Origin of the sequence: Phaeobacter sp. PT47_59 (assembly GCF_028890025.1) — a bacterium.
Lineage (GTDB): Bacteria > Pseudomonadota > Alphaproteobacteria > Rhodobacterales > Rhodobacteraceae > Phycobacter.
The window spans coordinates 1-56,722 of sequence record NZ_JARCJL010000012.1; the positions used below are offsets into that span (position 1 = coordinate 1).

The 56,722-nt window shown below is 61.5% G+C and carries 51 protein-coding genes and 2 tRNA genes; 26 read left to right on the forward strand and 27 right to left on the reverse strand.

Annotated features, from left to right (window positions below):
• A partial coding sequence (locus PXK01_RS12450) for a DUF6456 domain-containing protein (protein WP_274860296.1) occupies nt 1–542 on the forward strand: 542 nt, incomplete at its 5' end.
• Nucleotides 543–656: 114 nt separating this feature from the next.
• The gene (locus PXK01_RS12455) at nt 657–1,598 is read left to right on the forward strand and encodes a LysR substrate-binding domain-containing protein (protein ID WP_274860298.1); all 942 of its coding nucleotides are present in this window, start codon (nt 657–659) and stop codon (nt 1,596–1,598) included.
• 60 nt (nt 1,599–1,658) lie between these two features.
• On the opposite strand, the gene PXK01_RS12460 is transcribed toward PXK01_RS12455, so the two are convergent.
• A complete protein-coding gene (locus PXK01_RS12460; RefSeq protein ID WP_274860300.1) occupies nt 1,659–2,207 on the reverse strand; it encodes a peroxiredoxin in 549 nt (182 codons plus the stop codon).
• 230 nt (nt 2,208–2,437) lie between these two features.
• Between PXK01_RS12460 and lipA the strand changes: the two genes are divergently transcribed.
• Both lipA and PXK01_RS12470 read left to right on the forward strand, forming a co-directional pair.
• The gene (lipA, locus tag PXK01_RS12465; protein WP_274846205.1) at nt 2,438–3,391 is read left to right on the forward strand and encodes a lipoyl synthase; all 954 of its coding nucleotides are present in this window, start codon (nt 2,438–2,440) and stop codon (nt 3,389–3,391) included.
• Nucleotides 3,388–4,551: an amidohydrolase gene (locus tag PXK01_RS12470; protein ID WP_274860302.1), complete on the forward strand. Its 1,164-nt coding sequence runs from the start codon at nt 3,388–3,390 to the stop codon at nt 4,549–4,551. The genes lipA and PXK01_RS12470 overlap by 4 nt, the downstream gene beginning before the upstream one ends.
• Here the strand turns inward: PXK01_RS12470 and hpt are convergent.
• The gene (hpt, locus tag PXK01_RS12475) at nt 4,548–5,090 is read right to left on the reverse strand and encodes a hypoxanthine phosphoribosyltransferase (protein ID WP_274846203.1); all 543 of its coding nucleotides are present in this window, start codon (nt 5,088–5,090) and stop codon (nt 4,548–4,550) included. The two genes, PXK01_RS12470 and hpt, sit on opposite strands and share 4 nt — an antisense overlap.
• 75 nt (nt 5,091–5,165) lie before the next feature.
• On the opposite strand from hpt, the gene PXK01_RS12480 reads away from it, so the two are divergent.
• Entirely contained in the window at nt 5,166–5,612 is a 447-nt protein-coding gene (locus PXK01_RS12480) for a type II toxin-antitoxin system RatA family toxin (protein ID WP_274860304.1), read from the forward strand.
• Nucleotides 5,613–5,737: 125 nt separating this feature from the next.
• Here PXK01_RS12480 and PXK01_RS12485 read toward each other — a convergent pair whose 3' ends face one another.
• The 4 genes from PXK01_RS12485 to PXK01_RS12500 all read right to left on the reverse strand — a co-directional run bounded on the left by PXK01_RS12485 (nt 5,738) and on the right by PXK01_RS12500 (nt 9,211).
• On the reverse strand, nt 5,738–6,919 hold the full coding sequence (locus PXK01_RS12485; RefSeq protein WP_274846201.1) for an ammonium transporter: 1,182 nt from the start codon (nt 6,917–6,919) through the stop codon (nt 5,738–5,740).
• A gap of 155 nt (nt 6,920–7,074) precedes the next feature.
• Complete coding sequence (locus PXK01_RS12490) at nt 7,075–7,551, reverse strand: CinA family protein (protein ID WP_274846440.1); 477 nt, start codon at nt 7,549–7,551, stop codon at nt 7,075–7,077.
• A gap of 2 nt (nt 7,552–7,553) precedes the next feature.
• The gene (locus PXK01_RS12495; protein ID WP_274860306.1) at nt 7,554–8,051 is read right to left on the reverse strand and encodes a phosphatidylglycerophosphatase A family protein; all 498 of its coding nucleotides are present in this window, start codon (nt 8,049–8,051) and stop codon (nt 7,554–7,556) included.
• Nucleotides 8,048–9,211, reverse strand: coding sequence for a bifunctional 2-C-methyl-D-erythritol 4-phosphate cytidylyltransferase/2-C-methyl-D-erythritol 2,4-cyclodiphosphate synthase (locus PXK01_RS12500; RefSeq protein WP_274860309.1), 1,164 nt, complete (start codon nt 9,209–9,211; stop codon nt 8,048–8,050). Before PXK01_RS12500 ends, PXK01_RS12495 begins: the two co-directional genes overlap by 4 nt.
• 183 nt (nt 9,212–9,394) lie before the next feature.
• On the opposite strand from PXK01_RS12500, the gene dusB reads away from it, so the two are divergent.
• From dusB to ntrX, 5 genes are all read left to right on the forward strand, one after another.
• Nucleotides 9,395–10,381: a tRNA dihydrouridine synthase DusB gene (gene dusB / locus PXK01_RS12505; protein WP_274860311.1), complete on the forward strand. Its 987-nt coding sequence runs from the start codon at nt 9,395–9,397 to the stop codon at nt 10,379–10,381.
• Complete coding sequence (locus PXK01_RS12510; protein ID WP_274846197.1) at nt 10,378–11,472, forward strand: two-component system sensor histidine kinase NtrB; 1,095 nt, start codon at nt 10,378–10,380, stop codon at nt 11,470–11,472. Before dusB ends, PXK01_RS12510 begins: the two co-directional genes overlap by 4 nt.
• Nucleotides 11,473–11,475: 3 nt before the next feature.
• Nucleotides 11,476–12,843 (forward strand): response regulator, encoded by a 1,368-nt coding sequence (locus tag PXK01_RS12515; protein ID WP_274846196.1) that lies wholly within the window; start codon nt 11,476–11,478, stop codon nt 12,841–12,843.
• A gap of 98 nt (nt 12,844–12,941) precedes the next feature.
• On the forward strand, nt 12,942–15,224 hold the full coding sequence (locus PXK01_RS12520; protein ID WP_274860312.1) for a sensor histidine kinase NtrY-like: 2,283 nt from the start codon (nt 12,942–12,944) through the stop codon (nt 15,222–15,224).
• Nucleotides 15,221–16,630 (forward strand): nitrogen assimilation response regulator NtrX, encoded by a 1,410-nt coding sequence (gene ntrX / locus PXK01_RS12525; RefSeq protein WP_274846194.1) that lies wholly within the window; start codon nt 15,221–15,223, stop codon nt 16,628–16,630. Before PXK01_RS12520 ends, ntrX begins: the two co-directional genes overlap by 4 nt.
• A gap of 145 nt (nt 16,631–16,775) precedes the next feature.
• Here ntrX and PXK01_RS12530 read toward each other — a convergent pair whose 3' ends face one another.
• Nucleotides 16,776–17,123: a hypothetical protein gene (locus tag PXK01_RS12530; RefSeq protein ID WP_274860313.1), complete on the reverse strand. Its 348-nt coding sequence runs from the start codon at nt 17,121–17,123 to the stop codon at nt 16,776–16,778.
• 240 nt (nt 17,124–17,363) lie between these two features.
• Between PXK01_RS12530 and trkA the strand changes: the two genes are divergently transcribed.
• The 4 genes from trkA to hflX all read left to right on the forward strand — a co-directional run bounded on the left by trkA (nt 17,364) and on the right by hflX (nt 21,919).
• The gene (gene trkA, locus PXK01_RS12535) at nt 17,364–18,740 is read left to right on the forward strand and encodes a Trk system potassium transporter TrkA (protein ID WP_274860314.1); all 1,377 of its coding nucleotides are present in this window, start codon (nt 17,364–17,366) and stop codon (nt 18,738–18,740) included.
• A gap of 1 nt (nt 18,741) precedes the next feature.
• Nucleotides 18,742–20,277, forward strand: a complete 1,536-nt coding sequence (locus PXK01_RS12540) for a TrkH family potassium uptake protein (protein ID WP_274860315.1) — start codon at nt 18,742–18,744, stop codon at nt 20,275–20,277.
• 131 nt (nt 20,278–20,408) lie between these two features.
• Nucleotides 20,409–20,648: an RNA chaperone Hfq gene (hfq, locus tag PXK01_RS12545; protein WP_008204623.1), complete on the forward strand. Its 240-nt coding sequence runs from the start codon at nt 20,409–20,411 to the stop codon at nt 20,646–20,648.
• Nucleotides 20,648–21,919: a GTPase HflX gene (hflX, locus tag PXK01_RS12550; protein WP_274860316.1), complete on the forward strand. Its 1,272-nt coding sequence runs from the start codon at nt 20,648–20,650 to the stop codon at nt 21,917–21,919. The genes hfq and hflX overlap by 1 nt, the downstream gene beginning before the upstream one ends.
• A 66-nt stretch (nt 21,920–21,985) precedes the next feature.
• Here the strand turns inward: hflX and PXK01_RS12555 are convergent, their stop codons facing one another.
• Together PXK01_RS12555 and PXK01_RS12560 are read right to left on the reverse strand one after the other, a co-directional pair.
• The gene (locus PXK01_RS12555; RefSeq protein WP_274860317.1) at nt 21,986–23,164 is read right to left on the reverse strand and encodes a cation:proton antiporter; all 1,179 of its coding nucleotides are present in this window, start codon (nt 23,162–23,164) and stop codon (nt 21,986–21,988) included.
• A complete protein-coding gene (locus tag PXK01_RS12560) occupies nt 23,165–25,657 on the reverse strand; it encodes a penicillin acylase family protein (protein WP_274860318.1) in 2,493 nt (830 codons plus the stop codon).
• An 83-nt stretch (nt 25,658–25,740) separates the two neighbouring features.
• Here PXK01_RS12560 and PXK01_RS12565 point away from each other — a divergent pair, with 83 nt between their 5' ends.
• Nucleotides 25,741–26,643, forward strand: coding sequence for an NAD(P)-dependent oxidoreductase (locus tag PXK01_RS12565; RefSeq protein WP_274846439.1), 903 nt, complete (start codon nt 25,741–25,743; stop codon nt 26,641–26,643).
• A gap of 76 nt (nt 26,644–26,719) precedes the next feature.
• Here PXK01_RS12565 and PXK01_RS12570 read toward each other — a convergent pair whose 3' ends face one another.
• Together PXK01_RS12570 and hemB are read right to left on the reverse strand one after the other, a co-directional pair.
• Nucleotides 26,720–27,295, reverse strand: coding sequence for a lipid-binding SYLF domain-containing protein (locus PXK01_RS12570; RefSeq protein WP_274846187.1), 576 nt, complete (start codon nt 27,293–27,295; stop codon nt 26,720–26,722).
• Nucleotides 27,296–27,460: 165 nt separating this feature from the next.
• Nucleotides 27,461–28,459: a porphobilinogen synthase gene (hemB, locus tag PXK01_RS12575; protein ID WP_274860319.1), complete on the reverse strand. Its 999-nt coding sequence runs from the start codon at nt 28,457–28,459 to the stop codon at nt 27,461–27,463.
• Between the two features lie 167 nt (nt 28,460–28,626).
• On the opposite strand from hemB, the gene PXK01_RS12580 reads away from it, so the two are divergent.
• Nucleotides 28,627–29,151: a component of SufBCD complex gene (locus tag PXK01_RS12580; protein WP_274860321.1), complete on the forward strand. Its 525-nt coding sequence runs from the start codon at nt 28,627–28,629 to the stop codon at nt 29,149–29,151.
• 41 nt (nt 29,152–29,192) lie between these two features.
• Nucleotides 29,193–32,654 carry a transcription-repair coupling factor gene (gene mfd, locus PXK01_RS12585; RefSeq protein ID WP_274860322.1) on the forward strand — a complete coding sequence of 1,154 codons (3,462 nt, stop codon included), beginning with the start codon at nt 29,193–29,195 and terminating at the stop codon, nt 32,652–32,654.
• Nucleotides 32,655–32,726: 72 nt separating this feature from the next.
• Here mfd and PXK01_RS12590 read toward each other — a convergent pair whose 3' ends face one another.
• The 4 genes from PXK01_RS12590 to PXK01_RS12605 all read right to left on the reverse strand — a co-directional run bounded on the left by PXK01_RS12590 (nt 32,727) and on the right by PXK01_RS12605 (nt 36,679).
• Entirely contained in the window at nt 32,727–33,950 is a 1,224-nt protein-coding gene (locus PXK01_RS12590; RefSeq protein WP_274860324.1) for an MFS transporter, read from the reverse strand.
• A gap of 150 nt (nt 33,951–34,100) precedes the next feature.
• On the reverse strand, nt 34,101–34,481 hold the full coding sequence (locus PXK01_RS12595) for a potassium channel family protein (RefSeq protein ID WP_274860325.1): 381 nt from the start codon (nt 34,479–34,481) through the stop codon (nt 34,101–34,103).
• A gap of 13 nt (nt 34,482–34,494) precedes the next feature.
• Entirely contained in the window at nt 34,495–35,163 is a 669-nt protein-coding gene (locus PXK01_RS12600; protein ID WP_274846181.1) for a DsbA family oxidoreductase, read from the reverse strand.
• A 7-nt stretch (nt 35,164–35,170) separates the two neighbouring features.
• Entirely contained in the window at nt 35,171–36,679 is a 1,509-nt protein-coding gene (locus PXK01_RS12605; protein WP_274860326.1) for a class I adenylate-forming enzyme family protein, read from the reverse strand.
• A gap of 64 nt (nt 36,680–36,743) precedes the next feature.
• Here PXK01_RS12605 and PXK01_RS12610 point away from each other — a divergent pair, with 64 nt between their 5' ends.
• A complete protein-coding gene (locus PXK01_RS12610; RefSeq protein ID WP_274860327.1) occupies nt 36,744–37,370 on the forward strand; it encodes a helix-turn-helix domain-containing protein in 627 nt (208 codons plus the stop codon).
• A 51-nt stretch (nt 37,371–37,421) separates the two neighbouring features.
• Here the strand turns inward: PXK01_RS12610 and PXK01_RS12615 are convergent, their stop codons facing one another.
• Complete coding sequence (locus PXK01_RS12615) at nt 37,422–37,658, reverse strand: hypothetical protein (RefSeq protein ID WP_274846178.1); 237 nt, start codon at nt 37,656–37,658, stop codon at nt 37,422–37,424.
• A gap of 156 nt (nt 37,659–37,814) precedes the next feature.
• A complete protein-coding gene (locus PXK01_RS12620; protein ID WP_274860329.1) occupies nt 37,815–39,635 on the reverse strand; it encodes an extracellular solute-binding protein in 1,821 nt (606 codons plus the stop codon).
• A gap of 340 nt (nt 39,636–39,975) precedes the next feature.
• On the opposite strand from PXK01_RS12620, the gene PXK01_RS12625 reads away from it, so the two are divergent.
• Entirely contained in the window at nt 39,976–40,749 is a 774-nt protein-coding gene (locus PXK01_RS12625; RefSeq protein WP_274860330.1) for a 3-hydroxybutyrate dehydrogenase, read from the forward strand.
• An 80-nt stretch (nt 40,750–40,829) separates the two neighbouring features.
• On the opposite strand, the gene PXK01_RS12630 is transcribed toward PXK01_RS12625, so the two are convergent.
• The 4 genes from PXK01_RS12630 to PXK01_RS12645 all read right to left on the reverse strand — a co-directional run bounded on the left by PXK01_RS12630 (nt 40,830) and on the right by PXK01_RS12645 (nt 44,169).
• Nucleotides 40,830–41,522, reverse strand: coding sequence for a DUF502 domain-containing protein (locus tag PXK01_RS12630; RefSeq protein WP_274846175.1), 693 nt, complete (start codon nt 41,520–41,522; stop codon nt 40,830–40,832).
• Nucleotides 41,523–41,614: 92 nt separating this feature from the next.
• Nucleotides 41,615–42,529 carry a pseudouridine-5'-phosphate glycosidase gene (locus PXK01_RS12635; protein WP_274860331.1) on the reverse strand — a complete coding sequence of 305 codons (915 nt, stop codon included), beginning with the start codon at nt 42,527–42,529 and terminating at the stop codon, nt 41,615–41,617.
• Nucleotides 42,526–43,449: a PfkB family carbohydrate kinase gene (locus PXK01_RS12640; protein ID WP_274860332.1), complete on the reverse strand. Its 924-nt coding sequence runs from the start codon at nt 43,447–43,449 to the stop codon at nt 42,526–42,528. The genes PXK01_RS12635 and PXK01_RS12640 overlap by 4 nt, the downstream gene beginning before the upstream one ends.
• Before the next feature lie 87 nt (nt 43,450–43,536).
• A complete protein-coding gene (locus PXK01_RS12645) occupies nt 43,537–44,169 on the reverse strand; it encodes a thiamine phosphate synthase (RefSeq protein ID WP_274846172.1) in 633 nt (210 codons plus the stop codon).
• A gap of 178 nt (nt 44,170–44,347) precedes the next feature.
• On the opposite strand from PXK01_RS12645, the gene PXK01_RS12650 reads away from it, so the two are divergent.
• From PXK01_RS12650 to PXK01_RS12660, 3 genes are all read left to right on the forward strand, one after another.
• Nucleotides 44,348–45,094: an RNA methyltransferase gene (locus PXK01_RS12650; RefSeq protein WP_274860334.1), complete on the forward strand. Its 747-nt coding sequence runs from the start codon at nt 44,348–44,350 to the stop codon at nt 45,092–45,094.
• A gap of 70 nt (nt 45,095–45,164) precedes the next feature.
• On the forward strand, nt 45,165–46,313 hold the full coding sequence (ctaA, locus tag PXK01_RS12655; protein WP_274860335.1) for a heme A synthase: 1,149 nt from the start codon (nt 45,165–45,167) through the stop codon (nt 46,311–46,313).
• A 4-nt stretch (nt 46,314–46,317) separates the two neighbouring features.
• Nucleotides 46,318–47,787 (forward strand): carboxypeptidase M32, encoded by a 1,470-nt coding sequence (locus PXK01_RS12660; protein ID WP_274860338.1) that lies wholly within the window; start codon nt 46,318–46,320, stop codon nt 47,785–47,787.
• A 54-nt stretch (nt 47,788–47,841) separates the two neighbouring features.
• Here PXK01_RS12660 and PXK01_RS12665 read toward each other — a convergent pair whose 3' ends face one another.
• Nucleotides 47,842–48,192 carry a DUF6614 family protein gene (locus tag PXK01_RS12665; protein ID WP_274846168.1) on the reverse strand — a complete coding sequence of 117 codons (351 nt, stop codon included), beginning with the start codon at nt 48,190–48,192 and terminating at the stop codon, nt 47,842–47,844.
• 132 nt (nt 48,193–48,324) lie between these two features.
• Complete coding sequence (gyrA, locus tag PXK01_RS12670; protein WP_274860339.1) at nt 48,325–51,042, reverse strand: DNA gyrase subunit A; 2,718 nt, start codon at nt 51,040–51,042, stop codon at nt 48,325–48,327.
• A gap of 205 nt (nt 51,043–51,247) precedes the next feature.
• Between gyrA and PXK01_RS12675 the strand changes: the two genes are divergently transcribed.
• On the forward strand, nt 51,248–51,517 hold the full coding sequence (locus PXK01_RS12675) for an usg protein (protein ID WP_274846166.1): 270 nt from the start codon (nt 51,248–51,250) through the stop codon (nt 51,515–51,517).
• 6 nt (nt 51,518–51,523) lie between these two features.
• On the opposite strand, the gene PXK01_RS12680 is transcribed toward PXK01_RS12675, so the two are convergent.
• The gene (locus PXK01_RS12680) at nt 51,524–52,477 is read right to left on the reverse strand and encodes a radical SAM protein (protein ID WP_274860341.1); all 954 of its coding nucleotides are present in this window, start codon (nt 52,475–52,477) and stop codon (nt 51,524–51,526) included.
• Between the two features lie 146 nt (nt 52,478–52,623).
• On the opposite strand from PXK01_RS12680, the gene zwf reads away from it, so the two are divergent.
• The gene (gene zwf / locus PXK01_RS12685) at nt 52,624–54,099 is read left to right on the forward strand and encodes a glucose-6-phosphate dehydrogenase (protein ID WP_274846164.1); all 1,476 of its coding nucleotides are present in this window, start codon (nt 52,624–52,626) and stop codon (nt 54,097–54,099) included.
• Nucleotides 54,096–54,767: a 6-phosphogluconolactonase gene (pgl, locus tag PXK01_RS12690; protein ID WP_274860343.1), complete on the forward strand. Its 672-nt coding sequence runs from the start codon at nt 54,096–54,098 to the stop codon at nt 54,765–54,767. Before zwf ends, pgl begins: the two co-directional genes overlap by 4 nt.
• 9 nt (nt 54,768–54,776) lie before the next feature.
• Here the strand turns inward: pgl and PXK01_RS12695 are convergent, their stop codons facing one another.
• Both PXK01_RS12695 and PXK01_RS12700 read right to left on the reverse strand, forming a co-directional pair.
• A complete protein-coding gene (locus PXK01_RS12695; protein WP_274860346.1) occupies nt 54,777–55,259 on the reverse strand; it encodes an acyl-CoA thioesterase in 483 nt (160 codons plus the stop codon).
• 122 nt (nt 55,260–55,381) lie between these two features.
• Nucleotides 55,382–55,455, reverse strand: a tRNA-Gly gene (locus tag PXK01_RS12700).
• A 184-nt stretch (nt 55,456–55,639) separates the two neighbouring features.
• On the opposite strand from PXK01_RS12700, the gene PXK01_RS12705 reads away from it, so the two are divergent.
• A tRNA-Arg gene (locus PXK01_RS12705) sits at nt 55,640–55,716 on the forward strand.
• Nucleotides 55,717–55,915: 199 nt separating this feature from the next.
• On the opposite strand, the gene PXK01_RS12710 is transcribed toward PXK01_RS12705, so the two are convergent.
• Entirely contained in the window at nt 55,916–56,485 is a 570-nt protein-coding gene (locus tag PXK01_RS12710) for a YcbK family protein (protein WP_274860347.1), read from the reverse strand.
• Nucleotides 56,486–56,722 lie beyond the last annotated feature (237 nt).

Genomic DNA, 56,722 nt, shown 5'->3' on the forward strand with positions numbered 1-56,722 from the left:
GCTCCAAGGCGCTCGCCCCAAACTGGCCGACTTTTGCTCCGCCACAATGGCCGAATTTTACTCCGCCGTTGACACCGGGCCTGCGGCGGCAACGCTACGGTGGCGCAGAGACGCCGTTGGATATGCTGGCCCGGCTGATGGACAAGAATGGCGACCCCTTCTTGCCACCGGATCTGGTGCTGACGGGAAAGCGGCTTCGCGAAGATTACGAAGTGGCTCAGGTCGGGCAGCACCTGGCGCAAGGGGCGGCCTATTTCGGCGCCGAAGCCTGCAGCGCTGGTGGCAATCGCGGCTGGTCCAGCCAATCGGCGCGGGAGGCACAGAACCGGGCGATGGGGGCCTTGACGGCCCTGGGTCCGGGACTCAGCGATATTGCGCTCAGGTGTTGCTGCTATCTGGAGGGGCTGGAAGCGGCGGAACGGCAACTGGGCTGGTCGGCGCGCTCGGGGAAGATCGTGTTGCGGATCGCGTTGCAACAGTTGCAGAGCTACTATCAAGCTCAGGACGGGGAAACCGGCGGAGGTCACCGAAGAATTGGCTAAGTGCCTCTTGTTCTTTGATTTTCCGGGTCATGGGTGCTGTCCCCCTGTCCGTGGAACCGCACGGGTGGCATAATTTACCCTTGCAGGTGTGCGCGTTTCGTATAAGCGTCGATTATGAATTTTACCCTGCGACAGCTCACCTATTTCCGCGCTCTGTGCGAGCAGCGCAATTTCGGTCGCGCGGCCGAAGCCTGCCATGTGTCGCAACCGGCCCTGTCGGTGCAAATCCGTGCCCTGGAAGATGCCATGGGTGGCCCCTTGGTGGAACGGCGCGCCCGCGATGTGGTGATGACGCCTCTGGGACGCCAGGTTCTGGGGCAGGCCGAGACCGTTTTGCGGGCGGCCGAGCAGCTTGCCCGGATGGCAAAGGAGCAAAGCACCGGAAGGCGCAGCCTTGCTTTGGGGGTGATACCCACATTGGCGCCCTATCTGTTGCCCGGCATCCTTGCGCAACTGCGGGCAACCGATTTGCAGCTGTCGGTTCAGGTGCGCGAGGCAACGACCGAAGGCTTGCTGACGGGTTTGCAGATCGGTGAATTGGATGTCGCGATTCTGGCCTTGCCCAGCGGCGGCCACGGGCTGATCGAGAAAGAGCTGTTCGTGGATCGGTTCCTGCTGGCCGGCTCCGCCAACCGGCTGGCTCAGATCAATGCGGATGGCGCCGCGATTCGCCCTCAGGATTTGAGATCGGAACAGTTGATGCTGTTGCAGGATGGGCATTGCCTGACCGATCAGGCGCTGGAGGTCTGCGGGATGCAGCGCAACGCTCCGGAAATCAACATGGGGGCCGGGTCCTTGGGAACCTTGTCCCGTTTGGTCGCAGCGGGTTTTGGCCTGACACTGATGCCCGAAGTTGCGCTGCAGGTCGAATGCAGCGCCACCAAGGGGCTGCGGGTTCAGCGCTTTCCGGGACCGGAACCTTTCCGCCGGATCGGCCTGGTGCGCCGCGATACGACAGAGGCCGGGGATTGGTTCGACCAACTGGCCGAAGTGGTGCGCGCGGTCGGGCAGGAGATCGTCGCGCAAACCCGAGAGGGAGAGGTCCAAGAGGGCTGAACCCGGTATGAAAACGGGCACCCGATCGAGTGCCCGTCAAAGTGATCTGATAGCCGTTGCTTAGGCGGCAACTTCCGATTTGGCCGTCTTCAGATAGGAAAGAACGGTTTCGGGTGAGGAGACGCCATAGGGGTCTTCGGCGTGGTTGTCGCACAGGCCGGGCTCTTCGAACCAGGCTTCGATGACGCCGTTGTTCACCACGGCTGCATAACGCCAGCTGCGGGCGCCAAAGCCCAGATTGTCCTTGGCCACCAGCATGCCCATCTTGCGGGTGAATTCACCGGATCCATCGGGAATGACCTGCACGTTTTCCAGCTTTTGCGCTTCGGCCCATTTGTTCATCACGAAGCTGTCGTTGACCGACATGCAGTAGATCGCATCAATGCCTTCCGCCTGAAAATCGCCAAAGCCGTTTTCATAGCCGGGCAGCTGGTAGGTCGAGCAGGTCGGGGTAAAGGCGCCGGGCAGGGAGAACAGCACAACGCGCTTGCTTGCAAAGTAATCGGCAGTGGTCTTGTCTTCCCAGCGGAATGGGTTGGGACCTTCGATCGATTCGTCGCGCACGCGGGTGTGGAAGGTGACGTCGGGGAGTTTGACACCAGCTTTCATCGGGGATCTCCGTTCATAATAATAGGTTATGGCTGCTGACTTATTAAACTATCAAAAGTGCTACAACCGGAAATGCCGCAACGCAGAATTGAGTAACTTGAATTTGAGGAGATGCGGCTAGCATAGCAGCTATGTACCATGTGAGAATGCGACAGGCTGAATTGGCCGTGTCATCCTCATGTGGCTATGCTAAACGAGGACGCAAACAGTTGCCGCAAGGGAAAAGCCCCGTGAGAGACCTGAAAATCCCCGCGCAGCGCCATCCGGAAAAGGCGCACCGCCCCGACAATGCTCAGCCGAAGAAGCCAAGCTGGATTCGCGTCAAGGCGCCCGGTGGCAAGGGCTATGCGGATACCCACAAGATCATGCGGGAAAATGGCCTTGTGACCGTCTGCGAAGAGGCAGGTTGCCCGAATGTGGGGGAATGCTGGAGCCAGGGCCACGCCACCATGATGATCATGGGGGAAGTCTGCACGCGGGCCTGTACCTTCTGCAACATCGCAACCGGCAAACCGCCAGAGGCATTGGATGTGTTCGAACCGGGCCGCGTTGCCCATGCGGTGGAGAAACTGGGGCTGAACCATGTGGTGATCACCTCGGTGGACCGCGACGATATCGAAGATGGCGGGGCCGATCATTTCGCCCAGACCATTCGCGCCGTGCGCCATCGCAGCCCCAACACCACGATCGAGATCCTGACCCCGGATTTCATCAAGTGCGCGCCGGAAGTTCTTGAAACCGTTGTCGAAGCCCGGCCTGATGTGTTCAATCACAACCTTGAAACCGTGCCTGGTCTCTACCCTGAGGTCCGCCCCGGCGCCCGCTATTTCCACTCGTTGCGCCTGCTGCAGCGGGTGAAGGAGTTGGATCCGTCGATGTTCACCAAATCGGGGATCATGGTCGGCCTTGGCGAAGATGCGCAGGCGGTGAAACAGGTGATGGACGACATGCGCGCGGCCGATATCGATTTCCTGACCATTGGCCAATACCTGCAGCCAACACCGAAACACCATGCCGTGGATCGTTTCGTGACCCCGGAAGAGTTCAAGACCTACGAAAAAGCCGCCTATGGCAAGGGCTTCCTGATGGTCTCGGCAACGCCGTTGACGCGGTCCTCCTATCACGCGGGGGATGATTTTGCCCGCCTGCGGGAGGCACGCAACGCCAAGCTGGGCCTTGCATGACGCCGCAGTGCCTGGCGCAGCTAACAAAGCTGCGCCATGACCTTCACCAAATCCCCGAAGTCTCTGGGCAGGAAGAGAAAACAGCCGCATTCGTTGCTGACTATCTTACCGGTTTTTCCCCGGATGACCTGTTGACCGGGCTGGGTGGTCATGGGGTTGCAGCGGTTTTTCAAGGCGCTGCAGCCGGGCCGACTGTCTTGATCCGCTGTGAATTGGACGGGCTGCCGATCGAAGAGCAGTCAAAGGCTCCCTATCGATCCACCCATGCGGGGCGCGGGCATCTTTGTGGCCATGACGGGCATATGGTGATGGTGGCGGGGCTGGCAGAGCATCTTGCACAGCACAGGCCGCAACGGGGGCGGGTGGTGCTGCTGTTCCAACCGGCCGAGGAAACCGGCAAGGGCGCCGCAGCAGTCATTGCAGATCCGCAGTTTGAGCGGATAAAACCCGACTTCTCCTTTGCGCTTCACAACTACCCGGGGCTGGCCGCCGGTCAGCTTGCGCTCTGTGTCGGACCTTCGAATTGCGCGTCGCGCGGCATTCGTATTCGGCTGACTGGCAAGACCTCCCATGCGGCGGCACCGCAGGACGGGCAGTCGCCCGCCGGGGCAATGACCGCGTTGATGCCCGCCTTGGTCGCGCTTGGGGCAGGCGGCGCGATGACGCCGGACTATGCGCTTGTCACCCTGACCCATGCCTGGCTGGGGGAGGCGACCTTTGGTATTGCCCCGGGCGAGGCTGAAATCTGGGTCACCCTGCGCACCGTGACCAATGCGCGGATGGCAGATCTTGTCACCCGGGCAGAGGCGCTGGTCCAAAGCGTCTGCCAGGATGAGGGGCTCGGTTTTTCGATCGCCTATGATGATGTCTTTGACGCCTGCACAAACCATCCAGAGGCGTCGAGCCCTTTGGCCGATGGCGCAAAAACAGCGGGTTATGAGATGGAGTTGTGGCAAGTTCCACAACCCTGGTCCGAGGATTTCGGGCAATTCGGCACCGTGTCGAAAGCCGCCATGTTCTGGCTGGGTGCGGGACAGGACATGCCGCAGCTGCACAACCCGGATTATGATTTCCCCGACAAGATCATCCCGGTGGGCGTTGCGGTCTTCACCGCTGCCATTGACGCGCTGTTGAACGAAACGACGTCGGGAAACGCCTAGTCGTCCAGGAAACGGACCTTGCCAATATGGGGCAGGTTCCGATTGCGTTGCGCAAAATCGATGCCATAGCCCACGACGAATTCGTCCGGGATCTCGAAGCCGATCCAATCGGCGCGGAAATCCACTTCGCGGCGCGAGGGTTTGTCGAGCAGGGCAATGGATTTCAGCCGCGCGGGCTTGCGGCTGGTCAAGAGGTTGATCACATGGTTCAGCGTATGGCCGGTGTCGACGATATCCTCGACCACCAGCACATCCCGCCCTTCAATGGCTCCGCGCAAGTCCTTGAGAATACGGACCTCTCGGCTGCTTTCCATGGCGTCCCCGTAAGAGGAGGCCTCCAGGAAATCCACCTCGATCGGTAGGTCCAGCTCACGCACCAGATCGGCGATGAAGACAAAGCTGCCGCGCAACAGCCCGACCACGACCAGCTTGTCGGTATCGCCGAATTCCTTGTGGATCTCGGCGCAAAGCTCTTCGATGCGCGCGGCAATGGCCTTGGCTGAAATCATCACATCGATGACATATGGACGCTGTGACATGGCTGACCCCTTGAAATTCCCGCGTGTTCATAGGACATGACGCGGCACGATCATAGCAGGAATATTGCCACAGCCATGCCCACCCATTCGGAAAACCGCCAGCTGCCCTATTCGGCGCAGCAGATGTACGATCTGGTCGCGGATGTGGCACAATACCCGAAATTCCTGCCCTGGTGCGCCGCCGCCCGGATCCGCAGCCGTACCTCCCAGGGCGCGGCCGAGGTGATGGAGGCGGATCTGGTGATTTCCTTCAAGGTGTTCCGGGAACGGTTCGGCAGCCGCGTTGTGCTGCATCCGGACGAACACAAGATCGATACCGAATACCTGGATGGGCCGTTTCGCTACATGAAATCCAACTGGGCGTTTTCGGATCGGGCCGACGGCGGCTGTGATGTGGCATTCTACGTGGATTTCGAGTTCAAGAATGCGGTGCTGCAGGGCATCATCGGCGTGGTGTTCAACGAGGCCATGCAGCGCATCGTGCGGGCCTTCGAAAAGCGCGCAGCAGAGCTATACGGATAATCCGCTCGCACCGCAGGGGATGAAGCCACGGCGGCTTTGTCGCTGTTTTCTCAGTGCTCTTTCATAACAAAAGGCAGGCCCATTTGACCGGACCTGCCTGATATTCTTGATTGCCAGCGGTCAGGTCAGCTGGACAGATCGTAAGCGCGCTCGCCGTGGGCCGAAATATCGAGGCCGTTGGTCTCGCTTTCCGCATCCACCCGTAGGGTGGTGATGGCGGCAACCACTTTGACCAGAACGATGGTCACGACGGTGGTGAAGATGCCAACCACAGCCAGACCACCGAGCTGCGCGGCCCAGGTGCCGGCACCGAAGACAGCGATCATGATGGTGCCGAAGATGCCGCCGACACCGTGCACGGCAAAGACGTCCAGCGTGTCGTCGATCTTCAGCACGTTGCGCACCAGGTTCACCGCTTCCTGACACAGGATACCAGCGATGGCGCCGATGATCAGGGCCTCTACCGGGCCGACAAAGCCGCTGGCCGGGGTGATCGAGGCCAGACCTGCAATGGTGCCGGTGACGATACCCACGACCGAGGCCTTGCCATATTTGATCTTCTCCCACAGCGCCCAGGTGAGCGAGGCGGTCGCGGCAGAGATATGGGTCACGGTCAGCGCCATGGCGGCACCACCATCGGCCGCGAGCTGCGAGCCACCGTTGAAGCCGAACCAGCCGACCCAGAGCATCGCGGCACCGATCACCACGTAACCGGGGTTATGCGGCGGGGTGGTGCGGTTCTTGCGCGGGCCAAGGACAACGGCGATGATGATCGCGGCCAGACCTGCGGTTTCATGCACCACGATACCGCCGGCAAAGTCGCGCACGCCGATCTCGCCAAAGATGCCGCCATCGGCCAGCATGCCACCGCCCCAGATCCAATGCACCACCGGCGCATAGCACAAGAGCATCCACAGTCCGGAGAAGGTCAGCACAAAGCCAAATCCCACACGCTCCACATAGGCGCCGACGATCAGCGCGGGCGTGATGATGGCAAAGGTCATCTGGAAGGCAAAGAACAGCACCTCGGGCAGGGTGCCGGACAGGCTGTCCGCATCAACACCGCTCAGGAACATCTTGTCCAAGCCGCCCCAATAGCCGCTGGTGCCACCGCCAAAGGCGATGGAATAGCCGAATGCGAGCCACAGGACGCTCATCAAACAGGCAATTGCATAGCAATGCATGAAAACGCTGAGCACATTTCGGGCACGAACCAGCCCGCCGTAAAACAATGCGAGACCCGGCAGCGTCATGAAGAGCACCAAAGCCGTCGCCACAATGATCCAAGCTGTATCAGCTCCGTTCATTTTGCGTTCCTTCCATCCAGATTGAGGGGTTGGACGCTGTCAAAACCTATGAGTGATGCAAAAAGAAGCAGTGACAGGCTTGGCTGTGCTGTTTTATGGGGCTTTTTGTGAAGTGATTAAAAAATGTGCATAGTTTTGGGTCCTATGCTTGTTTTCTATTCAGGCTTAGAAATGGCTGCTTTCAGCAGGGTCAGCGCGTGATCGCGGCTGGCCAGGCGCACCTTGTCTCGGCCCAGGGGGCCAAATTCTATCGTCTGAGAAAAGGTGTCCTGGCCCACAAAGGCCAGCGCGAAACAGACGCGGCCCTCGGGCTTGAACTCCGATCCGCCGGGCCCTGCGATACCGGTGACCGAAACTGCCAGGCTCACACCGGCGCGATCCCGCGCGCCTTCTGCCATCTCGACCGCGACCTCCTCCGAGACCGCGCCGACGGCCTCCAGCGTTGCGCTTTGCACGCCCAGCATCTGTTGTTTGGCGGCGTTGGAGTAGGTGACAAAGCCCCGGTCCAGGACCGATGAGGATCCGGGAATGTCGGTCAGCGCCGCCGCCACCATGCCGCCGGTGCAGCTTTCGGCGGTGGCTATGGTGAGGCCCTTTTCTGTGGCCGCTGCAATCAGCGCTGCGACGTCGATGCTCATAGTCCCAGAACCCCATGGGAGAACCCTGCCAGCAGGATGACACCGATGGCGGCCAGAAGGCCTGCAATCACATCGTCCATCATCACGCCGAAGGGGCCCTTCTTGCGGTCGGCCCAGCCAACCGGGCCGGGTTTGAGGATGTCGAACAGCCGGAACAGGACAAAGGCAGAGACCCAGCCGGGCCAAAGCGCGGTGATTTCGATGCCATGCGCCCAGGCCGGATAGGAGATCGCCCAGATGGCCAGCAGCTGCCCGGCCACCTCATCCATCACGAATTCCGACGGGTCGAGATCCTCCTGGCCCCGGGTCATCTCTGCAGCAGCCCAGAACCCGATGAGCGAACACAGGATGGTGACCAGGGCGAGCAGGGGAAAGCCGCCGACCTGATGCAGCCCATAGGCCAGCGGCAGCGCCGCCAAGGATCCCCAGGTGCCGGGGGCAGGGCGCAGATAGCCCACGCCCAGAACGGTTCCGATTGCGGTTGCGATCTTCATGGCTTCACCAATGCAGCAGTTGCCAGCGCAGCGATGCCCTCACCGCGCCCGGTGAAGCCCAGCCGCTCCGATGTGGTGGCCTTCACGGATACCCGGTTTGCATTGATGCCAAGGATTCTTGCGATTTCATCGCGCATCTTTGCAGCATGCGGGGTGATCTTCGGGTATTCGCAGACCAGGGTGCAATCGACGTTGGAGATCTCAAACCCCTTTTCGCGCGCAAGCTCTGCCGCGTGGCGCAAGAAAATCTCGCTCGCAGCGCCTTTCCACTGCGGGTCCGATGGCGGGAAGTGGCGGCCGATATCGCCTTCGGCCAAGGCGCCATAAATGGCATCGGTCAGCGCATGCATGCCCACATCCGCATCCGAGTGCCCCTGCAGGCCCTTGTCATGGGGGACCTTTACCCCGCAGAGCACCACATGATCACCGGGGCCGAAACGGTGTACGTCATATCCATTGCCCAGCCTGATATCCATTCTGTTTCCCTTGGTTCTACCGGCCTGCTGCCCGGTCAATATGGCTTCGGCCCGGGCAAAATCCGCAGGGCCGGTGATCTTGATATTCTCCGCCTCGCCCGGAACGATGGCGACGTCAAGCCCGGCATGGCGCGCCACCTCCACGTCATCGGCGGCCCCGCCGGGATGGGCGCGATGGGCGGCGAGGATGTCATCATAGCGAAAACCCTGCGGGGTTTGCGCCGCATAGAGGCCGGTTCGGTCGCGGGTGCCGGTCACCCGGTGATCTTCGCCCGTCCACAGCGCATCGGTGACGGCAAGGGCCGGGGCCGCTGCCACGGTATCCTCCAGCCGCTGCAGAATCGCCTGGATCAGGGCGGGGCTTACACAGGGGCGCGCGGCATCATGGATCAGGATGCGTGACACGCCGGTGCCCTCCAGCGCCAGCAGTCCGTTCATCACCGAGGTCGCCCGGCTGTCACCGCCCTTTGCAACGAGGATCCCTTGATCCGTGCTGAATTCCTCCCAGGCCTGCGTGTCATCGGGCGATAGGACCAGAACGATGCGATCCACGTCGGCTTGACGAAAAGCCTCCAACGTCCAATCGATCACGCGGCGGCCTTTCAGGGGACGCCATTGTTTTGGCAGCCCGCCTCCGGCACGGGTTCCGCGCCCGGCGGCAACGATAAGGGCGGCAGTGGTCATAAGAAGCTCTCTCCAGCGGTTGATCTTGTGTTTATGGCGTGCCAATTGCCGAGGCAATCTCCCAGGTCACGGTGATTAAAAATTAGGCAGTCGGTCTGGAATCTCGGATCCAAAACGGCCATTTGAATTTCCAATACCCCGACCTTCGGTTAGAAAAGTCACAAATGCACAAGGATTAGGCAGTTGTCCTTCACCCTCGGATCCACCTCTTTGACACCACCGATCGCGCTGGCCCCCATGGCCGGTATCACGGATCGCCCGTTTCGCGATCTGGTGCGATCTTTCGGAGTCGGTCTGATGGTCAGTGAAATGGTCGCCAGCCAGGAGATGGTGCAGGCCAAGCCGGGCGTGCGGGAGCGGGCCGAGCTGAGCGCGGATGTGGAGAACACCTCGGTGCAACTGGCCGGACGCGAGGCGCATTGGATGGCCGAGGCCGCGCGCCAGGTGGCTGATCGCGGGGCGCGGCTGATCGATATCAACATGGGCTGCCCGGCCAAGAAGGTGACCAATGGCTATTCCGGCTCGGCGCTGCTCAAAACCCCGGATCACGCGCTGAAACTGATCGAGGCGGTGGTCGCGGCGGTCGATATTCCGGTGACCCTGAAGACACGGCTGGGCTGGGATGAAAACAGCTTGAATGCCGCCGATGTGGCGCGCCGCGCGCAGGAGGCCGGCGTGCAGATGATCACCATCCACGGGCGCACCCGCTGCCAGTTCTACAAGGGGTCGGCGGATTGGGCGGCGATTGGCGCCATCACTGAGGCCGTTGATATTCCGGTTCTGGCCAATGGCGATATCGTGGATCCAGGCACCGCCCGTCAGGCGCTGCATCAGTCCGGTGCCGATGGCGTGATGATCGGACGCGGGGCGCAGGGGAAACCCTGGCTACTGGCGGAAGTTGCCGATCAGCTGTGGCAGAGCGGGGCTCCGCAAATTCCCGAGGGGCAGGATTTAATCGACATGATTTCAGGGCATTACGACGCAATGCTGAATTTTTACGGAGTGGATCTGGGGCTGCGCGTCGCGCGCAAGCATCTGGGCTGGTACATGGATGAGGCCGGGACCGGCGCATCCCTACGGCGTGCGGTTCTGACAGAGCGTGATCCCCGCCGGGTTTTGTCCTTGCTGCCTGCGGCGCTCAGCAATCAGGATCAGGAGGTTGCAGCATGAACGACGGCAGCGTGATTGAAAATGGCGCGCTTTGGGCTTCGCTGCCGGTTCCGGCCTTCCTGATCGATGGCGACAACCTGATCGCGGATGTCAATTCTGCCGCCGAAGGCTTCCTCAATACCTCCCACAAGGCCCTGATCGGGAGCCCGGTTTGGAACCAGTTGAAATTCGAGGCCCCCATCGCCGATGCCTTTGAACGCAGCCGCGCGGCGGGTACGCCTCTGTTTGTGAATGACATCGATGTGGGCGCGGCCAACCGTGCCCCCCTGCAATGTGGGGTGCAGATCGCGCCCGTGAACGGTCACACGGGCATGATGCTGCTGATGCTGTCGCCACGGGAACTGGCCGGGCGGATGACGCAGAACCATTCCGCCAAATCCGCGGCTCAATCGGCCATCGGCATGGCGGAAATGCTGGCCCATGAGATCAAGAACCCATTGGCCGGCATCACCGGGGCTGCACAGCTTTTGAGCATGAACCTCTCGGCCGAGGATCTGGAACTGACCGATCTCATCGTCAGCGAAAGCCGCCGGATCGTGAAGCTGCTGGAGCAGGTGGAGCAATTCGGCAATCTCTCGACCCCGGATTTCAAGCCGGTGAACCTGCATGACGTGCTGGATCGCGCAAGGCGCTCCGCTCTTTTGGGGTTTGGCGCCAATATGACCATCACCGAGGAATATGATCCCTCCTTGCCGCCAGCCTGGGGCGATTCCGATCAGCTGTTGCAGGTCGTGCTGAACCTATTGAAGAACGCCTCCGAAGCTGCTGGAAAACAGGGCGGAAATATTCGAATTCGCACCTTTTACGAACATTCCTTCCGGCTGCGGCGCAGCGATGGCACCGGCAAGCTGTTGCCGCTGCAGATTGAAATCATCGACGATGGACCGGGGCTGCCAGAGCATATCCGGGACGATATCTTCGATCCCTTTGTGTCGGGCCGGGAAAACGGCACCGGCCTGGGGCTCGCGCTGGTGAGCAAGATCATTTCAGAACACAACGGTTGGATCTCCGTCAGCTCCGTTCCGGGGCGCACGGTTTTCCGGCTGTCTTTGTCGCGCGTGCCGCGCGGCGACCAATCGCAGGAGAGTTGATCCATGGATGGCACAGTTCTGGTTGCCGATGACGACCGCACCATTCGCACGGTTTTGACGCAGGCGCTCACGCGGGCGGGCTGCAAGGTGCATGCCACCTCCTCCCTGACCACGCTGATGCGCTGGGTGGGAGAGGGCAAGGGCGATGTGGTGATCTCGGATGTGATGATGCCCGACGGAAACGGGCTTGAGATGTTGCCCAAGATCGCAGAGGACCGTCCCGGTCTGCCGGTGATCGTCATTTCGGCGCAGAACACCATCATGACGGCGATCAAGGCGGCAGAGGCTGACGCCTATGATTACCTGCCAAAACCCTTTGACCTGCCCGAGCTGATGAAACGCACGGCAAAGGCCTTGTCGGAGAAACGAACCTCGGCAAACACGGCCCGTCCCGAGGCCGAGGAACGCCCCGAAGAGCTGCCCTTGGTGGGACGCACCGAGGTCATGCAGGCGCTCTACCGGTTGATTGCGCGGGTGATGAATACCGATATGCCGCTCTTGGTGACCGGTGAAAGTGGTACCGGCAAGTCCTTGATTGCACGCGCAATTCATGATTTCTCCGACCGGCGTACATTGCCCTTTGTGACGGCAACAGCCGGCGATCTGATCGAACTGGAAGGCCCGTCGCGGCTCTTGGGGCAGGTCAAGGGGGGGACCCTCCTGATTGACGAGTTGCTGGATCTGCCGGACGAGGCGCAGGCCCGGTTGGTGCGGATGATGGATGCAACCGGGGATCACTCGCCGCGGTTCATGGCAACCAGTCAAAAGGACCTGTCGCCGGAAATGGAGAATGGCAGCTTGCGCGCGGATCTCTATTACCGTCTCTGCGGCACCGAACTGCATGTGCCCTCGTTGCGGGAACGGGTGGAGGATATCGCGCTTCTGGCAGAGCATTTCCTGATCCGGGCCGAAAACGAAGGCGCGCCGCACCGGACGCTCAGCGAAGATGCCCGCGAGTTGCTGCGCCACTTCCCCTGGCCGGGGAACGTACGCCAGCTGGAAAATGTGGTGCGCCGCCTGGCGCTGACCGCCCGCAGCGAGGAGATCGGGAAATCCGATGTGGCTGCGGCCCTGGGGCCCCAGACGGGCGCGGAACCGATGGTCAGCGGTGCGGTCAACGAAAAGCTGACCGAATCCGTTGCCCGCCACCTGCAACGCTATTTCGACCTGCACGGGGACATGTTGCCGCCGCCGGGGCTCTACAGTCGTATCCTGCGTGAAGTCGAGACGCCCTTGATCGAGATTGCCCTGGCCGCAACCGGCGGCAATCAGGCAAAATGTGCAGAACTGCTGGGCATCAACCGAAATACCCTGCGCAAGAAGATTACCGATCTGGATATTGAGGTGACACGGCGCCGGAAACTGATGTAATATCGCCACAGGAACGTGGCTGCGCCGCACTTCACTGGGGCGGGCCACGACATGTGGCGGTTGGCCGGTTTGGCCATACATCAGAATGAGGGCAGCCAGTGGCTCATAAGTCACATTCAAGGGGTGGGTTTCAGACACTGGCGGCGCTGGACCGCTGGCGCAAGACCCGCAAGGCCCGCAATATCGGCACCCTTGGCCTGGTGCTGCTGGGCCCGATCCTGGCGCTGGTCACATTCTTGATCTTCGGCCCCTTGGGGCATGGTGCGTCCTCGCTGTCGCTGCGTCTGATCCTGCTGGCGGATATGGTCTATATCATGGCCATCGCGGCGCTGGTGCTCACCCAGATCGTGCGCCTGTTTTCTGCCCGCCGCGCCAAATCCGCCGGATCCCGGCTGCACTTGCGCCTGATCGGGGCCTTCGGGTTTCTGGCGCTGGTGCCAACGGTCATCGTGGCGATCTTTGCCATGCTGACGGTCAATGTCGGGCTTGAGGGCTGGTTCTCGCAACGGGTGCGCCAGGTGATCGGGACCTCATTGGCCGCGGCCGAGGCCTATCAGGTCGAGCAACGCCGCGATCTGGCCGAGGATGGCACAGCCTTGGCGCGCTATATCGACAACAGCCGGTCGCGCAGCTTCTTCATGAATGACGCCGAATTGCGCCAGGTGCTGTCGCAGGGGCAATTGCAGGTGCAGCGCGGTCTGCGCGAGGCCTATGTGATCGACGGGCTGGGCGAGATCCGCGCGCGGGGCGAGCGGTCCTATGAATTCGATTTCGAACAGCCCGGTTCCGCCGATATCACGCAGGCAACCGAAGAGGGGATGAGCATCATTCAGGATTGGGACAACAACGAGTTCCGCGCCATCGTCCGCCTGAATGCCTTTGTCGATCGCTTCCTCTACATCAGCCGCGATGTGGATGGCGAGTTGCTGAACCTTCTGGATGACACCCAGCAGACGGCGAATCTATATCAGCAGCTGGAAAAGGAGCGCGGTCGCGTTCTCTTTGAATTTGGCCTTCTTTACATAGGCTTCGCGCTCATTCTTATTCTGGCTGCCATGTGGTTGGGCATGTGGTTTGCGGAACGTCTATCCGGCCCGGTGGGGCGGTTGACCGTTGGCGCGCGCCGGGTCGGAGGTGGCGATCTGGACGTTCAGGTCCCCGAGGAGCAGGGCGAGGACGAAATTGCCCAATTGGGGCGGTATTTCAACAGGATGACGCGGGAACTCAAGCGCCAGCGCGAAACGCTGCTGGAAAACACCGACCAGATCGAACGCCGTCGTCGGCTGTTTGATTCTGTGCTCTCCTCTGTCACCTCTGGCGTTGTCGGACTGGATCCGGAGGGGCGCGTCACCTTTGTGAACCGCTCGGCCGAACGGCTGCTGGATTGGCATGGGGATCGGCAATCTCTGGCGCTTGCAGTCGCGGTGCCGGAATTCGGCCCGCTGTTCGAGAACCTGAAGGACAGCGGCGCCGAAACCGCTCAGGAAGAGATCAAGGTGACGCGGCACGGGCGGCTTGAGAACCTGCTGGTGCGCATGTCCTTGCGACTGTCCGATCACGGCATGCTGGAAGGATATGTGGTCGCCTTTGACGATGTGACCGATCTGGTCAGCGCACAGCGGATGGCGGCCTGGGGCGATGTCGCCCGCCGGATTGCCCATGAGATCAAAAACCCGCTGACCCCGATCCAGTTGAGCGCGGAACGGATCAAACGCAAGTTTGCGCCGAAACTTGGCGAGGAAAACAGCGATCAGCTACAGTCGATGACCGATGTAATTGTGCGCCAGACCAATGACTTGCGGCGCATTGTCGATGAGTTCTCCAAATTCGCCCGCATGCCTGAACCCGAGCGCCGCAAGGAAAACCTGGTCGGGCTGGTCCGTGATGCTGTCGTTTTGCAGCAGACCGGGCAGCCGGGCGTGCGGATCACGGCCGATCTGCCAGAGGATGCGCTGTGGGCGGATCTGGATGCGACCATGATCGGCCAGGCCCTGACCAACCTTATCAAGAACGCAGGAGAGGCAATTGAAAGCCTGAAACAAAAAGGAGCGCCCGAGGATTTCGATCCGCAAATTCGGATCGCGGTGCGAACGGGTGACAAAGGAGGATATGAAGTGACAATAGCGGACAATGGGATCGGGCTACCGGAAGACCGTGCGCGGCTTTTTGAACCGTATGTGACCACCCGCAACGAGGGGACCGGCCTGGGGCTGCCCATCGTGAAAAAGATTATTGAAGAACACGGCGGTACGCTCACCCTGAGCGATGCGCCGGTGTTCGAAGGACAAAGCCATTTCGGTGCCATGGCGGTGATCCGCCTGCCGCAAGCGCTCAGCAGCGCGGAGGCAAACAGGAATACAGTGAAAGTAGGTCTGACATGAGTGACATTCTGATTGTTGACGATGAACGCGACATCCGCGAGCTGATCTCTGACATCCTAGAGGATGAAGGCTATTCGACCCGAAAGGCCGGGAATTCGGACGAATGCATGGCCGAGGTCGCGGCAGAACTTCCGGCGCTGCTGATCCTCGACATCTGGCTCAAGGACAGTCAGATGGACGGCATTGATATTCTGAAAACGGTCAAGCGGGATTACCCGGAAGTGCCCGTCGTCATCATTTCCGGGCATGGCAATATCGAAATCGCGGTCGCGGCGATCAAACAGGGGGCCTATGATTTCATTGAAAAGCCCTTCAATATCGACCAGTTGATGGTGGTGATCCGTCGGGCAATGGAAACCTCGCGCCTGCGCCGCGAAAACACCGATCTGCGCCGCAAGGAAACCGGTGCCTCAGAGATGATCGGAAATTCCGCAGCCTTCCGCGCCCTGGTGGCGCAATTGGACAAGGTGACGAAATCCAACGGTCGCGTGATGCTGACCGGGCCGGCCGGGGCCGGTAAGGACATCGCTGCGCGCTATATCCATTCAAACTCGAGCCGGGCCTCTGCGCCCTTTGTGACAGTGAACTGCGCCAGCATCGAACCCGAGCGGATGGAAGAGGTGCTGTTCGGGCGTGAAACCGCGGAAACCGGCGTTGAACCCGGGTTACTGGAGCAGGCCCATGGCGGCGTGATCTTCTTTGACGAGGTCGCCGATATGCCGCTTGGCACCCAGTCCAAGATCCTGCGTGTTCTGGTCGATCAGCAGTTTCAGCGTGTGGGTGGCACCGAGAAGGTGCGCGTGGACCTTCGGGTTATTTCCTCCACGAACAAATGCTTGGAGACGGAAATTCAGGCGGATCGCTTTCGCCAGGAGCTGTACCACCGTCTGAACGTGGTGCCGATTGCAGTACCGTCCCTGGCGGATCGGCGCGAAGACATCCCGGTCTTGGCGGAGTATTTCATCCGTGGATTCAACAGCGCGCAGGGCCTGCCGCTGCGCGAGTTGACGGAAGAGGCCATTGCCCTGATGCAGACCATGGTGTGGCCCGGAAACGTGCGACAGTTGAAGAACCTGGTGGAGCGCATTCTGATCCTGGGCGACGGGACGGGGCCGATCGAGGCCCGCGACCTGCCGCGCGAAGAGGAAAAGGTGGTCGACGATGGCCGCGTGGTGCTGTCGGGCGCCCTGGCCACCTTGCCGCTGCGCGAAGCGCGGGAAGCTTTTGAGCGCGAGTATCTGCTGACCCAGATCAATCGCTTTGGAGGCAATATCAGCCGCACCGCCTCCTTCGTGGGAATGGAACGCTCGGCGCTGCATCGGAAACTGAAATCGCTTGGCGTGGTGACCTCGAACAAGGCCGGCGCAAGGGTGGCCCATGTGGAGCAGGAAGAGGATCTGGTCTGAGGGGTAGGCGGCCCAAATCTAAGCCAAATACTGGCTAAGAAGGCGGTGAAAGAGGGCTATAACTGGCTGCCCCTTTCCGCCTTGGCCTATGGCCGGGCCAACAGGTGTTCGGGGTGGCGTCGTACCTTTTCCAGAGAGGCCGATGTCAGATGGGTGGAAGAATGTGCAACTGGCCATCGGGGCTGCGCCAGACGCATGTTCCTTCGGTCAGAACCGGCTGTCGTTGCGGTTCTGACGCTAGGCGCTGGCCGACCTCAGCCTGGCTGCAACGCTGCAAAGGTACCTGCTGATAGCCTTTCTGCGCCATGCAGCTTTGCTCCAACCGCTTGCGCAGCCCGAGATTGACATCAACCGTATAGGTGGTGCCTTGAACCCAATAGCCGGGGCGCGTCCAGCATTTGCCATCCACGCAGTGGCGAGCCCCCGGATAATACCTGTCGGGGGTGTGGCGGATCTCATTGGCGACAGGCGCCTGCTTCAGGGCCTCGGTCATGCAACTGAGCGTATCGTTTTCAACCCGGCCCCGGTCTGTCCCCTCGCGGTGATAGACCGGGATCGGCCCGCAAGCTGTGACAGCTGCCACAAGCGCGAGAAGGAACCAATTCGCAAGACTGTGCCGCATAACGCTCATACGGAGAGGATGCCGAAATTATGCTGACAGTACAATTGATTTGACCCCTCCCGCGGCATCTGTCATTCAAAACCGGCAGGATCGCGCCCAAGGGAATGGATCATGAAGGTTATCATCTGTGGTGCCGGCCAGGTCGGCTGGCAGATCGCCCGTCATCTGTCCGGGGAACACAACGATGTAACGGTCGTCGACAACAACGCTGAACTGGTCCGCCGGGCAACCGATACGCTGGATGTTCAGGGGGTTGCGGGATTTGCCTCATACCCGGACGTGCTTGACCGTGCCGGTGCGCGCGATGCGGATATGATCATTGCCGCCACCCATTCGGACGAGGTCAATATGGTGACCTGTCAGGTGGCGCATTCGGTGTTCTCGATCCAGCGCAAGATCGCTCGCTTGCGGGCCAGAAGCTACCTGACCGCGATCTACTCCGACCTATACCGGCGGGACCATTTGCCTATCGATGTGGTGATCAGCCCCGAACGGGAAGTGGCCGCCGCCGCGATCCAGCGCCTGTCGGCGCCGGCCGCCTTTGATACCGAGACCTTCATGGGCGGCAAGGCGCAGCTCCTGGGCATTCGGGTCGATGAAGATTGCCCAGTGGTGAACACGCCGCTGCGGCAGCTGACCGATCTGTTCTCCACCCTGCGCGCCATCGTGGTGGGCGTGCGCCGCGAGGGCACGCTGTTCGCCCCGGAGCCGGGCGATCAGCTGTTCGTCGGCGATAGCGCCTATGTGTTCTGCCATGCCGAAGACGTGAGCCGTACGATTGAAGTCTTTGGAAAAAAAGAGAAACGTCAGGATCGCCTGGTCATTGTCGGGGCCGGGAACGTTGGCCTTGAGGTGGCCAAGGCGCTGGAAGGGCGAACCGGGCGCGTGCGCGCCAAGGTGATCGAAAAAAGCCGCAAATGTGCCGAACGGGCCGCAGAGACCTTGGAGCGTACCATCGTGCTGCATGGCGACGGGCTGGACCGGTCGCTGATGGTGGAAGCGGGGATCGATCGGGCCGATGCCATGCTGGCCGTCACCGATGACGACAAGACCAATATGCTGGCAGCGGTGCGTGCCAAGGCCGAAGGCTGCCCCTTTGTGGTGGCGCTGATCAACGATCCGACCCTGTTGCCGCTGATGTCTCATCTTGGGATCGATGCCTTTATCAACCCCCGCGCCACCACGGTGAGCTCGATCCTGCAACACATCCGCTATGGGCGGGTGCGCCAGGTCTATTCCATTGGCGATGCGGAGGCCGAGGTGATCGAGGCCGAAGTCATGGGCACATCACCCCTGGCCGGTCAGGCCATTCGCGATATTCCCTTTCCCGAAGGCGTGTTGGTCGGCGCGGTACAGAAGGGCGGGGAAGTGCTGCCGCCCAGCGGGGGCTTGCGCATCGAAGAGGGCGATGTGATCGCGCTCTTTGCCATGGCGGATGATGTGCCGGAGGTCGAGCGGCTGATGCAGGTCTCGATCGACTATTTCTGATATGAGACGGCGGGATAAGGCTCCGGGCGGGCTGTTGCGGCTGCCATTGTTCCTGCTGATCTGGGCAGTCACCTGCCTGGCGATGTGGGTGCCTGCCACCCATGCGGTCATTCTGAACGATCATCCGACCTCGCAGAGTTTCTTTTTCTCCGGGCTCCTGGGCCTTTTCATGGTGTCGGTGATCGGGTTGTCATTGGGCAACAGACGGCCCCGGTACGGCATGCCCGGGCAACTGTTGTCCTTGCTGGCCAGCTTTGTGGTTTTGCCACTGTTCCTGGCTGTACCGGTTCAGGATACGCTCAAAAACACAAGCTTCCTGAACGCCTATTTCGATATGGTGAGCGCGATCACCACCACCGGCGCCGATGTTTTTGCCGATCCCGGCCGCCTGCCGCCCAGTCTGCACCTGTGGCGTGCCATGGTCGGCTGGCTGGGTGGTCTGTTGATGTGGATCGCCGCGTCCTCGATCCTGGCGCCGATGTTCCTGGGCGGGTTCGAGGTCACCGCGCGGGGCGAACCCGGTGGCGGCGGGGCGACGCCCTCGAACATGCAGCAAGCAGACCCGCGGCGGCGGTTGCTCTCGGTCGTGCGTACGCTGACCCCGGTCTATGCCGGGCTCACCCTGGTTCTGTGGACGCTCTTGATGATGAGCGGCAGCAAAGCGCTGCCGGGATTGACCCATGCGATGTCGGTGATGGCCACATCGGGCATTTCCGCGATTGGCGGTACCGAACATGCGCAAAGCGGTGTGATCGGCGAGATGGTGATGTTCCTGTTCATGTTCTTCGCCCTGTCCAGGCTGACGTTCTCCAGCGATACGGTCAGCAGTGGCGATGGGCGGCTGGATCGCGATCCGGAATTCCGCACCGGGCTGCTGATTGTCTTCGGGGTGCCGATGCTCCTGTTCCTGCGGCACTGGCTGGCGACCCTCGAAGTGGCTGGCGGCGAAGACCTGGGCCAGGCGCTCAGGGCCTTCTGGGGGTCGATGTTCACGGTCATGTCCTTCCTGTCGACCACCGGCTTTGAAAGCGCCGATTGGGACACCGCGCGGGAATGGTCCGGCCTGGATACACCGGGCATGATCCTTCTGGGACTGGCGCTGATCGGCGGCGGGGTGGCGACAACCGCGGGCGGGGTCAAGCTGCTGCGGGTCTATGCGCTTTACCTGAACGGATTGGGAGAGATGGAGCGCCTGGTGCATCCATCAGTGGTCAGCAGCGAGGGTGGCGGCAACAGGCGGCTGCGCAAGAATGGGGCCTTTGTGGCCTGGGTGTTCTTTATGCTCTTTGCCCTGTCGCTGGCGGTGATCAGCACGGTTCTGGCCGCCTTGGGCACCGATTTCGAAACCTCGCTGGTCCTTGCGATCGCCGCCCTGTCCACCACCGGGCCGCTGGTGGAGGTGGCTGCCAACGATCCGATCCTGTTGTGGCAATTGGCCCCCGCGGCCAAGCTGGTTCTATGCCTTGCAATGGTGCTGGGGCGGTTGGAAACCCTGGCCATCATCGCTCTTTTGTCGCCAAATCTCTGGCGCAGTTGATCAAAGCCCGTTAACCTGCGAAGGGATTGGGGCTTTTTGGCTGGAATCCTGATTGCTCTGCGTCCATAGTTGGACAGTATTTCGCGCGTTGGTCCGCAGCGCGTCACAAGAAAAAAGGCGAGATAACAATAATGGCTTCGGACAGACAGAATCTTCAGGATGCCTTCCTGAATCACGTTCGCAAAACCAAGGTTCCGGTTACAATTTTCTTGATCAACGGGGTTAAACTGCAGGGTGTCATCACCTGGTTTGACAATTTCTGCGTACTTCTGCGGCGCGACGGACAGTCGCAGTTGGTCTATAAACATGCGATTTCGACAATCATGCCGGCACAGCCGATCAGCCTATATGAAGGCGAAGACGCCTCTTGATGGAGCATGACAGGAAGCGCACCCGCGCCTGGGTGCTGCATCCGGACATTAAGTCGGATAAATATCGCCGCGACGCCGAGCCCGCCCTGGCCGAGGCGGTTGCCCTTGCACAGGCCTTGCCCGATCTGGATGTGATCGGATCTGAAGTGGTGCGCCTGCCAAAGGCCCATGCGGGCATGCTGTTCGGTTCGGGCAAGATTGAAGAACTCTCCCAGCGTTTGAAATCGCAAGAGGTCGAACTGGTTCTGATCGACGGGCCGGTCTCGCCCGTGCAGCAGCGCAATCTGGAAAAGGCCTGGAAGGTCAAGATTTTGGACCGTACCGGCCTGATCCTCGAGATTTTCTCGGATCGGGCGCGCACCCGTGAAGGCGTGTTGCAGGTTGAAATGGCCGCTCTCAGCTATCAGCGCACGCGCCTGGTGCGGGCCTGGACCCACCTGGAGCGGCAGCGCGGTGGCCTTGGCTTTGTCGGTGGTCCCGGCGAAACCCAGATCGAAGCCGACCGGCGCGCCATTGACGACCAGCTGGTGCGCCTGCGCCGTCAGCTGGACAAGGTGGTGAAAACCCGCACCCTGCATCGCGAAGCCCGTGCCAAGGTGCCGTTCCCCATCGTGGCGCTTGTCGGCTATACCAACGCCGGGAAATCGACCCTGTTCAACCGGCTGACCGGGGCCGAGGTGATGGCCAAGGATATGCTCTTTGCCACCCTTGATCCGACAATGCGCCGGGTGGTTCTGCCCGATGGTCCCGAGATCATCCTCTCGGATACGGTGGGGTTCATCTCGGATCTGCCGACCGAACTTGTTGCCGCCTTTCGTGCCACACTGGAAGAGGTGCTGGCCGCGGATGTGATCCTGCATGTGCGCGACATCAGCCACGCGGAAACCGATCACCAGGCGGAAGACGTTGAAGCGATCCTCTCCTCATTGGGGGTGGATGAGAACCGCACCCAGATCGAGGTCTGGAACAAGCTGGATAATCTCACCGACGAAGAGGCAACGGCGCGGCGGCAAAGGGCCGAACGGGAAGAGGACATTCACGCGATCTCGGCCCTGACGGGCGAGGGGATCGATGGGCTGCTCGCAGATATTGCGGAAAAACTGCAAGGCAAAAAGCACCAGGATGTAATCAATCTGGCATTTTCGCAGGGAAAACAGCGTGCCTGGCTGTTCGCCCAGGAGGTTGTTGTCTCCGAAGAGCAGGGCGAGGACGGGTTCGTGGTCACGGTGCTGTGGACCCCCAGGCAGAAGGCGCAATACGACGCGCTCTAAGCTCTAAGCTCTAAGCTCTAAGCTCTAAGCTCTAAGCTCTAAGCTCTAAGCTCTAAGCTCTAAGCTCTACCTCGTGCCTTCGGCTCGGGCCTGTGCCGCGATGGTCAGGGCTGCGATGATGGGGCCGATCAGCTCAAAACCGGCGGTGGTGCCGATGGCAAGCGCCATGATCGTGGGGGCAAACTCCGGGAATTGTTCGGAGGCGGCCAGCGCCATGCCGATGGCAACACCGGCCTGTGGCAGCATGGCGGCTCCGTAGTAGGGTCGTTCCTGGCTTGGTGCCTGTGCCAGCGTGCCGCCGATCCAGCCGCCGATGATGCGACCAAGGATCCGCAACAGGGCATAGCCCACCCCCACCAATCCAAGGCTCGCCAGCGCCGAAGGATCCAGCGTCGCCCCGGCCAGCACGAAGAAGATGATCATGAAGGGCCATTCAAAATTGCGGATCTCGTGAAACGCCCTGGTGTGATGATACGCGAGGTTCACGATCACCGCGCCCACGGTCATGCCGGCGATCAGGTAGGACAGGTCCAGCATCAACGACAGGCCGGCGGTTAGAAACACCAGGGATAGCGCCTCGATCCGCAGCGGCTCCCCATCCGACAGGCGCCCAGTCAGCAGGGCGCCAGGCACACCGATCACACAACCCAGGGCGATGGAGCCAAAGACCTCATATGCTGCACGGGCCAAGGTATCGCCGCCAGAGCCAATCCCGCTGAACAGCTGGATCATCACCAGGGCGGCGCTGAAGGCCAGCAAGCCCCACGCATCATCTATGGCGACCAAGCCTTTGAGTGTGCGTGTAAAACTGCTGTCCTGACCGGATTGATCGATGACATCATACGTGGCGGCCGGATCGGTCGCGGTAGCCAGCGCGCCAAGGACAATCGCCAGCGTCAGCGGCACGCCAATGATCCAGAGACCGGCGCTGACCGCCAATTGGGTTACCAGCACGACCGACAGCGACACCACAAGGACAGTACGACCATGCTGGCCAAGATTGGCAAGTGACAACTCGCTGCCCAGAAGCAGCGCAACCGCGCTGAGGGCGACAACGGCGACCACGGGATAAAGCGTGGTGATGGTCTCCGGCAATAGCCCGAAGCCCGCCTCGCCAACCAGCAGGCCAAAGCCAAGCAACAGCGTCACCCGCGGCAGGCGCAACCGGCGTCCGATCCGATCCGCCGCCAGACCGGCAAAGAACAACAGGCCAAGGACGATCAGGGGGACGGCTTGCTCTTTCATTTACGGGGCAGTCCTCGGTTCGATCCGGGTGACCCCGACGGCGGCCGCATGGGCCAGGTCGGGATCCAGCGACATCGGAACATATTCACCCCGGCGCCACAGCTGTGCCATGTCGTCATAGTGACGCGACAGAAAATGCCCCGATTGTCCGGTTGCGGTGATGAAGACCGAACTGTCCGGATCGGCAAAGTCATAAACGCCGCGATAGCCGGCCGCATGGACGTTATGAAACGGTTCGGGATCCTCTCCAGAGGTGCGTCCGCGCTGCAGGGTATTGTCGCCGCCGCTGGTGGACTGGCGGATATTCACGAAAAAGCGCAACAGCGGCACTTCGCCCAGCACCTCGTGATCGTGGGTCGCCTGATGTGCATCCCCCCACCGTAAGGATTCCAAGGCGTTGCCATAGCGTTCTTCGATCCACAAAAGCGCATCGTCCAGCGCGAGACGGGCCATATCGGTGCAGTTTTCCTTGGGCGCGCTCTGGCGCACATCGCACCAGGCGGCGGCGCCGTCGATGTTGCGGTAGACCCGTTCGATGAACAGCGGTTCCACATGGGCGAACTCCTCGGCCAAGGGACCCAGATCATCGGCGATCAGCCGGGCCTGCAACGCCCGCAGCCAGGCGGCATAGATCAAGGGTTCCGGCAGGTGCTCGTTCATTTCGCCATTCCACTCGGACAGCAGGGTCAAGGCCTCGTGGCGCTGCCGTTCGCGGCTGCCTTCAGGGGCGGCCTCGCCGGTGAACCACAGATCGGCACCAATCAGCGGCAAGAGCGCCCGCGCCGAGAAGGAGACCGTATCCAGCTGCGCTTCGATGAAACTATCGCGGGTATGGACTTCGCGGCTTTGCATCAGCTTGCGCCAGCGATGAATGCGCTGGGTGTCGCCCCAGTCATAAGAGACGTGATTGGGGAAGGGGCGTTCCAGCACCTTGTTGTTGGTATTGCCCAGGATGCCACCGCGGGGGCTGACAAATTCAGGGTTCGCGGCATAGGGCGCGCGACCCTGCCAGAGGTTTTCCCGCCGCCAGCCCTGGCTGGGCAGGCGTCCCTGGCTCTGGTGACGCGCATCGCGCTGCGGGATGGCGCCGACGGTTTTCAGGGCAATGGTTTGCCGATCGGCCAGAACCAGGTTCTGCGACGGGGCGATATAGGCTTCACCCGCAGCGATGGCCTCGGCGACTGAAGCGCTCCTCATCAGCGCGATTGCCGCGCTCATCGAGGTGTCTTCTGCGCTGAGCGCCGTCCAGCCCAGGCTGACCACATGACCCGGGGGCGTGATGGCCGACAGATCGAACTTCGATCCGGGCAGAACCGGGCCATTGTCTGTCCAGCGCAGGGTCAGGGTGACGGGGGGCGCATCCTTGATGTTGATGATCGTCTTCCGGGTGACAAACGGCTTGTAACCATTTGGACTTAAGTATTCTTCCGGGTTTTCCGGGTTGATCTTTTCGACCCAGAGATCCTGATCGTCCATATAGGAGGATGTGATACCCCAGCCAAGGTGATCCGATCGTCCGGTGATCACCGCGGGCACACCGGGCAGGGTACCGCCGATGAGACCACCGCTGGCAAGCTCCAGCCGTGCCAGATACCAGATCCCCGGCGCGCTGAGGCCCAAATGCGGATCATTGGCCAGCAGCGTGCCCCCGGTGGCCGAGCGGCTGGGATCGGCGGCCCAGGCATTGGAGGCGCCGCCCAGACCGCGCGGTGCCAGGGGGAACAGCATGGGCAGGCGATCCGTGCCTCCCGCGGGCGTCGCATCGGCATAGCGCGGCAGATCCGGGAATAGGGCGGCATATTCGGGCAGGGCGGCAATGCCGGACCCGGGCGCATCGGGCAGGATGTCCTTCAGCCGTTCCGGGGGTGCCAGCGCCAGGGAGGTGCGGGCGCGCAGGATTTCCTCGCGCATGTGGCCCGACAGCTGCAGCGCCATCAGCTTCATAATGGCAAGGCTGTCGGCGGGCTGCCATGGGGCGAGCGGCATGTTGAACAGGAACATCTCCGGCGCGCCGCGGCCCAGGGCCTGCTCGTTGATCTCCAGCAAGCGGGCGTTGACACCGGCGGAATAGGCCTGCAGCGCCGCCAGGGTTTCCGACGTCTGTACCGCCAGCGACCGTTGCGCCAGGCGATAAAGATCGAGACGGCGCAGGAAGGTATCGACCTCGACCGTGCGGCTGCCGAAAATCTCTGACAGGCGCCCCTGGGCCGTGCGCCGCATCACCGCCATCTGCCACAGCCGATCCTGCGCATGGGCATAGCCAAGGCCGAAATAGACATCTTCATCACCGGCGCCCGGGCTCGCAAAGATATGCGGGACATTGGCATTGTCGCGCACGATCTCGACCGCTGCGGTCGGGCCCGGCAGCGCGATGGTCTTGTTGTAGTCCGGCAGGGATTGGGCGGCAAAGTAATAGGCCAATAAAACAGCCGCCAGCGATACCAGAATCAACGTGGCGGTCAGCCGCAGCAACCAGCGAAAAAGGAGAGCCATAAAGGGTTTATTCCATTCGATTTATCGATTTGACACCGTGCCAGCATTGAACCCGGCGCCGCCAGTGCTAGGGTAGCGGCAACATAAGCCAAGAAAGCACGAGGGAAAAGCACATGGCGAAAGCGGCATTTCTGGGATTGGGGGTCATGGGCTATCCGATGGCGGGCCACCTGCAGTCGGCGGGGCACGCGGTGACGGTCTACAACCGGACAGCAGCCAAGGCAGAGGCCTGGGCGACGGAACACGGCGGTGCCAGTGCCCCCACACCGCGCGAGGCGGCGGCCGGCGCTGATTTCGTGATGTCCTGTGTCGGCAACGATGATGACCTGCGGTCGGTCTGCCTCGGCGAAGATGGCGCCTTTGCCGGGATGGCGCCCGGCGCGATCTTTGTCGATCACACCACGGTTTCAGCCAGCGTCACGCGGGAACTCTATGAGGCGGCGAAGGAAAAAGGGATCTCCTTCGTGGATGCGCCGATTTCAGGCGGTCAGGCGGGGGCCGAAAATGGCGTTCTCTCGGTGATGTGCGGCGGTGATGCCGAGGCCTATGCCAAGGCGGAACCGGTGATCGATGCCTATGCGCGGATCTGCCGTCGTATCGGCGAAACCGGGGCCGGTCAGATGACCAAGATGTGCAATCAGATCGCCATCGCGGGTCTGGTGCAGGGGCTGGCGGAATCGCTGCATTTTGCCGAAAAGGCGGGCCTCGACGGGCGCGCGGTCGTGGAGGTGATCAGCCAGGGGGCCGCCGGCAGCTGGCAGATGGCCAACCGCTATGAAACCATGCTGGATGACCACTTTGACCATGGGTTCGCGGTGGACTGGATGCGCAAGGATCTTGGGATCTGCCTGGATGCGGCCGATGAAACCGGTGCCAGCCTGCCGGTGACGGCGTTGGTCGATCAGTTCTACAAGGACGTGCAGAAGATGGGCGGCGGCCGCTGGGATACCTCCTCTCTGTTCAAACGCCTGCGCAGCGCGGGTTGAGAAACCAAAGATAACATACTGAAAAGGCGTGCCTCTTTCGGGCGCGCCATTGTTTTTAAAGAAGGTTTCCCGAAGATCAGGGAATGATACGGGTGTATTTGGTGCCTTCCAGCGTGGCACCGATCCGCAGGCCCGCCTGGGCAAAGACCGCTGCCAGGATCGGGGAGGTCAGCGTATTGGTGTCCGCCGCCAGGGAGTTGCCATCGTCGCGCACCACATATTCCAGATCGGCCCCGGCCGCCCAGCCGGAGGAGCGGCGGAACCCGGCTAGGGCGTTGTCGGTCATGAAGAACAGCACATGCGCATATTGCTGCGCGCCGATCTGCAGGCCGGCATTGCCCTTGACCGTGGAATAGTAATCCACCGTGACGCCATTGATCCGGAGCGCCCCGCGCCCATAGGCGCCGCCAACCAGGAAGCCGGCTTCCGTCACCAGCGGCATCACCAGCATGCCGGTGGATTTTTCCGCCAGATCGATGGTGTTGGGGTATTCGCGGTACATCTGGTTGAGGGTGGCATCGACGCGGGCATCGATGGTTGCCGCGTTGCTATTGCCAACACCGTTTCCGCAGGCGGCCATGGCCCCGGTCCCGGCCAATAGACCCAAGGTGAAACCACGGCGTGTGACGCCGGATGTGAACTGTTTGCTCATGTGAATTGCCTGTCGCTCTGAGTGTCGAAGCTTTTTGGTCGAAGCTGCATCGTGCAAGGCCGGTTGACCGGCTCTGGCGGGACTATAAGCAGAAAGCCGCCGCCTGTCATCCACCACCTTTCCGGGTGGCAGATCCTCGGCGGCTTTCTGCTGCGGGAACGCCTGTCAACCGTTCAGGATACGCGCTGTTTCAGGTGCGAAATAGGTGAGGATCCCATCGCAACCAGCCCGTTTGAAAGCCAAAAGGCTTTCCAGCATCACTTGCTCGCCATTGATCCAACCGTTCTGCGCGGCGGCCTGGATCATCGCGTATTCGCCAGAGACCTGATAGGCAAAGGTCGGGGTGCCGAAGGTCGTCTTCACCCGGTGGCAGATATCGAGATAGGCAATGCCGGGCTTGACCATGACCATATCGGCGCCCTCCTGCAGGTCGCGCTGGATCAGCCGCAGCGCCTCATCGGAATTGCCCGGGTCCATCTGGTAGGTCTTCTTGTCCCCCTTCAGCGCGCCCGAGGCACCGACCGCATCGCGGAACGGCCCATAGTAGCCGGACGCGTATTTTGCGGAATAGGACAGGATCGAGACATTGCGATGCCCCGCCTGTTCCAGCGCATTGCGCATCGCGCCGATCCGCCCATCCATCATATCCGAAGGGCCGATGATATCGGCGCCCGCATCGGCCTGGGCCAGGGTCATCTTCACCAGCGCCTCGACGGTTTCGTCGTTCATGATCTCGCCATCGACCACAAACCCATCGTGACCGTTGATATTATAGGGGTCCAGCGCCACATCGGTCATCACCGCAATCTCCGGCGCCACCGCCTTGATCGCGCGAATGGCGCGGTTGCACAGGTTGTCGGGGTTCCAGGCCTCGGCGCAGTCTTCGGTCTTGAGGCTTGGATCCGTATAGGGAAACAGGCAGATCGCCGGGATGCCTAGCGCCTGTGCCTCGACCGCGGCCTCTGCGATCTTGTCCACGGAGCGGCGCACCACGCCCGGCATGGAGACCACGGGTTCCTCGATCCCCTCACCATCGCGCACGAAGACCGGCCAGATCAGATCGTCCGTCGTCAGGGTGTTTTCACGGACCAAACCGCGGATTGCAGGTGTTGTCCGGGTGCGGCGCAGGCGGGCGGCGGGAAAGGCGGCGACAGTCGGCTTCATCTGGATCTCTCGTCTTGTTTGCTGCTCTTGGGTCGCATGGAACACGGCGCCCTTGCAAGTGGCACATTCGTCGCGAACATACGGTCGCATGCTGCGGGGCTTGTGCAACCGGGCTGACCGGTTGATATAGGGCGCCACAGGATAACCGTTCACAAAGGGGCGCCGGGGTGGATCTGCTGCAGACATTGACCGAGATGATCGATCTCAGATCCTTTTCCAACCTTTGGTATTGGATTGCCTTGGCCGTGATGTGGTCGTCGGCGAGCCATTGGATCCTCGGCGTGCCCTTCGACATGGTGCACCGCGCCCGCAAGGCCCAGGGGCAGTCGGCACAGGATCTTGAGGATCTGGTGCGGATCAATGTCAACAGGATCCTTTATGTGTCTGAAAATGCTGGAATTTGGCTTCTTGGCATCGCCTGTTTCGTGCTCTCGTCACTGGCCACCTTGGGGTTTTTGCTGATGGTGGAGTTCGCTCAGGCGGTGTTTCTGCTGATGTTTCCCATGGCCATCGTGGGGCTGATCAACCTGATCACGGCCCGTGCGATCCGCGCCGATGAACCACGGGAGGAGGCGCTGTATCGCAGGCTTGCAACCTCTCGTTTTGTCATCCAGTTCCTTGGAATGATTTCGATCTTCGTGACCGCGATGTGGGGTATGTATCAGAACCTTCACTTAGGCGTTTTTGGGTAACCCGCCGCTACGATGCGTTTGAAAAAAGGGAGACAGGTAGCATGACGCAGCGTGCAGTGACCATGGGCGGCGCGCCCGAAGGCTATGACGCCCGGCTGATCCTGAAAGAGGTGGAGAAATCCGGCGGTCCGGTGCTGCATGTTGCCCGCGATGACAAGCGGATGGAGGCGATGCGCGCCGCATTGGCGTTTTTTGCCCCGCATCTGCCGATCTTTGTCTTTCCCGGCTGGGATTGCCTGCCGTACGATCGCGTCTCTCCCAATGCGGATATCTCTGCCGCGCGCATGGCCACGCTGGCCGCGCTTGTGCATCAGATGCCGAAAGAGTTCGTGCTGCTGACCACGCTCAATGCCGCCAGCCAACGGGTGCCCGCACGCTCGGTCCTGCGCGAGGCCGCCTTTACCGCCCGGGTGGACCAGCGGATTGATGAAGAAGCGCTGCGCAACTTCCTGGTTCGAATGGGGTTTTCCCAAAGCCCCACGGTGATGGAGCCGGGCGATTACGCCATTCGCGGGGGCATCATCGATATCTTTCCGCCCGGCGACGCAGGCCCGGTTCGGCTGGATCTGTTTGGCGATGTTCTGGATGGGGCACGCCGGTTTGATCCGGCCACGCAACGGACCACGGAAAAGCTGGACCTGATCGAACTGGCGCCCGTTTCCGAGGTGATCCTGGACGAGGCGGCAATCACCCGCTTCCGGCAGAACTACCGTATCGAATTTGGCGCCGCCGGAACCGATGATCCGCTGTACGAGGCGGTCAGCGCCGGGCGGAAACACCAGGGTATCGAACATTGGCTGCCGTTCTTTCATGAAAACCTGGAAACCCTGTTCGACTATCTGCCGAAGGCCTCGATCACGCTGGACGATCAGGTGACCCCGGCGCGGCTGGCGCGTTGGGACAGCGTTGCCGACCAGTATGAGACCCGCAAGCTGGCGATGGCCCAGAAGGGGCGGATGGATACGGTCTACAAGCCGACCCCACCGGGCCTGCTGTACCTGGACGATGCGGCCTGGGAGGCGGCAACAGCCGATCACCGCACCATCCAGTTCCACCCCCTGGCGCAGGCCTCTGGCCCAGGTGTGGTGGATGCCGCCGGGCGGATCGGACGCAATTTCGCCCCGGAGCGGCAGCAGGAAAACATCAGCCTATTCGGGGCTTTGGCGGATCACATTAAATCCCGCATGCAGAAGGGGCCGGTCTTGATCGCCTCCTATTCCGAAGGCGCACGCGAACGGCTCACGGGATTGATCGAGGATGAAGGCCTGGCCGAGGCGATCCCGGTGATGGATGGCACCCGGATTGGCAAATCCGGCCTGCATCTGGCGGTCTGGGCGCTGGAACACGGGTTCGAAGCCCCGGATATGACGGTGATCTCGGAGCAGGATGTGCTGGGGGACCGGCTGATCCGCGCGCCGAAGAAACGCCGCAAGGCGGAAAACTTCCTGACCGAGGCGCAGTCGCTCTCTCCCGGGGATCTTGTGGTGCATGTGGATCACGGGATTGGCCGCTACATGGGGCTGGAGGTGATCACGGCGGCCGGGGCGGCGCATGAATGCCTGGCCCTGGAATACGCCGAAGAGGCCAAGCTGTACCTGCCGGTGGAGAATATCGAACTCCTCAGCAAATACGGCCACGACGAAGGGCTTCTGGACCGTCTCGGCGGCGGCGCCTGGCAGGCCAAGAAGGCCAAGCTGAAGGAACGCATCCGCGAGATGGCCGACCGGCTGATCCGGATCGCCGCCGAACGTGCCCTACGCAAGGCGCCGATCATGGATCCGCCGCCGCACGCCTGGGAGGAGTTCTCGGCCCGCTTCCCCTATCAGGAGACCGACGACCAGCTGACCGCGATCAAGGACGTGATGGAGGATATGACCTCGGGCCGCCCGATGGACCGGCTGGTCTGTGGCGATGTTGGCTTTGGCAAGACCGAGGTCGCCATGCGCGCGGCCTTTGTCGCGGCCATGTCGGGTGTGCAGGTGGCGGTGATTGCGCCCACAACCCTGCTGGCACGGCAGCACGCGGCCTCATTTAAGGAGCGTTTCAGGGGCTTTCCATTGGAAGTCAGGCAGTTGTCGCGGTTTGTTAGCAACAAGGACGCCGCCAAGACCCGGGAAGGCATGGCCCGCGGCACCGTCGATATCGTGATCGGTACCCATGCGCTTTTGGCCAAGGGGATCAAGTTCCAGAACCTCGGCTTGCTGATCATCGACGAGGAACAGCATTTCGGGGTTGGTCACAAGGAACGCCTGAAGCAACTGCGCAGCGACATCCACGTGCTGACCCTGACGGCGACCCCGATCCCGCGGACCCTGCAGCTGAGCCTGACGGGCGTACGGGATCTGTCGATCATCGGTACCCCGCCGGTGGACCGGCTGGCGATCCGCACCTATGTCAGTGAGTTTGACGCGGTCACCATCCGCGAAGGGCTCTTGCGCGAACATTATCGCGGCGGGCAGAGTTTCTACGTGGTGCCGCGTATTTCGGACCTGGCAGAGATCGAGGAGTTCCTGATGCAACAGCTGCCCGAACTCACCTATGTGGTGGCCCATGGCCAAATGGCGGCCGGCGAGCTGGATGACCGGATGAACGCCTTCTATGACGGCAAATACGATATCCTCTTGGCCACAACCATCGTAGAATCCGGCCTCGACATCCCGACCGCCAACACCATGGTGGTGCATCGCGCCGATATGTTCGGCCTGGCGCAGCTCTATCAGATCCGCGGCCGGGTGGGGCGCTCGAAAACCCGCGCCTATGCGTACCTCACCACGAAACCCCGGGCGCGGCTGACCGCAACGGCGGAGAAACGACTGAAGGTCCTGGGCTCGCTCGACACGCTTGGTGCAGGTTTTACCCTTGCAAGTCAGGATCTTGATATCCGCGGTGCAGGTAACCTCCTGGGTGAGGAACAGTCCGGCCAGATGCGGGATGTGGGCTATGAACTCTATCAATCCATGCTGGAAGAGGCGATCGCCAAGATCAAATCCGGTGAGCTGGAGGGGCTATCGGAAACCGAGGACCAATGGGCGCCGCAGATCAATCTGGGCGTGCCGGTGCTGATCCCCGAAGACTACGTGCCGGATCTGGATGTGCGTCTTGGCCTTTATCGCCGCCTGTCCTCGCTCACCACCAAGGTGGAACTGGAAGGGTTCGCTGCCGAACTGATCGACCGTTTTGGAAAATTGCCGAAAGAGGTCAATACCTTGCTTCTGGTCGTTCGGATCAAGGCGATGTGCAAACGGGCCGGGATCGCAAAACTCGATGGCGGGCCAAAGGGGGCAACGATCCAGTTCCACAACGACAAGTTCGCCTCCCCCGAAGGGCTGGTTTCCTTCATCCAGGATCAAAAGGGGCTTGCCAAGGTCAAGGACAACAAGATCGTCGTGCGGCGTGATTGGAAGAAGGAGAGCGACAAGATCAAGGGCGCCTTTGCCATTGCCCGTGACCTTGCCGAAAAGGCCATTGCACAAAAGAAGAAGGCCAAGGCGAGCGGTCAGTGAACCCTGGCAGGCTATGGGACAGAACGCCTCTCCAATCGTGTGGAGAGGCGTGACCATCACCCCCGAGACAGGTTAGCGGTCTTCCACCCGGGCCATGTGCAGCATCACGAGAAATCCGAGTGTGGCCATGGCAAAGATGCCTGCGGTCAGCGGCACCAATGAGCCGTCGAACAACAGGCCGACAGGCGCTGCAATGGCGGCGGCGGCGACGGTTGAAATCGCGCCCATGACAGAGGCCGCCATGCCGGCGATATGGCCCATCGGCTCCATCGCCATGGCGTTGAGATTGCCCAGGGTGACGCCCGCCATGAAGAACACGCTGGTCTGCCAGGCCACAAATAGGCCAAAGGCCACGCTATCGCCCAGGGGCAGCATTTCCAGCACCAGCATGGCCGCGGACAGAAGGATCTGCACCGCCAGCGCCATGGTGACCATCCGGCGCATGCCCAGGCGCACCACCAGAACCGCGTTCAAAAGGCTCCCGGTGCCCGAAACGAGGGCGATGGCAAAGAACCAGAAGGGAAAGCTCTCGGCCCGATCAAACACCACGTCATAGGCGGGCTGGACCAGGGTGATCATGGTGAACAGCATGCCCAGGCACAGGCATTGCGCCATGATCGACAGGCGCACGGTGGGATGGGCGGTCATTTCCTGCAAGGCCGCCAGCATCAGGGCAATGCGCATCGGGCGTCTATCGCTTTGCGCCAGGGTTTCCGGCAGGCGGGCACCGACCCAAAGGGCGATGATCACCGCAAAGCCCGCAAATGCCAGGAAAATTCCGCGCCAGTCGGACAGCAGGATGATTCCTGTGCCAAGCATCGGCGCGATGGCGGGCACCAGGGTGAAAATCATCATCGCGATGGAGACGACCCGCGCCATTTCGCGCCCTGAATACATGTCCCGCACCACGGCCATGGCCACAACCCTTGGCCCGGCGGCGCCCAACCCCATGGTCAAACGCGCCAGCAGTGCCAGCTCCAGCGACTGCGCCGCCCAGGCCGCGAAGGCGGAGAGGATATAGAGGAGCACACCCGCAAAAATAACGGGTTTGCGGCCAAAGGCATCGGAAAGCGGACCCGTGAAGAAGGTACCGATCCCCATTCCCAGAACAAAGGAGGTAATGATCAGCTGGGCGCGGTTCACATTGTCGGGGCTGAGTGTCTCCCCGATTTCCGGCAGGGCCGGCAGCATGGCATCGATCGAAAAGGCAATGGTGGCAAACATCATCGCGATCAAGGCGATGAATTCACCTTTGGACATCGGGTTTGCACCCGATTTGGAAATGGAATCTGACATAAGTGACCTCTTGCGCCACTTCGAAAGGATGCGGAAATCGGATCCAATTCGGGCGGCACCTAGGGGCCGGTATCACGTTTTCTTGAGGGGGGCCAGAACACCCATCGCACAGGGTTCTGTGCATTGCTGTTGGGCGATCAAGCCTTGCGCTCAGTTCTGGCCGGGCTCAAAGGGCGCGGGATCCGGGCAATCATCCTCGTTGGCCGGACCGGGAGGATCAGCGCTGTTGTGGCGGCCAAGGTGGGCCACCAGCCATTCGCTGTGCTCTTCGCGTTTTTGGATCTGATAGAGCGCGAATTCACGCACGGCCAAGGCAAAAACGCCAAGCCCGCTGCAGATCAGCACGATCGTTCCGATCTTGCCGGCGGCCGTGACTGGCACGAAATTTCCGTAGCCCACGGTGGATATGGTCACCACAGTGAAGAACAGGCTGTCCAGCCAGTTCCAGCCTTCGGCGTAATGGAAGAAAACCGTGCTGAGCGCGATGATCCCGATCAGGGTCGCAAAGATGCTGGAACGTTTGAACTGCATGACCTCTAGAGCATCACTCGGCTTGGGGCGCGGCCTTTATCTGCTCCATGATATCGGCGATGACCTGCTTCCACAACTCGGGCGGCTGGGCGCCGGGAACTGCGTGCTGATTTGCCACAACGAAGGTCGGCACCGAATTCACCCCCATCTTGCGGGAATGGGCATCGCGGGACTGGATCGCGTCGCGGTCGCTGTCACCCTCCAGCAGTTTCAGCACCACGTCCCGGTCCATGCCGATCTCTGCGGCGATATCGGCCAGGGTGCCGTGATCGCCGATATCCTGTCCTTTGGTGAAATAGGCCTCAAACAGGGCATCCACCGCGGCGGTCTGCTTGCCTTCGATCCCGGCCCAATGGATCAGCCGGTGCGCATCCAGCGTGTTCGGGGTGCGCTGCATGGCCTCAAAATCGATCGAAAGCCCCGCTTTTTCAGCATGTTCCACCACCGGGGCATAGGCGCGTACGGCCGCCTCCTTGCCGCCGAACTTGCCTTCCAGATAGGCGCGCCGGTCCATGCCTTCTACGGGCATCTCGGGGTTGAGCTGGAACGGATGCCATTCGATCACAAAGGGATGGTCCGGCACCTCGGCCAGCGCCTTGTCGAGGTGGGTCTTGCCGATATAGCACCAGGGGCAGATCGGATCCGAAAGAATGTCGAGCTTGACCGTGGGGAGTTGCGTCATGGGGCGGTTATCCTTCGAAATAGGCGGGCAGGGCGCGGCGCAGAAGTTTGCCGTTGGCGCCCGTGGGCAGGGCGTCCAGATGCACATAGGCACGCGGTTGCTTGTACCGGGCAAGCCGGGAGGAGGCAAAGTCCATAAGCACCTCGGTCGCGATAACGTGAGCGCCAGTGTAGAAGGCGACGATAATATGGGTATCCGCCTTCACCTCGACCGAGGCCACGCCCACCTGGGCAATATCCGGATGGGTGGCCAGGACCGTTTCCACCTCGATGGGAGACACCCGGAACCCGCCCGCGTTCATCATGTCATCGGCCCGGCCCAGATAGGTCACCTGGCCATCAACGGCCATGGCGCCTTGATCGCCGGTCAGGAACCACTCTCCCTGCATGCGCGCCTCGGTCTCTTCCGGCGCGTTCAGATAGCCCAGCATGAGGCCTGGATCGCTGCGGTGAACGGCAATGGTGCCTTCGGTACCCTGCGGCACCGGGCCATCGGGGCCAAGGATGGCGACCCGGCGCCCGGGCTGCGGCTGGCCCAGGGCATCGCCGCGCGCGGGATGGGCCGGGGAGGAGGAAATGAAGGTGGAGCATTCCGACATGCCATAGGCTTCATAAAGTGCGGTTTCGCTGCGCTGGCGCCACTGCTCGGAGAGGTGCTGCGACAGTTTCTCGCCGGCGCATAGCCCATGACGCAGGCTTGGAATGCTCAGATCGCCATTTTGGCTGAGGATCTTGCGATAAACTCCTGGTGCAGCGGCGAAAATCGTCGCCTGATACTGGCGCAGCAAGGCCGGGATCGCAGTGGGGTCTGTCTCCGGCTCGGGGATCAGGGCGGTGGCGCCCATGGCCCAGGGATCCATCAGCCCGGTGCCTAGGGTGAAGGTCCAGTTGAAGGCACCCGCATGCAGCAGCCGGTCGGTTTCACTCAGGTCGTACCAGTCGCGGATCATCATTTGCCGCGCCCAGATCGCCCGGTGGGCATGGGCCACGGCGCGTGGCTTGCCACTGGTGCCGGAGGTATAGACCACGTAGGCCAGCCGCTCCGGGTCGCCCATCTGATAGTCACAGGGCGGCAGGCTGCGCATCGCCGTCAAATCCTCCAGGGGGATCTCCTTGGGGTGTTCGGTCGAGGCCACGGCGGGATCGCGCAACACGGCTGCAACATCCAGTTCCGCGACCATCTTGGCGATTTCCGGCGGTGTCAGCTGCGATGAGGTGGGAACGGGGGTGATCCCGGCTGCGATGGCACCAAGATAGGCGATGGGAAAGTCGACCGTATTGCCAAGACGCATCAGCACGATATCGCCGGGCTGCAGGCCAGCCTCCAGCAGGCCCGTGCCGGTTCCGCGCACGGCGGCCTCCAGATCGGCGTAGCTCCAGATCTGGGACGCGGTTTGCCCAAGCACCTCCAAGGCGATCTTGCCGGGGTGATCGACGGCGGGGCGCAACACATGGGCGGCCAGGTTGAAGGGGGCGGGGCAGGGCGCAAAGGCGCCTTTGTCAAATATCGAGATCATAGGGCGTGGCTATAGCGGGACGTGGCGCGTTGCAAGCGGCAGTCCTGCGTCCTATAGAGGCGGAATGACAACCGGACGCGACCCCAAAACCCTGATTACCATCGCCCGTTCTGGCGGAGACAGCCCAGAGGCCGAACCTCTGGACCTGGGCGCACGTGTGCGCGAATTGCGCAAGGCCCGCGATTGGACGCTGGAACATGCGGCCAATCAGGCCGGGCTGGCGCGCTCGACCCTGTCCAAGATCGAAAACGGCCAGATGTCGCCCACCTATGAGGCGTTGAAAAAGCTGGCGGTGGGGTTGGAAATCTCGGTGCCGCAGCTGTTCACGCCGCCGCAGCGCGAGCAGGTCAACGGCCGCATGACCGTGACCAAATCCGGCGAAGGCTCCGCCCAGGCGACGGCCACCTATGAACACGAATTGCTGGCCGAGGGGCTGACCCGCAAGCAGATGCTACCCTATCGCGCCCGTGTACGTGCCCGCTCGATGGAAGAATTCGACGGCTGGGTGCGCCATGATGGCGAGGAATTCCTCTATGTGCTGACCGGTGTCATCATGCTCTATACGGAGTTCTACGAACCGGTGGAAATGCGCCGGGGAGACAGCGCCTATTATGACGCCGCCATGGGGCATAATGTGATCTCGGTCAGCCCCGAGGATGCCACCATCCTTTGGGTGACCTCTCTTGTCTAAATTATTATAAGGGATGTATTTTCCACAACATCGACAGCCGTGATCCGGCGGTCAGATGTTGTCGAGTTCCAGTTCCAGCTCTTCGTGCAGGCTCTCCCAGAACAGGAAATCATCGGCCTCTTCGCGGGCCTCGGTCAGGGTCAGGTGATGGGATTGCGCCAGATAGGCGATGAAGCCGTCCTTGTCCCGCACCGGGCAGGGCGCCAGGCGACGCTGCAGATAGGGAAACCGCTGTTTTGCACGGGGAAAGCGGACAGCCCAGCTGGCAGAGGCGAACAGCTCCGACATGTGTCTCTCCCACGTGAACAAACACCCAATTACCGCCCCATGGTAGCAAATGTGGAAAAAAAGAAAACATTTCTGTTAGAGGCGTCAAATCGCCGGCGCCTTCACGCGCCATGATGCCCCCTAGGTTCAGGAGCCATTTCCGGCGGAGTCTGGGCGCTACTTGTTGGGCTGGTACCACCAGACGTCCGGGAAAAACTCGGTACGGTCGCCGTAGATCGGCAGGGTTTCAGGGTGGTGAAGCTCGGAGAGATGCGCGATGCGGCCCTTGTCATACTGCCAGATCGGGATCACATAGCGGCCTGCCGTCAGGATCCGGTCAAGGGCGCGCACGGCGGCAGTGAACGCCTCTGTGGTTTCTGCCGACAGCATGTGGTCGATCATCGCGTCGACCGCCGGGCTGTCGATGCCCATCAGGTTGCGGCTGCCCGGCTGATCAACGCCAGCGCGGCCCCAATACAGACGCTGTTCGTTTCCGGGGCTCAGGGACAGGTCACGGCGCAGGCGCGTAAGATCAAAATCGAATTCGGATTGGCGCGCCACATATTGCGCATTATCAACAAGTTCCGGTGAAAGTGTGATCCCAAGCCGCTCCAGGGCGCGGGCATAGATTTCTACCACAGTCTTCATTTCCGCATCGCCCTGGCGCAGCAGCACCGACAGCACCAGAGGCTCACCATCCTGGTTTTTCAGCACGCCTTCGCGGACCTCCCACCCGGCCTCTGCCAGCAGCTTCACCGCGCGCCGCAGGTTCTTGCGGTTGCGGCTGGTGCCGTCGCTTTGGGGCAGCTCGTATCCCTCGAGGGTGCCGGGCAAGAGCTGATCGGCAAAGGGGGCAAGCAGTTGCCGCACCTGTCCCGTGGCTGGCCCCGGCCGCAGGCCCAGGTCGGAGTTGGAGAAATAGGAGGTGATCCGGGGCTGCACGCCGCCGGTGACGGTGCCATTGATATATTCGAAGTTGAAGGCCAGGAGCAGCGCCTCGCGCACGCGCCAATCATCCAGCGGTTCCCGGCGGGTGTTCATGGCCAGACCGGTCATGCCCGATGGGCGGTGATGGGGGATCTCGCTTTTGGTGATATCCCCGCGCGTTACGGCGGGAAAGTCATAGGCGTTGGCCCATTTGTCCGGGTTGAACTCCCGATAGGCGCTCAGCTCCCCGGCCTTGAAGGCCTCGAACAGGACGGTTTCATCGCCAAAGAAATCGATCCGCAGCTCGTCGAAATTCCGGGTGCCGCGCCGAAGCGGCAGATCGCGGCCCCAGTAATCGGGATTGCGGGTCAGGGTGACATGGCGCCCGGCCTCGAAATCGCTCACCACATAGGCGCCCGTGCCGATGGGGGCTTCGCTCAGGCCCGATGCGGCAAAGTCCTTCCCCTGCCACTGCGCTTTCTTCAGGATGGGTCTCAGCCCCGCGATCAGCGCCAACTCGCGGTCGGCGACATTGAAGCTGAGGCGCAGGCTGCGCGGGCCGGTTTGCTCGATTGTGTTAACCTTTGACCAGAAACCGCGATACCTCAGGTGGCCCTCGGTGCCCAGGGTCTGATAGGACCAGATCACATCCTCGACCGTGACCGGGCTGCCATCCGAAAACCGGGCCTCGGGGCGCAGGGTGAATTCCACCCAAGAGCGATCGTCAGGAACTACAACTGATTCGGCCAGTAACCCATACAAGGTAAAGGGTTCATCCCAGGAGCGGCCCATCAGGCTTTCATAGGCCCAGGACCGAAGCTGCCAGGGCGGCGTGCCTTTCTGCGCAAAGGGGTTCAGGGTATCGAAGCCGCCGGTATTGCCGACCACTAACCGCCCGCCTTTGGGCGCATCTTGGTTAACGTAAGGGAGCGCTGAAAACCCCGGATCCAGGGCAGGTTTTCCATACATTGCAATGGCATGGGATGATTCTGCAGATGCAGATACCGCCCCGAGTGACAGGGCGATTCCAAATGTGAGGGCGCGAACGGCAGGGAAATAATCAGAACTCACTTTGGCAACAATCCCATTCTACCCTTATTTTGCTGAGGCTTAACGCTAAAGCCTCATCTTCCTCATTTCAAACTTTTAGCTTGGAGGGAAGCCAGAAATTGCGTATAAGAGAGTTACTGCTCGATAGGTTTCTTGCCTGTATGAAACCTGCCTCAATAACTTAACGCCCGCCTTGTGCGGGCGTTTTTTTCTGCCTTTTCCCAGGATTGCGGCTGGCGGAAAATCCCTCCCATAGAGTTGTGAACTCTCAGGCGCAACTCAGTAGTCCTACGCGTTTTCTTCCGGATGCCCCCATGGCAAAATGGCACGCAAACACACTCTGTTCGAAGGACTATCTAGCATGACACTAAAGGGTAAGACGGCTGTTGTGACCGGATCCAATTCCGGCATTGGCCTTGGCGTTGCACGCGAACTGGCCAAGGCCGGTGCGGATGTGGTCCTGAACTCCTTTACGGATCGGGATGAGGATCATGCGCTAGCGGCTCAGATCTCCGACGAGTTTTCCGTCTCGGCGCGATATATCAAGGCCGACATGTCCAAAGGCGCCGACTGCCGCGCCCTGATCGAGCAGGCGGGCCGCTGCGATATCCTGGTCAATAACGCCGGGATCCAGCATGTCGCCCCGATCGACCAGTTCCCGCTGGACAAATGGGATGCGATCATCGCGATCAATCTTAGTTCCGCCTTTCACACAACCGCAGCGGCGCTGCCGCTGATGCGCGCCGCCGGATGGGGCCGGGTGGTCAATATCGCCTCGGCCCATGGCCTGACCGCCTCGCCCTATAAATCGGCCTATGTGGCGGCGAAACACGGTATTGTCGGCATGACCAAGACGGTGGCGCTGGAAACCGCGGAAGAGCCAATCACCGCCAATGCGATCTGCCCCGGCTATGTGCTGACCCCGCTGGTGGAGGCACAGATCCCCGACACCATGGAGAAATACAACATGGGCCGGGAAGAGGTGATCAAGAAGGTGATGCTGGAGCGCCAGCCCTCGCGCGAGTTTGCCACTGTCGAACAGCTGGGGGGCACCGCGGTGTTCCTGTGCTCCGATGCGGCGGCACAGATCACCGGAACCACAATCAGCGTGGATGGCGGCTGGACTGCGCTCTGACAGATAGCTTCCGACAGATCAACAAAGGCGGATCTTACTCAGGTCCGCCTTTCGTTTTATCCCTTGGACCTTGAGGCCTGTTACCCGGCCTGCTTGTCTGCTGGCGGCTGGCTCGGATCCTTGGGGTTTGGGTAGACCAGCCCGGCGGAGATCACCAGCTTGGCGGCGTCCTCCACCGACATGTCCAGCATGGTCACATCCTCTTCCGGCACGAACAGCAGAAAGCCCGAGGTCGGGTTGGGGGTGGTCGGGATGAAGACGCTCATCAGCCCGCCGGAGGTCTGTGCCCGCTTGGCGATTTCACCCTTCGCCTTGGTGGAGACGAATCCGATCGCCCAAATGCCGCGGCGCGGGTATTCGATCAGGCAAGCCTGGTCAAAGCTGCTTTCGGCCTGGGCGAATACGGTTTCCGAGATCTGCTTGATGCCGGAATAAATCGACCGCACCACAGGCATCCGGTTGACCAGGTTCTCGGCAAACCCGATCAGCGACCGCCCGATAATCCCCTTGGCGATCCAGCCGACCGCGATGGTGAACAGCAAAAAGAAGATCAGCCCGACGCCGCGCAGGTTGATCCCGATATATTGCTCGGGACGCAGGTTGTGGGGCACCAGCGGCAGAACCACGCCATCGATCCAGCCCATAACGGTCCAGAGCAGCCAGAGCGTCAGCCCCACCGGGGCGATCACCACGATACCGGTCAGAAAAGACGAGCGCAGCCGTGCAAATAGCCCGGGTTTGCGTTGGGGTTCGTGGTCAAAGGGCGTGGTCATTTTTGTTTTCTTGGCGCAGTCGCAGGGAAGGTTGCCGGGAACCTAGGCACTGTTGTCCGGCAGAGCAATGGGCTTGCTTGGCAAAACCGGGATCAGGGCGCAATTGCGTTCAATTCCTGTGCGATCTTTGCCGCAAGGCGGGCATTGTTGCGGACCAATGCGATATTGGCGACCAGCGACCGTCCTTCGGTCAGTTCAAATATCCGCTGCAACAGGAAGGGGGTGACGGCCTTGCCGGAAATGCCTTCTGCATCGGCCTCTGCCTGGGACTGCGCGATCACGGGGGTCAGCTCCTCTGCCGGGATCTCTGCCTCGGTCGGGATGGGGTTCGCGATCAGCTGACCGCCCGGCAGCTCCATTGCCCTGCGCAGGGCATGGGCGCGCGCGATATCGCAGGCGCTGTCCATGCGCAGCGGTGCTGCGAGATCGGATTGCGAGGACCAAAAGGCGGGAAAGGCATCCTGACCGTAGGCAATCACCGGAACCCCTTGTGTTTCCAGAACTTCCAGGGTTTTGGGGATGTCCAGGATCGCCTTTGCACCGGCCGCCACCACGGTGACCGGGGTCTGTGCCAGTTCCAGCAGATCGGCGGAGATATCAAAGCTGGTCTCGGCTCCCCTGTGAACACCGCCAATGCCGCCGGTGGCAAACACCTCAATCCCTGCAAGCCGCGCCGCGATCATCGTGGCCGCCACGGTTGTTGCACCGGTGCCGCCGGTGGCGATACAGGCCGCCATATCGGCGCGCGAAACCTTGGCAACACCGTTCGCCTGTCCCAGCTCCTGCAGCTCATCCTGCTCTAGCCCTACATGCAGAGTCCCATTGAGGATCGCCATAGTGGCCGGGACAGCCCCCGCATCGCGGATCTCCTGTTCGACCTCACCTGCGGTATTGACGTTCTGCGGGTAGGGCATGCCATGGGTGATGATGGTGCTTTCGAGCGCCACCAGCGGCTTGCCTTCTGCCTTGGCTTCAGCAACTTCGGTGGAATAGCGAATGGGGATCACAGCGGGGGTTCTCCTGAAACGTAGCTGGCAGCCGCTGCCAGGGCAGAGGCAAGGGCCGTATCGGCCGCCTCGCCGCGGGCCTCGGCGGCGATATGGGCGGCCATGAAGGTATCGCCCGCACCGGTGATGCGCGCGACACGGACCTTTGGGGGCTCAAGCGTGTGAACTTGGTCTTTGTCTGCCTTGGTTGCAGCGCTGCTGCCATCGGTCACCAGCACCCGCGCGGCGCCGCGATCCAGCAGGGCCCGCGCGGCACTCTCGCTATCGGTGAAGCGGTCCTGGCACAGGAGACCGGCCTCCTCGAGGTTGACATACAGTGTGCCCCGGCCATGGACCAGAAAGGGACGCAACCGCTCTGCCTTGCCGGGAGAGGCCGGAGCCACCCGCAGATCGGCGGCGGCAAAGGCCGGGCTGATGGCAATGTCATCCAGCAGCGACAGGGTCAGGTTGCCATCCAGCGCAATCGGCCCGCCATAGGGTGCGGCCTCTGAGCCCAGTGTGCCATCAAACAGTGGGTTCAGGATCTTGGCGCCTGCCGCCTCCAGCGAGTGGGCATCGGCAATGGCGGCGATCAACCCGTTGGCGCCCTCGACCGCCATATAACGATCGGTGGGCAAGTCCTCCGAGCGATAGAGGTAACCGGTTTCAAGGCCCAGGTGGCCACAGGCCGCAATCAGTTCTGCGCCTTCGGCGTCTTGCCCAACCGCGCTCAGCAGCACCGGCTTCATCCCAAAGCGCGCCAGGGTCATGGCGATATTCATCGCAACACCGCCGGGCAACCGGGTGATCCGCCCCGGCCTGTCGGCGCCATGGGGCATCTCTGCGGGGCACCGGCCGATGATGTCCCAGAGAACCGACCCGATACAGAGCACCTGCGCCGGGTCTTGCTGCAGGGGCTGTGAAGAAGAATGTGACGTCATTCCTTCGTCTTGCCGCCTTTTGCCGCCCCTCGCAAGCGGTATCACGCGCCTTTTACCAAAGAGGACAAACCTTTGCCGGCTGGGCTCTTAGCCCATCGCCTTGAGAAAGGATTGGAGGGTTGCGGCGGGATCGTCGCTGCGCCAGATCTCGTCCCCGATGCCGAAGAAATCGGTAAAGGGGGCGAAGCGGGTGATCAGCTCTTCGGTCAGGCCGCCCTCGGCCACCACCGGCACCTCGATCATCTCGGACCACCACTGGAACAGGTCCAGCTCGGGCTGGGCGCCATCGCCCAGGCCGGAGGTGCCCACCGGGCCAAAGCTGACGTAATCGGCGCCGGCCTCACCGGCCGACATGCCGTCATGGCGCGAGGCACCGCAGAAACTGCCGACGATGGCGTCTGCGCCAAGTGCCTTGCGGGCGCTGCGCACCGATTTCGAGGCATCGCTCAGGTGCACACCGTCCAGACCCAAGCGTTCCGCCAGGATCTGATGATCCGAGATCACGATGGCCACGTCGCGGGCATGGCACACCTCACGCAGGGCATCCCCGGCACGGCTGAGCGTATCTTCATCACGGCTGGCCATATCGAGGCGCACACAGGCGATCTCGACGCTGTCGAGCACTTTCGCCAATTGATCGGGGAACCGGCCCAGCTCAAAACTTGGCGGCGAAATCAGATAGATCTGAGGTGTTTCTACTGTATCCGCGGCGGTATCCATGACGGGGCGCTCCTGTTCTTTCATGGCAGGTGTTTAACGCATCTTACGCCGGACGCAAGGATCCGGCATGCAGGCGGCGCTTTCGTTGCCGCCCTGGCAAGCCTTGCCGTTCCCGCGCCCTGCCATTAGAGCAGGGAAAATCGCCTAAAATTGCCCCCGGGGCGCAACGGAGAAAGACATGCCCAGCGAGACCCCTCAGCCCGCCTTTGTTCTGGTCCGCCCGCAGATGGGGGAAAACATCGGTGCCGCCGCCCGCGCCATGTGGAATTTCGGCCTGGACCGGATGCGGATCGTGGCGCCGCGCGATGGCTGGCCGAACCCGAAATCGGTGGCCATGGCCTCGGGCGCGGGCAGGCTGCTGGATGAGGCGCAGCTGGCACCCGATGTGCCCGGCGCGCTTGAGGATTGCTCCTTTGTCTTTGCCACCACGGCGCGGCCGCGTGAGCTCACCAAACCCGTCTACAGCCCTGAAGCAGCGATGAAATTGGCGCTGGAGAAAATCCGGAGCGGCGAAAAGGTGGCGGTGATGTTCGGCCCCGAGCGGGCGGGCCTTGAGAATGACGATATCGCCAAGGCCAATGCCATCATCACGGTGCCAGTGAACCCCGAGTTCCCCTCGCTGAACCTTGGGCAATGTGTGCTATTGACCGCTTATGAATGGCGCCGTCAGGCCGATGAGATCCAGCATGAAAACTTTGAAATCGGCAAATCCGACTGGGCCACGGGCGTGGAAGTCGAGGCGCTGGTGAAACACTATGAAGAGCGCCTGAATGAGGCCGGCTATTTCTTCCCGCCGGAAAAGGCACCGGGCATGAAGGTCGTGTTCCGCAACCTCTTTAGCCGCATGCGCCTGACCCGGGCCGATGTACAGATGCTGCACGGGATCATGCGGCAGATGGTCCGCTGGAAGAAAAATGGCGAATGACCCCTGACCGGGGCCTTGCGATGATCTATATCTCGCCCGCAAGCGAGACCCGCAACCAAGAGAGACGAGCATGAGCAGCAAGCGCAATATCTTCGAAGAGGTGAGTGAAGCGCAGCCGGTACAACAGGCCGCGCAGCCGGGTGCAATCGACCGGGGCAGGGGCGGTGCACGCCGGGCGATCCGGCTCTGGTTGATGCTGCTCTTTGTGCTTGTGATGGCGATGATTGCCGTGGGCGGGCTGACCCGGCTTACGGATTCCGGCCTGTCGATCACCGAATGGCGCCCGGTGACCGGTGCCATTCCGCCGCTGAGCGAGGCCGACTGGCAGGCGGAATTCGAGAAATACAAGCAGATCGACCAGTGGCGGCTGCACAACCAGTGGATGGACCTGCCTGATTTCAAACAGATCTACTGGTGGGAATGGGGGCATCGCCAGCTGGGCCGGGTGATTGGCCTGGTCTGGGCCAGCGGTTTCTTCGGCTTCCTTCTGGCGCGCAAGATCCCCACGGGCTGGACCGGGCGCCTGATCCTGCCCGGCGCCCTTGGCGGTGTTCAGGGCGCGATTGGCTGGTGGATGGTGGCCTCGGGCGTGACCCAGGGCGAGGGCGTGACGACGGTTGCCTCCTACCGGCTGGCCACCCACCTGGGGCTGGCCTTTGTGATCCTGGGCTATATCGCCTGGTATGCCTTCCTGCTGGCGCGGGAAGAGCGCGAGCTGATGCAGGCCCGCCGCGCCAAGGAGGCCAAGCTTTTTGGTCTCTCGACCGGGCTGTTGCATTTTGCAGGGCTGCAAATCCTGCTGGGCGCGCTGGTGGCAGGCATCGATGCCGGCCGCTCTTACACCGACTGGCCCTTGATGGGCGGGCAAGTGATCCCGCCGAACCCGTTTATGATCGAGCCGTTCTGGAAGAACTTCTTTGAAAATCCGGGCCTTGTACAGTTTATCCACCGGATCTGCGGCTATCTCCTGTTTGCCTTTGGCGTGGTTGTCTGGCTGCGGGGCCGCAAGAGCGCCCATGGCCACACCCGGTTTGCCTTCAATGCGGTCTTTGCAGCCCTGTCGGTGCAGATCCTTCTGGGCATCGTTACCGTGATCTACGCCGCCCCCTGGCAGGCGGCGATCCTGCACCAGGTCATGGCTGTGATCCTCTGGGTGTTGATCCTGCGGGCGCGCTTCCTGGCGGCCTATCCCATTGCAACCTCGATCAAGGACGTTTGAGCCCATGACCGCATTCGATCAATTGATGGCCTATGAGCGCGACACCCAGGCGCTGGGGCTGATTTCCGGCCGCCTGGGCTGGGATCAGGAAACCGTGATGCCGCGCGGCGCCACCAGCCAGCGCGGTGCCGAGATGGCCGCGCTTGAGGCGGTTCTGCACGCCCGCCGCAGTGCGCCCGAAGTCGGAGCCTGGCTGGAGGCCGCCGAAGCCCCGGACGAGGTCGGTGCAGCGCACCTGCGGGAAATCCGCCGCAGCTATGAGCGCGCCGTGAAGGTTCCGGCCGATCTGGCCAAGAAACTGGCGCAGGTCACCTCTGAAGCGCAAGGAAAATGGGCACAGGCCCGCGCCGATGAAGACGTCGCCGCCTTTGTTCCGGTCCTGGAAGAGGTCGTTGCCCTGAAGCGGCAAGAGGGCCAGGCGCTGGCAGCCGGGGGGGATCTCTATGACGCGCTGGTCGCCGATTACGAGCATGGAACGACTGCGGCCGAGATTGCCGCGATCTTTGACGCGATGCGCCCGGCGCTGGTTGATCTGCGCGCCCGCGTTCTCGACCGTCCGGCGCCCAAGGGGTTGGACGGCAGCTTTGACGAATCCAAGCAGATGAAACTGGCCCGCAAACTGGCGCGCGCCTTTGGCTATGACATGGCGCATGGGCGCGTGGACAAGGCGGTGCACCCGTTCAGCTCTGGCTCGGGGTTGGACGTGCGGATCACCACGCGCACCAGCGAAAGCGACCCCTTCAACTGCTTCTACTCCACCATCCACGAGGTCGGCCACGCCGCCTATGAGCAGAACATCAGCCGCGATTACCTGCTGACGCCACTGGGCCGGGGCGTGTCGATGGGGGTGCATGAAAGCCAAAGCCGGATCTATGAGAACCAGCTGGGCCGCAGCCGTGCCTTCACCGGCTGGCTGTTCGAGCAGATGAAAGACAGCTTTGGTGATTTCGGGATTGCCGATGCCGATGCCTTCTACGCGGCGGTGAACAAGGTTCACAACGGATACATCCGGACCGAAGCGGACGAGCTGCAATATAACCTGCACGTGATGCTGCGTTTCGATCTGGAACGGGCATTGATGCAAGGCGATCTGGAGGTCTCTGACCTGGAGGCGGCCTGGAATGATCGTTTCAAGGCGGACTTCGGCTATGCGGTGGACAAGCCCTCCAACGGCTGCCTTCAGGACGTGCATTGGTCCGTGGGCCTGTTTGGCTATTTCCCGACCTATTCCCTGGGCAATGTCTATGCCGGCTGCCTGCACGAAGCGCTGCGTCGGGATGTGCCGGATCTGGATGACCAGCTTGCCCGGGGTGACACCTCGGCGGCTACCGGATGGCTGGGCGAAAACCTGCAACAGCACGGCGGTTTGCGCAGCCCGCGCGACACGATTGCACAGGCCGCCGGCATGGCTCCGGATCATGCGCCGCTTTTGGCCTATCTGGACCGGAAGTTCGCTGACCTCTACGACCTGTAACGGAAAAGGCCGGGCATACCGCCCGGCCTTGTTCCTGTTCCGATTGCGATCCGCTCAGATCAGCGCCATGCGTTCGGCGCGTTCCGGATCGGGGAAGGGGCGGTACAGCCCGAAATCCGAATGGGCCACCAGCGCCGAGACGTTGGCATATAGCTTCTCGATCTCTTCGTCCTTTTCGCCAAGCACGCGAAAGGCTTGATCCAGCTGGGTCATATTCTCGAATTCGATCTCCAGCAGGAAATCCCGGCAGGAGTCGCTGGCAAGGTTCAGCTTGCGGCGCAGCAGGCGCCAGCCTTTGATCACCTTGCGCTCCTTCAGATATGACATCCACTGGTCCACCGCGCTTGAAAACGCCAGGGCCTTGGCCTCGTGCTGCAGGTCGATATAGCAATGATAAAGGTTCATCGGGCGCTCCCTCCCGTAAAGACAATCGTTTGCGCAGGAGCCTAGGGGAAATTGTTTAGTCTTTGGTAAAGAGAAATGCCGCCCCGGTTTGGGACGGCATTTCCTGAGTTTCGTTCACGGAACAGAGCCAGATCAGCCTTCGCTGGCCTCGCCTTCTTCCTCGTCGCCGCTGTCGGCAATCCAGGCGACCGAAACCACCTCTTCGCCCTTGCCGGTGTTGAAGACGCGCACGCCACCTGCCGAGCGGGAGCGGAAGGAAATGCCTTCGACTGGCACCCGGATCGACTGCCCCTTGGAGGTCGCCAGCATGATCTGATCTTCCAGTTCAACCGGGAAGGAGGCCACCAGTTCACCGCCGCGCATACCCTTGTCCATGGCGGTGACACCCATGCCACCGCGCCCACGTACCGGGTAATCATGGCTGGAGCTGAGCTTGCCCTGGCCGCCCTTGGTGATGGTCAGGATCAGGTTCTCGGACGCCGACATCTCGGCATAAAGCTCGGTCGAGAAGTTGGGATCCGCCACCACATCCTCATCCGACGCCTCGGCATCATCGGCAATCCCGGCCATGGCGCGGCGCATCTTGAGATAGGCGGTGCGCTGTTCCGGCGTGTATTTCGAATGGCGGATCACCGACATCGAGACGACCTCGTCGCCCTCGTTCAGCTTGATGCCGCGCACCCCAACCGAATTGCGGCTGTTGAAGACGCGCACCTCGGTCGATGGGAAGCGGATCGCGCGGCCCGTATTGGTGACCAGCATGATATCGTCATCCTCGGAACAGATCCGGGCGTTGATCAGCTTGGTGTCGGCGTTGTCGTCCTCGAACTTCATCGCGATCTTTCCGTTTCGCATCACATTCGTGAAGTCCGACAGGCGGTTACGACGCACCGTTCCAGCAGAGGTCGCGAACATGATCTGCAGGTCGGCCCATTCATCCTCGTCCCGGTCCACCGGCATGATGGCGGCAATCGACACGCCCGTGGGGATCGGCAGGATATTGACGATCGCCTTGCCCTTGGAGGTACGCCCCCCCTGTGGCAGGCGCCAGGTCTTCAGCTTGTAGACCATGCCATCGGTGGTGAAGAACAAGAGCTGCGTATGGGTATTGGCCACAAAGAGGGTGGTGACCACATCCTCTTCCTTGGTCTGCATGCCCGAGAGCCCCTTGCCACCGCGTTTCTGGGCGCGGAAATCGGCCAGCGGCGTGCGCTTGATGTAGCCGCCCGAGGTCACGGTCACCACCATGTCCTCGCGTTCGATCAGGTCCTCGTCATCCATGTCACCGGACCAGTCGACGATCTCGGTCCGGCGCGGCACGGCGAAATTGTCGCGGACCTCGCGCAGTTCATCTGCGATGATGCCCATGATACGTTCACGAGAACCAAGAATTTCCAGGTATTCCTTGATCTTGGCTGCCAGATCTTCAAGTTCGTCGGTGACTTCCTTGACGCCGATCTGGGTCAGGCGCTGCAGGCGCAGTTCAAGGATCGCGCGGGCCTGGGTTTCCGACAGGTTATAGGTGCCGTCCTCGTTCATCGTGTGGGTCGGATCGTCGATCAGGCGGATGTAATCGGCAATCTCCATCGCGGGCCAGCGCCGCGTCATCAGCTTTTCGCGGGCCTCTGCCGCATCTGCTGACGAGCGGATGGTGGCAACGATTTCATCCACGTTGGACACGGCAACCGCCAGACCGCAGAGGATATGGCTGCGCTCGCGCGCCTTGCGCAAAAGGTAGGCGGTACGGCGCGCCACCACATCTTCGCGGAAGTCGATGAAGGAGGTCAGGAACCGGCGCAGGGTCAGCTGTTCGGGGCGGCCGCCATTCAGCGCCAGCATGTTGCAGCCAAAATGCGTCTGCATCGGCGTGAAGCGATACAGCTGGTTCAGCACCACCTCGGCGGTGGCGTCGCGCTTCAGCTCGACAACGACACGCACCCCGTTACGGTCCGATTCATCCTGCACATGGGCCACGCCTTCGATCTTCTTGTCGCGTACCTGTTCGGCGATCTTCTCGATCATCGAGGCCTTGTTCACCTGATAGGGAATCTCATCCACGACAATGGCATAGCGGTCTTTCCTGATCTCCTCCACGCGGGTCTTGGCGCGGATGATGACGCTGCCGCGCCCCTCCAGATAGGCCTTGCGCGCGCCAGAGCGGCCCAGCATCACACCGCCGGTGGGAAAGTCCGGCCCCGGCACATAGTCGATCAGCTGTTCGCTGGTGAGATCCGGTTCCTCGATCAGCGCGAGCGTCGCATCGATCACTTCGCCCAAGTTATGCGGCGGGATATTGGTCGCCATGCCCACGGCGATACCGCCGGCGCCATTGACCAGCATGTTCGGGAACCGGGCTGGCAGCACCGTCGGTTCCTGGTCCTTGCCATCGTAGTTGTCCTGGAAATCGACGGTTTCCTTGTCGATATCTGAGAGCATGAAGGCGGCCGGCTTGTCCATGCGCACCTCGGTGTAGCGCATGGCAGCGGGGTTATCGCCATCCATGGAGCCGAAGTTGCCCTGGCCATCGAGCAGCGGCAGAGACATGGAGAAATCCTGTGCCATGCGCACAAGAGCGTCATAGATCGCGCTGTCCCCATGGGGGTGGTATTTACCCATGACATCGCCCACCGGACGGGCCGACTTGCGATAGGCCTTTTCGTGAGTATTTCCAGTCTCGTGCATCGCGTAGAGGATGCGCCGATGGACCGGTTTCAGACCGTCGCGCAGGTCCGGAATGGCCCGGCTGACGATGACCGACATGGCATAGTCCAGATAGGAGGTGCGCATCTCGGATTCGATGGATACCGTCGGGCCATCGTAGGCTGGCTTTGACGGTGGGGTTTCATCCATATTTTCAGGAGTTTCCGGCGTATCGCTCACGTTTGCTGCCCGTTCTGTGGTAGGGGTCTGTCTTGTGTCAGGACACCCTATCAGACACCCCATGTGGGGCGCAAGCAAGGTGAGCCCGCGCCATGCCGCTGCCTCCGCCTTTGGGGACTGTTAACCTTTGTCGGCCTAGGATTCCTGTTGGGGGGCTTCACAAAGGAGGCCACAGATGGAGACGCGTGAAACCGAACTCATGCTCAAGGGCTACGGGCTCACCACCGCGGAATTCTGCTATCACATGCCAGACCATCCGCATGTTCTGAACACCTTTATCTGGCAGGACTACGATCTGGCACCCGACCATGATCGCATGTTCAAATTCATCGAATTCTGGCACCGGGAAATAGACGGACCGCTGCATTCGGTCCGCTTTACCCATCGCAAGATGATCAGCGCGGGGGAATGGCGCCATGTGACCGGTGAATTTCGCATTCACTGAAGGGGGTTAAGCCGAACAGCTTGCCCCGCCAAGGACGCAGAACTTGGCGCAATGAGGGTGGTTCAGGGCCACCGGGCGCTCGGCTGCAGCCAATGTCGCACCCAGTTCGAACTCGGGCGCATAGGGCAACAGGGTGCAGGCCAGAACCACGGGCCCAGCGGCCCCTTTGCGCTTTACCACCATGCGCGAGGAGGCGCACATGACATCATCCGGGGATTTGTTCAGGATCCCCCAGCACGCGGTGGTGATTTCAGGCACTTCGACGCTTTCATCCATTTCCGGAAACAGCACAGTCTGACCGGGGTTTGCCGCATCCACCGCAAACCCATGCGCGGCAAAGAGATCGGCAAAACCGCTGCGCGCCTCGGCCTCGCTTTCGGCAAAGGTGATCCGGCCGGCAACCGCCATCTGAAACCCATTGTCGCGCAGCCAGCCCATGCCCTCCAGCGTCTTGGCGAAACTGCCCGCTCCGCGCTCTGCATCGTGAATCGGGCCAGTGTGGTGATCCAGCGACACGCGTAGGGTCATCTTGCCGGGAAAGGCCTGGTTCAGCCGCAACAGATCGCGCCGCACGGATTTGCGCATCATCGGGCGCATGGCGTTGGTGAGGATCAAGACCTCATAGCCGCGCAGAAGGGCAGCCTCGGTCATCGCGCACATATCAGGGTTCATGAAGGGCTCACCGCCGGTGAAGCCGATTTCCCGGATCGGCCAGCCTTGGGCCTCGATCTGGTCCAGATAGGGTTCCACCTCTTTGGTGCTCAGATAGACCAGCGCATCATTGCGGGGAGAGCTGAGGATATAGCAATTCGCACATTCAATGTTGCAAAGGGTACCGGTGTTGAACCACAGGGTTTCGGGTCGGCTCAACGCCACAGTGGCCCGGTCACTACCGTCGGCCGTCACCAGACTGTCTTGAAATTTGCCTAGATTGGCAGCGGGCTGAGGCAGATCTTTCACGTGAATGTCCTTATGGGCCGTTCCTTTCACCAAAGGCTAGCCTATACTGCCGCAAAAGTGAAAGCCGCCAGTGGTCATATTGACGTGGATGTGAAGATGAAATTCCCGCATGATCAGCCGCTTGGCACAGGAAATTGGAACAGGTCATGTCCCCTCGTGTGATTCCGGTCGACCCTTTCGATCTGGTGATCTTTGGCGGCACCGGCGATCTGGCCCAGCGGAAGATTCTCCCGGCTCTTTATCGCCGGTTCTGCGGCGGTCACTTCCCGGATGACGCCCGTATCATCGGTGCCGCCCGCAGTGACATGAGCGATGACGACTATCGCGCCTTCGTGGCCGAGGCGATCACCAGCACGCTGACCGACCATGGCCCGGATGCCAGTGCCATGCCCGACTTCCTGAGCCGCGTCAGCTATGTGTCGCTCGATGCAAATGAGGATCGCGGCTGGGAGTATCTGGCGGGGCAGATCAAGGCGCGGTCAGAAAAACCGATCCGGGTGTTCTACTTTTCCGTTGCACCCTCTCTGTTCGGCCCCCTGGCCGAGCGCCTGCAGGCCCACGGGCTGTCAGACGCGGAAAGCCGGATCGTGGTGGAAAAACCCTTTGGTCATGATCTGGCCTCGGCGCGGGCACTGAACGCGACGCTGGCGGGCTATTTCTCAGAAAACCAGATATTCCGGATCGATCATTACCTGGGCAAGGAGACGGTGCAGAACCTGATGGCGATCCGCTTCGGTAACATGTTGTTCGAACCGCTGTGGAACAGCCAATACGTGGATCACATCCAGATCACCGTCGCAGAAACCGTCGGCGTGGCCGGGCGTGAAGATTATTACGACCGCGCCGGTGCGATGCGGGACATGATGCAGAACCACCTGATGCAGCTTCTGTGCCTGATTGCTATGGAGCCGCCCGCCAAATTCGATCCGGACGCGGTGCGCGACGAAAAGCTGAAGGTGATCCGCGCGCTGGAGCCGCTGGAGCCACATCATATCGTGCGCGGTCAATACTCAAAGGCGCCAGGGGATGACAGGGCGGACACCAATTACCGGGAAACCGTTGGAAATCCGCGCTCTACCACCGAAAGTTACATCGCCTTCAAGGCCCATATCAGCAACTGGCGGTGGGCGGGCACCCCCTTTTACCTGCGCACCGGGAAACGGCTGGCCGCGCGGTCCTCGGTGATCAATGTGTTGTTCAAGGATGCGCCCCATTCGATTTTCGGAGAGTCCGCCGGACGCCATGCCAACCACCTGAAAATCCGCCTGCAACCCAATGAGGGCATCACCCTCAGCGTGACCATCAAGGAGCCCGGTCCCGGCGGCATGCGGTTGATCGATGTGCCACTGGACATGAGCTTTGCCACCGCGCTTGGCGCCGACGGCCAGAACCCGCCCGATGCCTATGAGCGCCTGATCACCGATATGATCCGTGGCAACCAGACCCTGTTCATGCGCGGCGATGAGGTCACCGCCGCCTGGGCCTGGACGGATCCGATCATCGCGGGCTGGCAGGCGCGGGGTGACGTTCCCAAACCCTATGACACCGGCAGCACGGGCCCCGGCGACGCAGATCTGCTGATGCGCCGCGATCGACGTGAATGGAGAGGGATAAACCCATGAATATCATCGACTATCCCGATCAGGAGATTCTTGCCATCGATGTTGCAAAACGCATCGCCGAGGATCTGGAGACGCATCTATTACATCACGACAGCGCCTCGCTGGCGGTGGCGGGCGGGACCACGCCGGGGCCGATTTTCGACGATCTCTGCGCCGCCGCTTTGGATTGGGACCGCGTGCATGTGATGGCCAGCGATGAACGCTGGGTGCCCTCGGACAGTGACCGCTCCAATGCGCGGCTGATCCGGAACCGTCTGTTGACCGGGCCAGCCGCCGCGGCCCGGTTCCTGCCGTTCTACGTGCCGGGCCGTCCCCCGGAAGAGGTGTTGGCGGAAGCCGAGGCGCTGATCATCCCGGAACTCCCTCTCTCCGTTGTGCTTTTGGGCATGGGAGAGGACATGCACACCGCCTCTCTGTTTCCCGGTGTTGCCGGGCTGGAGGCGGCCCTGGCCCGGGATGCGACGCCCCTGGCGGTGCTGCGCCCCGAAAGCCAGCCCGAGGCCCGCGTCAGCCTCACAGCAGCGGCTCTGAACGGGGCGCTCTGCAAGCATCTGGTGATCTTTGGCGCTGCCAAGAGAGAGGCGCTGGAGCGCGCCTTGTCGCTGCCGCCGGAAGAGGCGCCGATACAGGCCGTTCTCAGCGGTGCCGAGGTGCATTGGGCGCCCTGACCGGCGCGCTCAATCCCGGCTCAGGTCTTCGGCCCCGTCCAGATCCCGGAATTGCTGCAGCAGGCTGTCGGGGATCGGATAGCCCTGGCTGCCATCGGGCGTGCGCAGGACCATGACCGCCTCCAGCCGCGCGCGCAGATCGCCGGAGTAGATCAGCTGTTCCATCACATAGGAGGTGCGCCGGAACGAGATCACCCGCGCCGTGGTGACATAGCTTTCGTCCTGAAGCATCTCTTTGACATAATGCACGTTTGCATTGCGCATAACGGTGCGTGGCTCGGGCATCCCTGCAAAGTGCGACAGGCAGAACTGTTCAAAATAGGTGACGCGTGTGGTTTCAAACCAGCCAAGATAGGCCTTGTTGTTCACATGGCGCAGCATGTCCAGCTCGGAAAACCGCACCCGATCCGCCACGGCAAGCGGGCAGGGGGCTGACAGCCCGGCTGCCAGTTGCTCTTCAGGGGGCAGCGGCGTGAGATATCTTAGGGTCATGCTGCCGGAGTAGCCATGCCCCGCGGCTATTTCAATATGAATTTCGGCAAGGTGACAATTCTACCCGGGGCGCGGCACGGCAGGCGGTGACTTTTCAAAGTTCAGGGGATGTCGGGGCGGCCTGGAGCGGGTGAAGGGAATCGAACCCTCGTCGTCAGCTTGGGAAGCTGCTGCTCTACCATTGAGCTACACCCGCCTGCAAATGCTGGTTAGCATTGCCCCCCAAGCGCCGCAAGCCGATTTCGCGTGATATCGCGTGCGGGGCGGGGCGGAATTGCGGCGCGCGGGGCTCTGCCCTGGTGGAGCAGATTGAAACGGAGGCCGATGCAACTTTGTCATTGCAGCGCCTGTGCGCCGCAGGTATACCGCCGGGCAGACAGGCACCTGTAGCTCAGCTGGATAGAGCGCTGCCCTCCGAAGGCAGAGGCCAGAGGTTCGAATCCTCTCAGGTGCGCCATTTCCCACATATCCAAGCGCGTCAAAGATCCCGCCAAGGGCCTGACATTCCATGGGTTCGGCCCAAGGGTTCGGCATGGCTGTGAAGCTGCGAGCGCTGGCAGGTGGTGCTGGAAACGATGCCCCGAAATCAAAAACGACGCCTGAAAAGGCGCCGTCTGCAAATGGAAGTCTGATTAAGGATTGGGGTGGAGCTGGGCTCAACCGTTCCAGTCGCGCACGACGCCACAATCCATGTGCACGAAGTTGGAGCGGTAGTATTTACCAACCCCGCCTGCACGGCAGGCCATGGCCGCCTTGGCCATCTGCGAAACGGAACGCGACGCCAGCCGCAGATCGGCAGCCTGGCCCCGCATATGCAGGGAATTCTTCGCTACACCGCGCGAGCGGCTGCGCAGCATGGCATTGGTCTTGGGGCTGCGATAGCCGGACAACAGCATATAGGGTTCACTGACATCCAGCAGGTTATGCGCGGCCGCCATGATATCGATGGTGCGCAGATCGATCTCTTTCACATCATCCGTCCGCCAGTCGCGCATGAAGTGGTTCACCTCGCGCACTGCGTCCTTGATGTACTTTCCCTCGATCCAATAGACCATGTCGATCCGCTCACCGGTCCGACCTGAATACATCCGAATGCGGCGGATATCGCCACCGCCCCGAAGGAATCCTGCTGCATTGGAGAAGGTTGGCGCCGCAGTGACGGCGGTTGCCGCGAATGCGCCTAGAAGTGCCCGACGGGTAAGCCCCGCATTTTGTAGTTCTGCCATTTTTTAGTCGCCATCCCGAACGATTATTAGCCTGCCTATGCCCGATGTTACGGGCTGGCCGTGTTTTCCAACACGCGGGAGATATGCCACACGGGGAATCACGATCCAAGATTCGATTGGTCCAGTCTCATTTTGCATCGGTTTTTCGGCAATTTTTTGCGCAAAAGGGGACGTTGCTCTCTGTTTTCCCCGCCGAAACCCGTGCTTTGCTCTGGTCATGAGGCCTGGAAGCACCAC

Excerpts from the sequence above, each read along its gene's own strand:
- PXK01_RS12640 (WP_274860332.1), bottom strand. The coding sequence starts at position 43,449 with ATGACGTCACATTCTTCTTCACAGCCCCTGCAGCAAGACCCGGCGCAG.
- PXK01_RS12540 (WP_274860315.1), top strand. The coding sequence starts at position 18,742 with ATGAGACGGCGGGATAAGGCTCCGGGCGGGCTGTTGCGGCTGCCATTG.
- PXK01_RS12515 (WP_274846196.1), top strand. The coding sequence starts at position 11,476 with ATGGATGGCACAGTTCTGGTTGCCGATGACGACCGCACCATTCGCACG.
- zwf (WP_274846164.1), top strand. The coding sequence starts at position 52,624 with ATGTCCCCTCGTGTGATTCCGGTCGACCCTTTCGATCTGGTGATCTTT.
- hflX (WP_274860316.1), top strand. The coding sequence starts at position 20,648 with ATGGAGCATGACAGGAAGCGCACCCGCGCCTGGGTGCTGCATCCGGAC.
- PXK01_RS12470 (WP_274860302.1), top strand. The coding sequence starts at position 3,388 with ATGACGCCGCAGTGCCTGGCGCAGCTAACAAAGCTGCGCCATGACCTT.
- PXK01_RS12710 (WP_274860347.1), bottom strand. The coding sequence starts at position 56,485 with ATGGCAGAACTACAAAATGCGGGGCTTACCCGTCGGGCACTTCTAGGC.
- PXK01_RS12460 (WP_274860300.1), bottom strand. The coding sequence starts at position 2,207 with ATGAAAGCTGGTGTCAAACTCCCCGACGTCACCTTCCACACCCGCGTG.
- PXK01_RS12660 (WP_274860338.1), top strand. The coding sequence starts at position 46,318 with ATGACCGCATTCGATCAATTGATGGCCTATGAGCGCGACACCCAGGCG.
- PXK01_RS12510 (WP_274846197.1), top strand. The coding sequence starts at position 10,378 with ATGAACGACGGCAGCGTGATTGAAAATGGCGCGCTTTGGGCTTCGCTG.
- PXK01_RS12630 (WP_274846175.1), bottom strand. The coding sequence starts at position 41,522 with ATGACCACGCCCTTTGACCACGAACCCCAACGCAAACCCGGGCTATTT.
- trkA (WP_274860314.1), top strand. The coding sequence starts at position 17,364 with ATGAAGGTTATCATCTGTGGTGCCGGCCAGGTCGGCTGGCAGATCGCC.
- PXK01_RS12650 (WP_274860334.1), top strand. The coding sequence starts at position 44,348 with ATGCCCAGCGAGACCCCTCAGCCCGCCTTTGTTCTGGTCCGCCCGCAG.
- PXK01_RS12530 (WP_274860313.1), bottom strand. The coding sequence starts at position 17,123 with ATGACCGAGGCCCTGAAGCAGGCGCCTGTCGCCAATGAGATCCGCCAC.
- gyrA (WP_274860339.1), bottom strand. The coding sequence starts at position 51,042 with ATGGATGAAACCCCACCGTCAAAGCCAGCCTACGATGGCCCGACGGTA.
- ctaA (WP_274860335.1), top strand. The coding sequence starts at position 45,165 with ATGAGCAGCAAGCGCAATATCTTCGAAGAGGTGAGTGAAGCGCAGCCG.
- hemB (WP_274860319.1), bottom strand. The coding sequence starts at position 28,459 with ATGAAGCCGACTGTCGCCGCCTTTCCCGCCGCCCGCCTGCGCCGCACC.
- PXK01_RS12495 (WP_274860306.1), bottom strand. The coding sequence starts at position 8,051 with ATGAAGATCGCAACCGCAATCGGAACCGTTCTGGGCGTGGGCTATCTG.
- PXK01_RS12600 (WP_274846181.1), bottom strand. The coding sequence starts at position 35,163 with ATGACGCAACTCCCCACGGTCAAGCTCGACATTCTTTCGGATCCGATC.
- ntrX (WP_274846194.1), top strand. The coding sequence starts at position 15,221 with ATGAGTGACATTCTGATTGTTGACGATGAACGCGACATCCGCGAGCTG.
- PXK01_RS12555 (WP_274860317.1), bottom strand. The coding sequence starts at position 23,164 with ATGAAAGAGCAAGCCGTCCCCCTGATCGTCCTTGGCCTGTTGTTCTTT.
- PXK01_RS12645 (WP_274846172.1), bottom strand. The coding sequence starts at position 44,169 with ATGGATACCGCCGCGGATACAGTAGAAACACCTCAGATCTATCTGATT.
- mfd (WP_274860322.1), top strand. The coding sequence starts at position 29,193 with ATGACGCAGCGTGCAGTGACCATGGGCGGCGCGCCCGAAGGCTATGAC.
- PXK01_RS12615 (WP_274846178.1), bottom strand. The coding sequence starts at position 37,658 with ATGTCGGAGCTGTTCGCCTCTGCCAGCTGGGCTGTCCGCTTTCCCCGT.
- hpt (WP_274846203.1), bottom strand. The coding sequence starts at position 5,090 with ATGTCACAGCGTCCATATGTCATCGATGTGATGATTTCAGCCAAGGCC.
- pgl (WP_274860343.1), top strand. The coding sequence starts at position 54,096 with ATGAATATCATCGACTATCCCGATCAGGAGATTCTTGCCATCGATGTT.
- PXK01_RS12485 (WP_274846201.1), bottom strand. The coding sequence starts at position 6,919 with ATGAACGGAGCTGATACAGCTTGGATCATTGTGGCGACGGCTTTGGTG.
- PXK01_RS12675 (WP_274846166.1), top strand. The coding sequence starts at position 51,248 with ATGGAGACGCGTGAAACCGAACTCATGCTCAAGGGCTACGGGCTCACC.
- PXK01_RS12480 (WP_274860304.1), top strand. The coding sequence starts at position 5,166 with ATGCCCACCCATTCGGAAAACCGCCAGCTGCCCTATTCGGCGCAGCAG.
- PXK01_RS12695 (WP_274860346.1), bottom strand. The coding sequence starts at position 55,259 with ATGACCCTAAGATATCTCACGCCGCTGCCCCCTGAAGAGCAACTGGCA.
- PXK01_RS12455 (WP_274860298.1), top strand. The coding sequence starts at position 657 with ATGAATTTTACCCTGCGACAGCTCACCTATTTCCGCGCTCTGTGCGAG.
- PXK01_RS12500 (WP_274860309.1), bottom strand. The coding sequence starts at position 9,211 with ATGACCACTGCCGCCCTTATCGTTGCCGCCGGGCGCGGAACCCGTGCC.
- hfq (WP_008204623.1), top strand. The coding sequence starts at position 20,409 with ATGGCTTCGGACAGACAGAATCTTCAGGATGCCTTCCTGAATCACGTT.
- PXK01_RS12605 (WP_274860326.1), bottom strand. The coding sequence starts at position 36,679 with ATGATCTCGATATTTGACAAAGGCGCCTTTGCGCCCTGCCCCGCCCCC.
- PXK01_RS12595 (WP_274860325.1), bottom strand. The coding sequence starts at position 34,481 with ATGCAGTTCAAACGTTCCAGCATCTTTGCGACCCTGATCGGGATCATC.
- PXK01_RS12625 (WP_274860330.1), top strand. The coding sequence starts at position 39,976 with ATGACACTAAAGGGTAAGACGGCTGTTGTGACCGGATCCAATTCCGGC.
- PXK01_RS12570 (WP_274846187.1), bottom strand. The coding sequence starts at position 27,295 with ATGAGCAAACAGTTCACATCCGGCGTCACACGCCGTGGTTTCACCTTG.
- PXK01_RS12665 (WP_274846168.1), bottom strand. The coding sequence starts at position 48,192 with ATGAACCTTTATCATTGCTATATCGACCTGCAGCACGAGGCCAAGGCC.
- PXK01_RS12610 (WP_274860327.1), top strand. The coding sequence starts at position 36,744 with ATGACAACCGGACGCGACCCCAAAACCCTGATTACCATCGCCCGTTCT.
- PXK01_RS12560 (WP_274860318.1), bottom strand. The coding sequence starts at position 25,657 with ATGGCTCTCCTTTTTCGCTGGTTGCTGCGGCTGACCGCCACGTTGATT.
- PXK01_RS12590 (WP_274860324.1), bottom strand. The coding sequence starts at position 33,950 with ATGTCAGATTCCATTTCCAAATCGGGTGCAAACCCGATGTCCAAAGGT.